We start from the raw sequence: 57,671 nt of genomic DNA, 5'->3' as shown, positions 1-57,671 counted from the left end.
GATTGGCTGGATACCCACGCACCCGACGTGCTCGCCGTCGAACGTGTGTTCAGCCAGCTGAACGTGAGTACCGTCATGGGCACCGCCCAGGCCTCCGGCGTCGTCATGGTCGCGGCCGCCCGGCGTGGTATCCCGGTGGCCCTTCATACCCCCACCGAGGTGAAGGCGGCTGTCACCGGTAACGGGCAGTCAGACAAGGTAGCGGTCACCAAGATGGTCACCAAAATCCTTCGGCTCGATACGGCGCCCAAACCAGCCGATGCCGCTGACGCTCTGGCCCTGGCCATCACCCACGCCTGGCGGCAAGGTGTTGCCGCCAACCGGGCGTCGGCCGGCGGCGGCAACGCCACGGCCGCGCAGCGGATCTGGGCTGAAGCCGAGGCGAAAGCCCGACGGCGCAGGTAGCCCGACGGTGTGGCGCATCCGGAAAAGCCGGCAGGAACCAGTACGCTGTTCGTAGATATGTTCGGATAGAAATTTTGGAGTAGCGCGCATGATCAGTTCCCTCCGCGGCACCGTCAGCCACGTTGGCCTCAACTCGGCCGTGCTGGACGTCAATGGGTTTGGCATGCAGATCCTGGCCACCCCGCAGACCCTCGCCACCCTGCGCACCGGACAGGAAGCGCAAGTCTTCACCGCGATGATTGTCCGTGAGGACTCCATGACACTGTTCGGGTTCGAGGAGGCAGACCAGCGCGAGGTGTTCGAGACGCTGCTCGGCGTCAGCGGAGTCGGGCCACGGCTGGCACTGGCCGTGCTGGCCGTCCACGCACCGGAAGCCATCCGGGTTGCTGCCTCCTCGGGTGACGACAAGACCTTCAGTAAAGTCCCGGGAATCGGCCCGAAGGGCGCCCGCCGGATTGTCCTCGAACTGGCCGACAAACTCGTTCCGCTCGGCACCGCCGGGGCCCCGCCGAAGAACGCCTGGCAGGGACAGGTCCTGACGGCAATGATGGGGCTCGGCTGGTCGGAGAAGGACGCAACCACCGCGATAGACGCGGCGACGGCCGAAGCACCAGAGGTGGCCGCGTCCGGCAACGTGGGTGACATCCTGAAACTCACCCTGCGCAGACTCGGCCAGGACGGCGCCCGGGCCTCGGCGCGGAGCCGGGTCAGCTGATGGCCCGCGACGACGCGGCGGGGGAGGAGGCCCCGGTTGTTTCACCCACCGGGGATCCAGAGGACCGGGCGGTGGAAGCGGCGCTGCGACCCAAAAACCTCGATGACTTTGTCGGGCAGCAACGGGTCCGCCGGCAGCTCTCCCTGGTCCTGGAAGCCTCGCGGCTGCGCGGCCGAACAGCCGACCACGTCCTGCTCTCCGGCCCGCCGGGCCTTGGCAAGACCACCCTGGCCATGATCATCGCTGCCGAGATGAACGCGCCCCTGCGCATCAGCTCCGGTCCGGCTATCCAGCACGCCGGCGACCTCGCGGCCATTCTCTCCTCGCTGACCGACGGCGAGGTACTCTTCCTCGACGAAATTCACCGCATGTCCCGGCCGGCCGAGGAAATGCTGTACATGGCGATGGAAGATTTCCGGGTCGACATCATCGTCGGCAAAGGGCCGGGCGCAACAGCCATCCCGTTGGACCTGCCGCCATTCACCCTGGTCGGCGCCACCACCCGGGCCGGGCTACTTCCAGGGCCCCTGCGGGACCGCTTCGGGTTCACCGGCCACCTCGAGTTCTACTCCACCGAAGAACTTGAACTGGTATTGCGTCGCTCGGCGATGCTGATGGACATGAAGGTCAACTCGGCCGCATTCTCCGAGGTGGCAGGCCGGTCCCGCGGTACGCCCAGGATTGCCAACCGGCTCCTCCGCCGGGTGCGTGACTGGGCGTTGGTGCACGGCGTCGACCTGATCGACGCCAGGTGCGCCGGGGCGGCGCTGGACATGTACGAAGTGGACGCCAAAGGCCTCGACCGGCTCGATCGCGCCGTGCTCACCGCCCTGATCACCAAGTTCAACGGCGGTCCGGTGGGACTTTCGACCCTCGCGATCGCCGTCGGCGAGGAACCCGAGACAGTCGAAACCGTCGCCGAACCATACCTGGTGCGGGAGGGGATGCTGGGGCGGACCCCCCGGGGACGAATCGCCACGCGAGCGGCCTGGGACCACCTGGGACTCGTCATGCCGGCGAATGTTGCCGCTGCCATGCCGGAGGACCTCTTCACCGTCCTCTCCGAGGAAAACGGCCCGGAAGGCAACCGTGCCGAAGACAACAGTGGGGTAACGGAATGGGCCAACACCGAGGGATAGAGGCGCCGAAAGGACGCGGACAATCCCGTTTCCCTTTACACTGATATGACGTGCGGCACGTCAGGTGCGTGCGGATCCCAAGATATAGAAACGGAACTACTCTGTGTTCTCAACCTTATTAGCCCAGACTGCCGCCCCAGAGCAAGGCTTCGATATTTTCAGCCTGCTTTTGCCGCTGGCACTCGGAGCATTGATCTTCATGATGTTCCGGAGGCAGAAGAAGACCCAGAAGACCATCAAGGAGCAGCGCACCCAGATGGTTCCCGGCACCGAAGTGATGACCAACTTCGGCCTGTTCGGTACAGTGATTTCTCTCGACGAAGAGAACAACAAGGCAGTGCTCGAGCTTGGTCCCGGTGCCAGGGCCACGGTACACATGCAGACCCTCACCAAGGTGGTGCAGCCTGAGCCGGCCGCCGATGACGAAGAAACGCCGGCCGTCCCCGACGACGCATCCTCGCTGACCAGCCCCGTCGCCGACAACTCGGCCACCGACACCCGGACCACTGCTGTTGACGGCCAGGATCAGCCGAACCATGACACGGTGCTCCCCGAATCCGGACCAGAGCGTCTTGACGCCCGCTCAGACGAGGACATCCGTCTGGACTACGACAACAAGCGGGACAACAAGGACATCTAGCGCCGCGGGTGGGGCAACACCCTCGAGTGTGATGCCCCACCACCCCTAGAACCACCGACGCGCGCTCTCTCGATAAAAGGAAATTCCACATGCCTCGTACCGGCCCAGGCACGGCAGCCAAACGGACACTCGTTTGGCTCGGCGTTATGTTTGCATTACTAGCAGTTCTCCTGGGCAGCGGGTCCATCTGGGGCACCGCGAGCTGGAGCCCCAAGCTGGCACTCGACCTTGAGGGTGGAACCCAGATGATCCTGGCGCCCCAGGTGCAGGGCGGCAGCGATGAGATTACCGAAGAGCAGCTCGACCAGGCTGTGGAAATCATCAGGCAGCGGGTCGACGGCAGTGGCGTGGCAGAGGCCGAGATCAACACCCAGTCCGGCCGCAACGTGATTGTGTCACTCCCCGGTATTCCCGACGCCGAAACCCGCGAACTGATTCAGGCGTCGGCACAGATGGAATTCCGACCAGTACTCTTTGGCGGTCCGGGCCAGGCGCCCGCCGCGGAAACGCCCACCCCCGAAGAAGAACTGCCCGCTCCTACCGACGAACCCACCAATGCCAGCGATCCCAACTGGATCACGGCAGAACTGTTCTCCGAGTTCGAGGCCCTCGACTGCACATCGCCCGAGGCACTCGAACCCGCCGAAGAAGCAGCGCCCGCCGATGAGCCAATGGTCGCTTGCGAGCCGGGCACCCAGGGCAAATACATTCTCGGGCCGGTGGAAGTGCCGGGCACCGACATCGACTCCGCCGACTTCGGCATGCAGCGCGGCGCGCAGGGTCAGTCACTGAACACCTGGGCGGTCAACATCCAGTTCAACTCCGAGGGCAGCGAGACCTTCCGGGAAGTCACCGAACGTCTCTTCGCCTTCGGTCAGGGCGATCCACGGAACCAGTTCGCCATTGTGCTCGATGGGACGATCATTTCGGCTCCGACCACCCAGGCCGTCATCCCCGATGGGCGGCCCTCGATCAGCGGTAGCTTCACGGAGGAGTCGGCCGGGGCGTTGGCCGAACAACTGAAGTACGGCGCACTGCCGATCAGCTTCGAGATCCAGAGCGAGCAGCAGATCTCGGCCACTCTCGGAGCCGACCAGCTCCGGCTCGGCATGATTGCAGGCATCATCGGCTTGATTTTGGTCGCCGTTTACTCGATCTTCCAGTACCGGATGCTGGGACTGGTGACGATTGCGTCCCTTGTGGTGGCAGGTTTCCTCACCTACCTCGCGATCTGCATCCTGGGCTGGACCGAAAACTACCGGCTCTCCCTCGCAGGTGTGGCCGGCCTGATTGTCGCAATTGGGCAGACAGCCGACTCCTTCATCGTTTACTTCGAACGAATCCGCGATGAGCTCCGAGATGGCAGGGGGCTCGTCTCAGCCGTAGAGAACGGCTGGCGCCGGGCCAAGAGCACCGTCCTCGCGTCCAAGGCCGTCAGCCTGCTGGCCGCCGTCGTGCTGTACTTCGTCGCTGTCGGCAACGTTCGTGGGTTCGCGTTCACCCTCGGATTGACAGCTGTCGCCGACCTGATCGTCGTCTTCCTGTTCACTCATCCGGTGATGCGCCTGCTGGCGAGGACCAAGTTCTTCGGCGAGGGACACCGGTTTTCCGGTGTCGATCCGAAGAAGCTTGGCATTATGCCGCTCTATCGTGGTGCCGGTCGTATCCGGATGCCGTCGGCAACACCGCAGACGGCAGCCCCCCGCACCAAGAACAAGGCAGTCTCAGGTGAAATCGCCCGACGCACCACCATCGCCGAACGTCGGCTGGCCGAACAAAAAGCCCTGGCCGCGCGAAGCAATGGCACAGACCAGGAGGAAAACTAAATGCGGGGCAATAGTTTCGCCAAATTTGGCAACGACCTCTACTCGGGCAAGCTGTCCTACCCCTTCGTCGGCAAGCGCAAGCTGTGGTTCACCATTGCAGCGTTGGCCGTCCTCGTGTCGATCATCATCCCCATCGTCAAGGGTGGCTTCAACCTCGGTATCGATTTCCGGGGTGGCTCCGAGTTCACGGTGTCGAGTGTTGAGAACACTGACATCGCCCTCGGTGAGCAGGCTGTTACGGGAGTGGTACCAAATGCGGTACCGAGCGTCACGAACATCGCGCCGCAGACGATGCGTATCCAGACTGAGCGGCTCTCCGATGATGAGACCCTCAGCGTCCGGGACGCTCTGATCAGCGCGTATGAGGTTACCGAAGAAGAAGTCACTACCAACTTCGTCGGGCCCACCTGGGGCGAGGACGTCAGCCGGCAGGCCTTGATTGGCTTGGTCGTGTTCATCCTGCTGGCCGCAGTGCTGATGGCCCTGTATTTCCGGACCTGGAAAATGTCGGTGGCCGCACTCAGCGGATTGTTCGTGGTCATGACGGTGACAGCCGGTCTGTACTCGCTGAGCAACTTCGAGGTGACGCCCTCGGCGATGATCGGTTTCCTCACGGTGTTGAGCTATGCGTTGTATGACACGGTGGTGGTTTTCGACAAGATCAAGGAGAACACCGCCGACCTCGATGTTTCTACCAAGCGAACCTTTGGCGAGCAGGTAAACCTTGCGGTCAACCAGACGCTGGTGCGCTCCATCAACACCTCGGTTGTCGCCGTGTTGCCGGTCGCATCGATTCTTTTCATCGGTGCGATGCTCCTTGGTGCGGGTACCCTCCGGGATCTGTCTCTCGCCTTGTTCATCGGCATTATCATCGGGACCATCGGCACTCTCTTCGTCGCCGCACCCGTTTACGCGTGGCTGCGGATGCGCGAGCCGGGCATGAAGCGGCAGGAGAAGCGCGTGCTGCATCGCCGGTCGGTCGAAGCAGCAGAAGCCGTCCCTGCGCCCTGACTGTCGCAGGAGCAGTCGGCGACCTGACGGCCGTGTCCTGGTCCCCTGAGGGGGCCGGGACACGGTTTTTTTGTTCCCAGTTTGGCGGCAGCCGGGGATCGGTGCAGCAGGGTTTGGTCCGTCGGACTAAACTTAAATATGCGTGCCGGAGAAGAGGCATGGTGTAATTCTTTTTCAGCCGTCTGACGGCTGAGGAATCGGGGTAGTACGTGGCAGATGCCAGTGGTCCAGCAGAGCGGCCAGACACGGAACACCGTGAGGAGCGCCCTGGCACCTTTTCGCGCCCTTCGACCGCCCAGCTTGACCAAGTTCCGGTGCCCCCGGCGACCATACCGCCCGTCCGCAGCCGCGACGTCGCAGTGACCTCATCGGGATCAGCCCCTTCGGCGGCCAGCGCCGACCACAGCGCGCTGCCCGATCGGAAAATCCGGACCCGGTCACGGCTGGCTCGCCTGACGGGCAGAGCCTCCAACGGGTATTCACCGGTGCTTGAGCCCCTGCTGAGGACGGTCCGGGCCAACAACCCCAAGGAAGACCTCGACCTGATCCAGCGGGCGTACCTGGTGGCCGAGCGCAGCCACGAGGGCCAGAAGCGAAAAAGCGGCGATCCGTACATCACCCACCCGGTGGCGGTGGCAACGATCCTTGCCGAACTGGGCATGACCGGCACCACGCTGGCTGCCGCCCTGCTGCATGACACCGTCGAGGACACCGCATGCACCCTCGACGACATCAAGCGTGACTTCGGCGCCGAAGTGGCAATGCTGGTGGACGGGGTCACAAAGTTGGACAAGGTGTCCTTCGGCGACGCTGCCCAGTCCGAGACCGTTCGCAAAATGGTGGTCGCCATGGCCAAGGACATTCGTGTCCTGGTGATCAAACTTGCGGACCGGCTCCATAATGCCCGGACCTGGCGCTTTGTCTCTCCCGAGTCGTCGGCCAGAAAAGCCCGCGAGACACTCGAAATCTTCGCGCCGCTCGCGCACCGGCTCGGCATGAACACCATCAAGTGGGAGCTCGAGGACCTGTCCTTTGCGGCGCTGCACCCGAAGGTGTACGAAGAGATCGTCCGGATGGTGGGGGATCGTACGCCTGAACGGGAAAAGCACCTGGCAGTGGTGCGCACCCAGATCGGCGAAGACCTTCGGTCGGTGAAGATCAAGGCGACAATCACCGGACGCCCGAAGCATTACTACTCCATCTACCAAAAGATGATCGTCCGCGGCAAGGACTTCGATGACATCCATGACCTGATGGGGATCCGGGTGCTGGTGGACAGTGTGAGGGACTGCTACGCAACGTTGGGCCAGCTGCATGCCCGCTGGAACCCGCTGCCCGGCCGGTTCAAAGACTACATAGCGATGCCCAAATTCAATATGTACCAGTCGCTCCACACCACGGTGATCGGACCCGGCGGACGTCCGGTGGAGATTCAGATCCGGACCCACGACATGCACCGCAGAGCCGAATACGGCGTTGCAGCGCACTGGAAATACAAGGGCGCTGGCGGCAAAGCCGGAGAAGGACCCGATAACAGCGACATGGGGTGGCTGCGGAGTCTGGTCGACTGGCAGCAGGAGACAGCCGACCCGGACGAGTTCCTTGACTCGCTGCGCTTCGAAATCAACGCCCGCGAAGTGTTCGTGTTCACTCCCAAGGGTGAGGTTATGGCGTTGCCTGCCGGGTCCACTCCGGTGGACTTCGCCTATGCAGTGCACACCGAGGTGGGGCACCGGACGATCGGAGCCCGGGTCAACGGGAAGCTGATCCCGCTGAACAGCGAGCTGAACCACGGCGACTGGGTGGAGATCTTCACCTCCAAGGCCGAGGGTGCCGGCCCGAGCCAGGACTGGCAGGGGTTCGTGAAGAGCCCGCGGGCTCGCAACAAGATCCGCCAATGGTTCACCAAGGAACGCCGCGAAGAGGCGATTGAAAAGGGTAAGGAATTGCTCACCCGCGCAATGCGCAAGCAGAACCTGCCACTTCAGCGCATGATGACCCATGACGCACTGATAGCGGTGGCCCAGGAGTTGAGGCACGCGGACATCGCTGCCCTTTATGCGGCGGTCGGTGACGGCCATTCCTCCGCCCAGAACGTGATCGAACGCCTGGTCGCCCTGATGGGTGGGAACGAGGGTGCCGAAGATAGCCTCGCCGAGACGGCGGTGGCCACCACTCCGCGCCGCCCCAAGTTCTCCGATTCCGGCGTGACGGTGCGCGGCGTTGGCGACGTCTGGGTCAAAATTGCGCGCTGTTGTACTCCAGTTCCGCCGGATCCCATCATCGGGTTCGTTACCCGCGGTTCGGGGGTGTCAGTCCACCGGAACGACTGCCGCAACGTCGAGGAACTGAGGGATCAGCCGGACCGGATTGTGGACGTCGACTGGGCTCCCACCCAGTCCAGCGTGTTCCTGGTCGAGATCCAGGTTGAAGCGCTCGATCGCAAGAGCCTCCTCTCCGACGTCACCCGGGTCCTCTCCGAGAACCACGTCAACATTCTCGCGGCAAGCGTGAATACCTCGACGGACCGGGTGGCACTGTCCCGGTTTGCTTTTGAGATGGGGGATCCCAAGTACCTGACCCACATCCTCAACGCGGTCCGGCGGATAGACGGCGTGTTTGACGTCTACCGCACCACCGGGGCCCAACGGAGGCTCTAGCTCGCCGTCGACCGCCGGTGCCGAATGGGGTGGGTCTAGCCCGAGTGCATGGCGCTCTGGAGGCGGGCCAGGGCGCGGTTCTTGCCAGGAACGCGTCGGGTTGCTTCCAACGCCCTGACCACCAGGACCAGGTCACACCGTAGATCGGGGTGAGCTGCCAGTCGGACGAGGGTTGGCACTGCCCAGGCGTCATGTCCATGCACTGCAACATCGAGTGCGGTCCGCAAGGGTGCTGTGACGCCCACCCCGCCGACCACCCGGACATCGCAGGGTCCCAAAGCGACTTGATGCATCAGGGCTTCACTGAACGGTGGCAGGGCGGTGGTGCGGCGTCGGTGATCCGTCACGAGGTTCACAGTTTCGGGTAACGGCGCGCAGCCATAGACCCAGGCCGCGCTTTGGCGGGCAAGCGCAACCTTGGCCCGCAACGACGCCGGGACGCACAGGATCGCAGACTGGGCGCGGGAGGCGGGGTCAAGATGGTGGTCCGCGCGGGCATAGGAGTCCCCGCAGACACGGCGCAGCAGTCCGTCGATGCGCATGGCCTGCAACTCGACGCTGCTGAAGATGTCATGGGCTCGGAAGAGCACTCCGCCGGTTGAGGTGATCGGCTCTGCTGGGGTTTCTCCGGTAGTGGCTCCCAGCCGAAGGTGGGACATGGCCCAAGCATTCCGAGTTTGGCCCCAAAGCGAAAGCCCCGGCGTCGAGTTGTGGATAACCGGACTGGTGACGTACCAGACTACTCATCCACAACCCCACACCGGGGCTGAGTGTTCGGGTGCCGCTAGGAGAAGTCCTGCGCCGACTTCTGCAGCATATCCATCCATTGTTGGCGTGCGGACAGGGCTTCCTTGGCGGTAGCGATCCGCTTCGCGTCGCCAGCCTTCTCGGCAGCGTTCAGATCTTCCTGCAGCGCAGCGATAGTGGCTTCCAGCTGACTCAGAGCACTGTTGGTGCGGGCCTGGGTCTCAGGGTTGGTCCGCTCCCAATGGGCGTCGTCGGCAGCCTTCACCGCGTCCTCAACCTCGCGAATACCGGCTTCGATCCGACCCATGTCCGCGCGTGGCACCTTGCCGGCTTCCTCCCAGCGGTCACGAATCGACTGCAGCGATTTCTTCGCGGCCGCGAGGTTCCTGATGGGCAGCAACTGGCGTGCCTCGACCAGCAGGGCTTCCTTGACCACAAGGTTTGCCCCGTATTCTTCGTCGATTGCCTCGTTGGTTGCTTTCCTGGCGGTGAAGAACTTGTCCTGGGCGGCCCGAAAACGAGCCCACAGGGCGTCGTCGTCCTTGCGGCTGGCCCGTTTGGAGGCCTTCCACTCATCCATCAGCCGGCGGTATTCGCCAGCGGTGTGGCCCCAGTCGGTTGAGGTGGAAAGCGCCTCGGCCTGCTGGATGAGGGACTCCTTGGCCTGCTTGGCCGAGGCGTTGTCGGTATCCAGCTGGGAGAAGTACGCGCGACGATGCCGGTCGAAGATGGTGCGCGCCGCGCGGAACCTCTTCCACAGGCCGTCTTCGGTGCCGCGGCCAAGCCGGATGCCGTTCTTCTGCGCCGCTTTCCAGGTCTCGAACAGCTCGTTCATCCGGGTGCTGCTGGCTTTCCACTGCACCGTGGATGGGTCGCGGCCAGCGATTTCTTCGGCTTCCGCGACGATCGCTTCGCGGGCTGCGAGCTCAGCCGACTTCAGCGCATCCTGTTCGGCCTTTTCGGCGGCAACAAGCTCCGCGATCTGGCCGTTCAGAGCGTCCAGCCGCGCTTCAAGGGCAAGCACGTCGCCGACGATCTTCTTCTCTGCGACCTGCTCCCGCAGATGACCGGCGGTCTTCTGCATGTCGGCGGATGGTGCCTTCGCCTGGACGCGCTGTTCCAGGAGCACAATCTGGCTGGCGACGTCGTCGTACTTGCGCACGAAATATGCCAGCGCCTCATCCTTGGAGGCATCCGGGTACTGCCCGACGGCGTGCTCCTCGCCGTTGACGATGAGGAAGACGTGACCGTCGTCCTCGACCCGGGCGAACTTGGCTGCTTCGCTTAGCGGGGTGCTGTGCGCCGGGGGAGCGGCGACTGCTGCGCCTGGTTTCGCGCCGGGTTTGCCACCAGGTTTCGCGCCGGGTCGCGGAGCCATCGCTGCGGGGCTGGGAGCGGCGCCGGGGGAAGACATTGGGCGGGCAGCTTCAGGCGCGGCTGACTCAGCCTCGGGTGCCTCAGCTTCAGTTTCGGGAGCCGCAGCCTCGGGTGCGGGTGCCTCGGGTTCAGGCGCGGCTGATTCAGCCTGCTCGGGCTCAACCGCCTGCTCAACACCAGTTGTTGTTTCCTCGTCGCCTGACGTTTCGTCGGTACGGGGTGTTTCGTCGGATTGCTGACTTTGTGTCACCGCTAGAAGTCTTTCACTCGTTGGTTTGCCTGCTACCTCGCGGCAAATGGTTCAGGGCTATCGAGTCTATCGCCACGGCGTCCCCGCACCGCGCAGCCTCAGAGGCTACTTTACGCATAAGGGTTCGCCAGCGGAATCTCGGTGCACCCACCCACGGGGACTGTGCGGCGACCTCTGTTTCGGTGTGGAACCCGGACAGCGGGGGTCAGCCTAGACATCGGAGGCGGAAATGGTGCCCACCGATGTCCGGGTTCCCCGCCAAAGCCGGGTAAAATCGGAGACCATCAACCCGATGTCACATCCTGCAAGGAGCTCAGCCGTATGGCACGCAAGGCCTCACTGTCCGGTTTTCCCGAATGGCTGCCGGAGGAACGCCTGGTTGAGTTGCATGTACTGGACACGTTGCGGAAAACCTTCGAGCTGCATGGCTTCTCCAACATCGAAACCCGGGCGGTCGAGACGGTGTCCCACCTGCTCCGCAAAGGGGACATCGACAAAGAGGTCTACGCTGTGTCGCGCCTTCAGGCCGACGACGACGGCGGCCGGGCAACCAGCTCCGACGACGGCCTTGCCCTCCACTACGACCTGACTGTTCCCTTCGCCCGCTACGTGGTCGAAAACTCCGGCCACCTGGCGTTCCCCTTCCGGCGCTACCAGATCCAGAAGTGCTGGCGCGGTGAACGCCCGCAGGACGGCCGGTTCCGCGAGTTCACCCAGGCCGACATCGACGTCGTGGGCGACGGCGTGCTCCCGTTCCGGTACGACGTCGAACTGGCCCTCGTGGTGGTCGATGCCCTCTCGGCCCTGCCCATTCCCGAGTTCACCGTGCGCGTCAATAACCGGAAACTCGCCGAGGGTTTCTATCGGGGCATCGGCCTCGAGGACACCGCCGGGGTGCTGCGCAGCATCGACAAACTGGAAAAGATCGGGGCAGAGAAGGTCACGGCCCTGCTGCAGACCGAACTCGGTGCCACCGCCGACCAGGCAGCCCTCGCCCTCCGGCTCGCCTCGATCCGGACCGCTGACGTGTCATTCGTCGACCAGGTCCGCGCCCTCGGGGTCACCGACCCCCTGCTGGAAGAGGGGCTCGGGGAGCTGGAGCAGGTGATCGCCGAAGCGTCCAAGCGCGCGCCCGGCCGGGTGGTTGCCGACCTCAGCATTGCCCGCGGCCTGGATTACTACACCGGAACAGTCTACGAAACCGTGCTGAACGGGCACGAGTCACTGGGATCGATCTGCTCCGGCGGCCGGTATGACAGCCTGGCAGCCAAAGGCAACCGGACGTTCCCCGGAGTTGGCCTGTCGATCGGCGTAACCCGGCTGGTGTCGCGGATCCTCAGCCAGGGCTTCACCGCCGTGTCGCGGCAGGTGCCCACCGCAGTCCTGATCTCGCTGACCGACGACAGCTCCTGGTCGGCGGCCCAGGACATCGCCGCGGCCCTGCGAGCCCGCGGCATTTCCGCTGAGGTGGCCGCCACTGCCGAGAAGTTCGGCAAGCAGATCAAGTTCGCCGACCGTCGTGGGATCCCCTTCGTCTGGTTCACCGCTGAGGACGGCACCCACGAGGTCAAGGACATCCGCACCGGCGCCCAGGAACCTGCCGATCCCGGCACCTGGACGCCCCCGGCAGTTGATCTCGTGCCGTCGGTGCTCCGCGCCGAGCCAGCCGACGCCTGACCCGGGCACCGCACCACAAGGTCAGGAGCGTCGTCGTCGTACTCCCACGACGACGACGCGGCCCAGCACGCCAGCGGCCAGGACCGCCACCATGGTGAGCACCGACGTCGTGGGCAGGGTGAGGGCCAGCAGCACACAGCCGATAAAACCCACCACGTTCAGCCCCCGCGGCGAATGCCACGGCCGGTGGGTGAGGGTAAACGCCGACAGGTTGGCGATCGCGTAGTAGATCAACACCCCAAAGCTGGAGAATCCGACCACCGTCAGGACGTCAGTGGTCAGGAGCAGGCCGATGACGACGACGGCGGTTGCCAGATCGGCGGCGTAGGGAACACCGAAGCGCTGCCAGATCCCGGTCAGGGCCCGGGGCAGATCTCCTTCACGGGCCATGGCCAGCGTGGTCCTGCCCACCCCGGCGATGAGGGCCAGCAGGGCTCCGAGGCTGGCGAGTGCTGCCGCGATGGTGACAGCAGTTGCCGGGATTGCTGAGGTCGAGGCAGTGAACACCTCACGCAACGGTGCGGCGGAGGCGGCAAGCGCCGTCGGGCCCAGTGCTGCCAGCAGACCCCACGCAAGCAACAGATACAGCGCCAGGGTGAAGCCAAGGGATCCGAAGATCGCTGCCGGGATGTTGCGTTGCGGCTCGCGCACTTCCTCGCCCATGGTGGCGACGCGGGCGTACCCGGCGAACGCGAAGAACAGCAGTCCTGCGGCCTGCAGCACTCCAAGCCAGCTGGTGGGCAACTGGACAGCGTCTGACGGTGCGGGGGCGGCGAAGGCGGCGACCACCACGAAAGCGAGTACCGGGACCACCAGGGACACGATGATCCGGGTCATCAGGGCGGTACGACTGACACCCAACAGGTTCACGACGGTCAGGGCGACCACCGCCGCGACGGCTGCGGCGGTCTCAAAACCCGGGGCGGCGTACAACCCAAAAGTCAGCGCCATCGCTGCACACGAGGCGATCTTGCCGGTAACGAAACTCCAGCCGGCGATGAACCCGGGCCAGGGGCCGAGCTGGCGTCGGCCGTAGATATACGTGCCGCCGCTGTGCGGGTGCACTGCCGCCAGTTGCGCGGACGCCGCCGCGTTGCAGTAGGCCACGAAACCGGCGATGGCCACGGCGAGGGGCAGCCAGCTTCCCGCTGAGGCCGCAGCTGGCGCGAAGACCACAAACACGCCGGCGCCGATCATGGAGCCGATCCCCACGGTCGTGGCGTCAAAGCCGCCCAGCTGCCGTCGAAGGCCTGGCGGATTGGTCCCTGGTGGATGAGCCATTGCCATGTGTGATCCCTGCCGTGGCGGGTGGGTCCCGGTATCACCGGTAAACTCGGACGAGACGATCTTTTCATACGCGGGTAGCCCTTTTCTGCCCCGCACCTCCACCCGGAAGGAATGCTGTGCTGCGCACACATGACCTCGGTTCGCTACGGACTGAGCACATTGGACACACCGTCACCCTGGCAGGCTGGGTTGCCCGCCGCCGAGATCACGGCGGGGTCGCATTCCTTGACCTGCGCGACGCCTCGGGTTTCGCCCAGGTGGTGGTCCGGGAAGAGGAAGTGTTCCACGGACTGCGCAACGAGTACGTCCTGCAGATCACGGGCACCGTCGAGAAGCGCCCCGAGGGTAACGAGAACCCGGCCCTGGCCACTGGCGGCATCGAAGTCATCGCCGAGACCGTGACCATCCTCAACACCTCCGACCCGCTGCCCTTCCAGATCGACGAGCACGTGGAGGTTGGCGAGGAAGCACGCCTGAAGCACCGCTACCTCGACCTCCGCCGGCCAGCGCCCAACGCCAACCTCCGGCTGCGTTCCGAGGCCAACCGGGTGGCACGCGAGCTGCTGCACCAGGATGGTTACGTCGAAATTGAGACACCCACCCTGACCAGGTCCACCCCTGAGGGTGCCCGCGACTTCGTGGTGCCAGCCCGTCTGTCGCCCGGCTCCTGGTACGCCCTGCCGCAGTCTCCGCAGCTGTTCAAGCAGCTCCTGCAGGTGGGCGGCTTTGAGAAGTACTACCAGATTGCCCGCTGTTACCGCGACGAGGACTTCCGCGCGGACCGTCAGCCGGAGTTCACCCAGCTCGACATCGAAGCCAGCTTCGTGGAGCAGGATGACGTCATTGCCCTGGGCGAGAGCCTGGTCAAGGCGCTCTGGCAGCTGATCGACGTCGAAATCCCCACGCCGATCCAGCGGATGACCTACGCCGATGCGATGGCCCGGTTCGGCTCAGACAAGCCCGATCTGCGCTTCGGCCTGGAACTGACCGAGCTCACCGAGTTCTTCAAGGACACCGATTTCGGCGTGTTCAAGGCGCCCTACGTCGGCGCCGTCGTCATGCCCGGCGGGGCGTCCCAGCCGCGCCGCCAGCTCGACGCCTGGCAGGAATGGGCCAAACAGCGCGGCGCCAAGGGCCTCGCCTATGTTCTGGTCGACGACGACGGCAGCCTCCGCGGGCCCGTCGCCAAGAACCTCACCGAGGCCGAGCGTGACGGCCTGCCCGCCGCGGTCGGCGCCAACCCCGGCGACTGCATTTTCTTCGCCGCCGGCGAGAAGACTCCCTCCCGCGCGCTGCTCGGCGCAGCACGCGTTGAAATCGGCCACCGCACCGGTCTCATCGACCCGTTGGCCTGGGCCTTCGTCTGGGTGGTTGACGCACCGATGTTCGAACCGGCGTCGGCGGCTGTCGCAGCCGGCGACGTGGCGGTCGGCGGGGGAGCCTGGACGGCGGTGCACCACGCGTTCACCTCACCGAAGCCTGAATACCTGGACACCTTCGACAAGGATCCAGAGACCGCACTGGCGTACGCCTACGACATTGTCTGCAACGGCAACGAAATCGGCGGCGGCTCGATCCGTATCCACCAGCGGGATGTGCAGGAACGGGTGTTCTCGGTGATGGGCATCAGCCAGGAGGACGCGCAGGAAAAGTTCGGTTTCCTCCTCGAAGGATTCAAGTTCGGGGCGCCCCCTCACGGCGGCATCGCGTTCGGCTGGGACCGCGTCGTCGCGCTGATGGCCGGCACCGAGTCGATCCGCGACGTCATCGCGTTCCCGAAGTCCGGCGGCGGCTTCGACCCGCTGACGGCTGCTCCCGCTCCGATCACCGCGCAGCAGCGTAGGGAAGCCGGAGTGGACTTCAAGCCGGAGAAAAAGAACTAGGGCGCAGCTCCTCCACCCCCGCTTGGGTTGAATGGCCGGGGACCTGGCGGGTTCTGCTGCTTTGTGACGGGAATGGACACACGCCCAATCCGGTTATGAAATACTGATACACACAAACGTGCTCCGGGGTCGGTGTAATTCCGAACCGGCGGTGATAGTCCGTGACCCGTCCGCTGCCAGTGCTACCGCGCTGGCGTGGCCGGTTGAACTGGTGAAATTCCGGTACCGACAGTTAAAGTCTGGATGGGAGAAGCGCGTACAGCTTTGGCTGTGCTGGTTTGGTGGTGCCTTCGTGCGCCGCCGACGGCACCGGCCGTTCCTGTCGTTACCCCGGAGCGCACCGCTCGAGACAAGGGGTCGACATGGATTTTCTGAGGTGGCTGTTCGACGCTCAGATCCCCGTCGCCGGAAGCTCGCTGCTGCTCCGCGAGGTGATCGGCAACGTCTTCGGGCTCCTCAGCGCGCTCGGCGGGATGCGCCGGAAACTCTGGGCCTGGCCCGTCGGTATCATCGGCAACGTCCTGCTCCTCACCGTCTTCCTCGGTTCCTTTTTCGGCGGAGCCGACGCCGCCAACCTCCTCGGCCAGGCTGGCCGCCAGATCATGTTCATCGCCGTCGCCGTCTACGGCTGGCGCCAGTGGAGTGCCAGCAGCCAGGCCGACGGCCACGCCGTCACTCCACGCTGGGCGCCCCGCCGCGCGCGGATCGGCCTGGTGGTCGCCATGATCGTCGGCACGGTAGCGCTGACACCCCTCTTCCGGATGCTCGGCTCCTACGAACCCGTGTGGGCGGACGCCTGGACGTTTGTCGGCTCGCTGCTGGCAACCGTCGGCATGGCCAAGGGCTGGGTCGAGTTCTGGCTCATCTGGGTGGCGGTCGACGTCGTCGGGGTGCCACTGCTCTTCAGCGCCGGCTACTACGCGTCAGCGTTCATGTACCTGTTCTATGGGGTGTTCACCCTGATCGGGTTCTACGTCTGGATGCGCGCCCGTGAGCGCAGCAAGCCCCGCATCGATGTCCTGCTCCCCGATCCGACGGTCCGGTAGACGCCGTGGACACGACCTCCCTGACCTCTGTCTTCTCCGCCGCTGAATGCGACGCGATGCGATCCGCCATCGGACTGGCCGGGCGCGGTGTGCGTGGCGCCAACCCACTGGTGGGAGCAGTGGTACTCGACGAGCGCGGCACGGTGATCGGCTCCGGCTACCACCGGGGGGCGGGCACTCCGCACGCCGAAGTCGATGCCCTCACCAACGCCCTGACGCAGCGGGCGGACCTGACCGGGTGCACGCTGATCTGCACCCTTGAACCCTGCAACCATGCCGGACGTACGGGCCCCTGCACCGAAGCCATCGCGACAGCAGGGATCACCCGCGTGGTCTACGCCGCCGACGACGTCCACGGCCCTGCCGCTGGTGGTGCTGGCTGGCTCACCGCCCACGGCGTCGAGGCGGTCGGCGGGTTGCTGGCCGATGAGTCGCACCAGCTGAACCACCGGTGGCGGGAAGCCACCAGTTCCCGCCGCCCCTTCATCACCCTCAAAATCGCCCAGACCCTCGACGGTAAGGTTGCCGCGGTTGACGGCTCCAGCCAGTGGATCACCGGCACCGAGTCCCGCAGCGACGGCCACTCCATCAGGCAGCGCGCCGATGCGGTCCTGGTGGGCACAGGTACCGTACTGGCCGACAATCCTCGACTCTCTGCCCGCAACCCCGACGGGACCGACGCGGAAAGGCAGCCCCTCCGGGTCGCCATGGGACGTCGCCCCATCCCTGCGGGTGCGGCAATCCGCAGCGGGCGCTTCGTCCACCTCACCACCCGCGACCCGGGGGAGGCTGCGCGTCAGCTGTACGACGACGGCGTTGGCCACCTGATGATCGAGGGCGGACCCACCATCGCCACCGCGTTTCTGACCGCTGGCCTGGTCGATGAACTCATCGTCTACCAGGCGCCGATGTTCCTGGGTGCCGGCACGCCAGCGGTCCAGGCCCTGGGGATCTCTTCACTGGGGGACGCCAGCAGCTGGATGCTCGACCCGCATGGGGGCGCGGCGATCACCCAGTGCGGACACGACGTCCGCTTCCACCTCAGCCCGGCACCCGCCGACCCAGCAGCTTCTCATCAGACCAGCAGCAAAGGACCCAGTACATGTTCACAGGAATAGTCGCCGAAAAGGGCAGCGTTGTCTCACTTGACGTCTCGGCGGACCAGACCAGCGCCATCCTGGTCTTCGACGCGCCAACCACCGGCGAGGACCTGGGCCTGGGCGGTTCAATCGCCGTCAACGGGGTTTGCCTGACCGCAACCAGTGTTGAGGGCGGCCGGATCGCCGTCGATGTGATGGGGGAGACCCTGCTGCGAACCACCACCGGATCACTGGCCGCCGGCAGCACCGTGAACCTTGAGCGTTGCGTCCCCGCGAGTGGGAGGCTGGATGGCCATGTGGTGCAGGGCCACGTCGATGGGATCGGTACCCTGCTTGAGCGCGAAAACCAGGGCGCCTGGCACCGTCTGCGCTTCGGGCTACCAACCCGACTGGCCCGCTACGCGGCCGAAAAGGGGTCTATCACCGTCGACGGCGTCTCACTTACGGTCAGCGCCGTCAGCGCCGTGTCCGCTCCCGACCCCTGGTTTGAGGTCGGGCTGATTCCCACCACCCTGCAGGAAACCAGTCTGGGCCTGAAACAGGTCGGGGATTCAGTGAACCTGGAAATGGATGTGATGGCCAAATACGCTGAGCGGCTCATGAGCTTCATGGTGCCCGCCTGGCAGACGCCGAACACCCAGACCATCCCGATCCAGAAACCGGCAATTCTGAAACCGTCGGTCCCTCCGGCGGTCGCAGGGCCGCAGCCATGATCGCCCACCACACGGCACTGCAGGGCCAAGCCGTCCGCCTGGATTCGGTACCAGCGGCGGTGGCGGCGATGGCAGCGGGTCGGGCCGTCGTCGTCGTCGACGATGAGCGGCGCGAAAACGAAGGCGACATCATCTTCGCCGCCCAGTTCGCCACCCCCGCGCTGGTGGGCTGGACCGTCAGGTACACCTCGGGCGTGCTGTGCGTTCCGATTTCCGGCGCCGCCGCGGACCGGCTGCTGCTGCCGCCCATGACAGCCGTCAACGAGGACGCCAAGGGCACCGCCTACACCGTGTCCTGTGACGCGGCGGTGGGCATCTCCACCGGGATCAGCGCCGCCGACCGGGCGGTCACCGCACGCCTCCTCGCCGATCCGACGACGACGGCGGCCGACCTCACCCGGCCCGGCCACATGTTCCCGTTGCGCGGCGCCCCGGGCGGCGTCGGTGAACGTCCAGGCCACACCGAGGCGGGGCTGGAGTTGTGCGCCCTCGCCGGCCTGGAACCCGCGGCGGTCATCGCCGAGGTGGTCCATGACGAGGGTCACATGATGCGACTACCCGCCCTCAGGGACTTCGCCGACAGCCACGGTGTGCCCCTGATCTCCATCAAAGACCTGCTGAGCCACCTCAGCGACCCCACCAGAGACGAGAAGGGCCTCCGATGAACACCACCAGCGTCACCGGCGGGCCGGAGGTTGCCCTTCCCACCGCCTTCGGTCAGTTCACCACCCAGGCCTGGACCGACGGGGTGACCGGGGTTGAACACCTGAGCCTGTCCTCCGCCGGGGCCAACCCACCCGGGGCAAGCAGCGACTCCGGCCCCGAAGGGGAGACACCCCTGGTGCGGATGCACTCGGAATGCCTGACCGGGGACGTCTTCTCCTCGTATCGCTGCGATTGCGGCGAACAGCTTGAGCAGGCCCTCCAACTGATCGCCGAGCAGGGCGGCACGGTGCTGTATCTGCGCGGCCAGGAGGGCAGGGGGATTGGCCTGGCCAACAAAATGCGCGCCTACGCCCTGCAGGACACCGGGGCCGACACTGTCGAAGCCAACGAACAGCTCGGGCTGCCGGTCGACTCGCGGGACTACCAGGCCGCCGCGGCAATCCTGAGCCAGCTTGGTCTGCGCTCCATCCGGCTGCTCAGCAACAACCCCGAAAAGCGGGACAAACTCGTTCTGCACGGCATCGATGTCACCGCGATGGTTCCCTCGGAGGTGCCCGCGCGCGCCGAGAACCAGAGGTACCTGCAGACCAAACGGGACCGGCTGAACCACCAGCTGACCCTGCTGGAAGACCACGGGATCCAGCAGAGCTGACCGACCCCGATCATCAGACCCACCAGCCTCAACAGCCTCAACCCACCGAAAAGAGACCCTCATGAGCGGCCACGGCGCACCAACCATCGACCTCAGCCACCTGTCCGGACAGGGGCAGCTTCGCCTCGTCGTCGTCGCCGCCAGCTGGCACACGGAGATTATGGACGGATTGCTTGCCGGCGCGCTCCGGGCCGCCACGGATGCCGGAATCCAGCCCACCGTGGTCCGCGTCCCGGGCAGCTTCGAGTTGCCCGTTGCCGCCGCCCGGTTGGCACCGCACTTTGACGCGGTGGTGGCGCTGGGCGTCGTCATCCGCGGCGGCACCCCGCACTTCGACTATGTCTGCCAGGCCGCCACCTCAGGTCTCACCGATGTCAGCGTCCGGACCGGAAAGCCCGTTGGGTTCGGCGTTCTGACCTGCGACACCGAGGAGCAGGGGCTGGACCGGGCGGGGCTGCCCGGGTCCAGCGAGGACAAGGGCTACGAATCGGTCGCTGCCGCGCTGACCACCGCAGCAGTGCTCGATCCCTGGCAGGGGTAGAGCTTTGTCACACGGACCTTGCCGAATGAGGCTCAACGCCGCCAACCCAGTAACGTTGGCGTTGTGAAAAGCTTCGAAACACTCTTTGCTGAACTTAGCGCCAAGGCCGTAGCACGTCCGGACGGGTCGCGCACCATCGCCGAACTCGATTCCGGTGTTCACGGCATCGGCAAGAAGGTGGTTGAGGAAGCCGCCGAGGTGTGGATGGCCGCCGAATACGAGTCGGATGAGGCAGCCGCCGAGGAAATCTCCCAGCTGCTCTACCACCTACAGGTCCTGATGATCGCCAAGGGTCTGACCCTGGACGACGTGTACAAGCATCTATAGCCACCGTCCCACCACAGCTGTGAGTGCCCAGCTGTGAGTAACCAGCAGAACCTCCTCGAAAACTTCAGCGAAAGAACCCCTATGCTTCGTGTAGCAGTCCCCAACAAGGGCGCCCTGTCCGAATCCGCTTCCGCCATGCTCGCGGAGGCTGGTTACCGCCAGCGCCGCGACACCCGTGAACTGGTCCTTGAAGACCCGGACAACGGCGTCGAATTTTTCTTCCTCCGTCCCCGCGACATCGCGGTTTACGTGGGTTCCGGGACGCTCGACGTCGGGATCACCGGCCGCGATCTGTTCCTTGATGCCGACGTCGACGCCGAAGAGCGTCTGACGCTCGGCTTCGGTGCCTCGACCTTCCGGTTCGCCGGCCCGGTGGGCGACTTCACCGACGTCGGGCAGCTCGACGGCAAGCGGCTCGCCACCAGCTATGACGGACTGCTGCGCCGGTATCTCGCCGACCACGGCGTCAACGCCACGGTGGTACGGCTCGACGGCGCCGTCGAATCCTCGGTGCGCCTCGGTGTCGCCGACGCCATCGCCGACGTCGTCGAAACCGGCAACACGCTCAAGGCCGCTGGGATGGAAATCTTCGGCGACCCGATCCTGCGTAGCGAAGCCGTACTGATTGGGCGCAGCGGGGACACCCCGGCTGGGCTGGACGTGCTGATCCGGCGGCTGCAGGGTGTCCTGGTGGCACGGCAGTACGTGCTGATGGATTACGACATCCGCAAGGACCTGGTCGACGCAGCGGCAGCCCTCACACCCGGCCTTGAGTCGCCGACCGTGTCGCCGCTCCGCGACTCGGACTGGGTAGCCGTCCGGTCAATGGTGCTGCGCAACCAGACCAACCGCATCATGGACGAGCTGTACGAGCTCGGCGCCCGCGCCATCCTCGTCAGCACCATCCACGCCTGCAGGGTCTAGGGAGGCAGCCATGGGTGTAGCCATTCGCGTCATTCCGTGCCTCGACGTCGACGCCGGTCGCGTTGTCAAGGGCATCAACTTCGCCGATCTGCGTGACGCCGGTGACCCGGTGGAGCTCGCTCACCGGTACGATCGCGCCGGCGCCGACGAACTGACCTTCCTGGACGTCACCGCGTCCTCGGGCAACCGGGACACCACGTTCGACGTCGTCGCCCGCACCGCGGAGGAAGTCTTCATCCCGCTGACAGTCGGCGGGGGAGTCCGCGGGATTGCGGACGTCGACAAGCTGCTGCGGTTCGGGGCCGACAAGGCATCGATCAACACGGCAGCTGTCAGCCGGCCGGACGTCATCGACGAAATCTCCAGCCACTTCGGGTCGCAGGTTTTGGTGCTCTCGCTCGACGCGCGGCGCGTGCCTGGTGGCGGGACGCCGTCGGGCTTCGAAGTGACCACGCATGGGGGCCGTCAGGGCACCGGGATCGACGCCGTGCAGTGGGCCAGGGAAGCGGCCGACCGTGGGGTGGGCGAGATTCTGCTCAACTCGATCGACGCCGACGGCACCAAAGCCGGGTTCGACCTGGAGATGATCCGCGCGGTGCGTGCCGCCGTCAAGGTTCCGCTGATCGCCTCCGGTGGGGCCGGCTTGCCTGAGCACTTCCCGCCAGCAGTGCAGGCCGGGGCCGATGCGGTGCTCGCGGCGTCGGTGTTCCACTTCGGGCCCCTGGACGCCATTGCCCAGGTGAAGAAAGCCATCAGCGACGCGGGCTTCCCGGTCCGCTAGAGGGAGGGTTTCGCCAGAGGGAGGGTTCAGAGCCCCACTTCGGCGCTATCGAGTAGCGCGACGGCGTCGGGCTGGCCCTCGAACGTCACGAGGGCGTGGCGGGTGCGACCATGGGCGTGCATGAGCAGCTCCCCGGGATCGCCCTTGATGGCGACCGATACCGGTGCGCGCTTGGCCACGTGGCGTAAACCATCGGACCGAACCAGCACGATACCCAGATCCACGCCCCGGTACAGGATGGCGGCGCGTTTGATGAGTTCGTCCCAGAGGGCGTCTGAGTAATCCTCATCGAGGGCACGGGGCGCCCACCGGCTCCGCGCGCGGCGGACATCCTCGGTATGCACAAAGTATTCGATCAGGTTGGCGCTGGCATCGAGCGACTTTGAGCGCTTCATGGGCGAGTAAAAAGGGTGCCCGGCACGGAAATCCGCGACCAGCTTCTGATACCCGGCAGCCGACTCGGCTTTGGCGGACATCTTTCGCACTGATTTCTCGGATACGGCGGCCAGGGGCTTGATGATCATTGCAAGGCCGACAGCAGGTCGGTGTTCCCGCAGATATAAGTGGGCTGCCAACTCTTTGGTCTGCCAGCCAGCACACAACGTGGGCGAATGGGGCCCTGCTGCGAGAAGCGTTTCGGCCAAAACTTCGCGGGAAGGTTCTACATATTGCATCACTGCTGAAACTAGCACGATCCGCTGCTTTTTGGCACGAAGCACCGCCGGATTAGACGTTCCAATGGGCTACCAGCCACCGTCTCCTGGCTGCCAACCGGCGCGATAGAATTGACGACGATGCCAACACACACCGCCACCACGCCAACGCCTGATTCTTCCGAGGGGAAGACCCTCGATCCGGGGATCGCCGCGGCCCTCAAGCGCGACCCCGCCGGGCTGGTCGCCGCAGTGATCCAACAGTATGATTCGGGCGAAGTGCTGATGCTCGGCTGGATGGACGACGAAGCGGTCCATCGCACCCTCACCACGGGGCGGGTCACCTTCTTTTCCCGGTCCCGCAACACCTACTGGCGCAAGGGCGACACCTCCGGGCACATCCAGTGGGTCCAGTCCGCGGCCATAGACTGCGACGGCGACGCCCTCCTCATCCGGGTCGACCAGGTCGGCGCCGCCTGCCACACCGGCACCCGGACCTGTTTCGATGGCCGGGACCTCGACGTCGTCGTCGGCTCGGGCAGTTCCCCCCAAAACTTTCCCACCGCCAGCTGAAAGAGCACACACATTCATGCAGGAACTTGGAGTCATCAGCCCCAGCCTTGCCGAGTTCCGCGAGCTCGCCAAAGAGCGTCGGGTAGTACCCGTGCATCTGAAGGTGCTGGCGGACGCCCACACCCCGATTGCCATCTACCGCAAGCTTGCCAACGGCGAGCCCGGGACGTTCCTGATGGAATCGGCAGCTGTTGGGGGCGTGTGGTCGAGGTACTCCTTCATCGGCGCCCACTCCCGGGCGACGCTGACCAGTCTCGACGGGGAGGCACACTGGCTGGGGGAGCCGCCCGCGGGTGTTCCCACCTCAGGTAGCCCGGTTGAAGCCCTCCGCCAGACCATCGAGGCATTGCGTACCCGGCGGTTCGACAACCTGCCGCCGTTCACCTCGGGGCTGGTGGGGTTTATCGGCTGGGAATCGGTCCGGCACTGGGAGCGGCTGACCAGCCCTCCCGAGGACGACCTTTTCCTCCCCGAGCTGGCCATGTGCCTGGTGACCGACATGGCGGTGCACGATAACTCGGAGGGCGCCCTCACCCTGGTAGCCAATGCAATCAACTTCGACGGAACCAGCGACCGGGTGGACGAGGCGTGGCACGACGCCGTCCAGCGGATCCGTGCAATGCTCACCAAGCTGGGTGAAGCTGCCGAACAGCCGGTTTCGGTATTGCAGGACGGGTCGGTGGACACCGCCGAGCTGTTGTCCCGGGTCGACGAGCGATGGGACAAGCCCAAGTATCTCGCCGCAATCGAGCGGGGCAAGCGGGCCATTGTCGACGGCGACGTCTTCCAGGTGGTCATTTCACGCCGCTTCGAACTTGACTGCCAGGCATCACCCCTCGATGTCTACCGGGTGCTGCGCAACACCAATCCCAGCCCCTACATGTATCTGTTCAGCCTGGCTGACGCCGATGGCAGGGAATACTCGATTGTCGGGTCCTCCCCGGAGGCACTGGTCACAGTCACCGGCAACGATGTCATCACCCACCCCATCGCGGGATCCCGTCCGCGCGGCCAGACCCTCGAGGAGGACCGCGCCCTGGCCGATGAACTCCTTGCGGACGAAAAGGAACGCGCCGAACACCTGATGCTGGTGGACTTGGCACGCAACGACATCTCCAAGGTCTGTGTCCCCGGGTCAGTGGACGTCACCCAGTTCATGGAGGTGGAACGGTTCAGTCACATCATGCACCTGGTGTCGACCGTCGTCGGATCACTGGCACCCAGCAAAACCGCCTACGACGTCCTCGCCGCCACCTTCCCCGCCGGAACGCTCTCGGGTGCGCCCAAACCCCGGGCGCTGCGTCTGATCGACGAGGTTGAACCCCACCGCCGGGGCATCTACGGAGGGGTGGTGGGCTACCTCGACTTCGCCGGCGACATGGACCTGGCGATCGCCATCCGGTCCGCACTGCTCCGTGAGGGCCGCGCCTATGTGCAAGCCGGCGGCGGAATCGTTGCCGACTCGGTTCTCGAGGACGAGGCGCAGGAGACGGTCAACAAGGCGGCAGCCCCGCTGCGGGCCGCCCTGATCGCCTCAAGCCTCAGGACTGTCTCCGCAACTGACCTTCAGGAGGTGCCCCCCGCATGAGCACCAGTTCAGGAACACCCCACACCACCGGCCCGAACCACGGCAGCACGCAGGCAGCCCCGCGGGGCTGGCAGCGCAAGGGCACCGTAATTCTTGCCACGGTGCTCTTTTCGCTTATCGCATTCGCCAGCACCACCCAGACCTGGCTGACGGTGATCCTGCCGCAGGACGCCGTCCAGACCCCTGACCTGCAGATCCCCGGCAGCGACGCGGCCACCGCAGTCACCGCATTCGCGCTTGTCGCCCTGGCCGCAGCGCTGGCTGTTTCCATCGCCGGCCGCATCGCCCGGATTCTGGTGGTGGCGATCCTGTTTATCGCCGGTGTCGGCATTGTCTGGAACAGCCTGCTCGTGGTGGCGGATCCCACCGGTGCGGCGGNGCCCCCGCCATTGGGGAAGCAATCGGCGTCAGCACCGACAGCGACGCCGGACTCGTGCTGACCCTTTTCCCGTGGTTGGCGGCATTCGCCGGGCTGGGCCTGATCGGCGCCGCCGTCTGGATGCTCCTCGCCGGCCGCAGCTGGAACCGCTCCATGCGGTACGAGAAAGTAGCCGACGCCGATTCGCCAGCCCGGAAGACGACCGCCCACTCGGACGAGATCGACAGCTGGGACCAGCTGACCAAGGGAAAAGATCCCACCAGCTAAACGGGTGAGGGCAGACCGCGGTCGCCCTGAACTAATGGCAGAATGGACAGTAGACCAGTTTCAAGGAGAGTCACCATGGCCAAAGACGCCACAGCTAACGCATCCACCCGGACCGCTTCGACAGAGCACCCGGAGAACTCCAAGCAGAGCCACGCCTCGATGCATGACGAGACCATCGGGCATGGCAATAGCCCCGCCGCATGGACCTGCGTCCTGATCATGCTGGCAGGCGCCGCCGTCTCATCGTTCGCCTATGTTTTCGCCAGCACTGAAGGAAACTTCGACGCCGGCACGGTCCTGTTTTGGATTGGCATTGCAGTCATGGTGATCGGTCTCGCTGCCGGTTTCGTCATGAAGCGTGCAGGCTACGGCGTCGGCGGTTCGAAGCTGAAGGGCAAAGACGACTAGGTGAGCGTTCTCGACGACATCATTGCGGGCGTCCGTGAGGACCTCGCGCCGCGGGTTGCGGCGCGTCCGCTGGAGCACCTGCGCGACGACGCCGCGGCCGCCCCGGCACCCCGGGACGCCTACGCGGCCCTGAGCGGTGACGGCTCGGGGATCACCCTGATCGCGGAGGTGAAACGGCGCAGCCCCTCGAAGGGTGCGCTGGCGGACATTGCGGACCCGGCAGGACTGGCGGTCCGCTACGAAACCGGCGGGGCCGCCGTCGTGAGCGTCCTCACCGAACAACGCCGTTTTGGGGGGTCCCTCGCGGATCTCGACTCGGTGCGCGCCGCCGTCGACCTCCCCCTGCTGCGCAAGGACTTCACCGTTGACGAGTACCAAATCTGGGAGGCTCGTGCCCACGGAGCCGACCTGATCCTGCTGATCGTCGCGGCCCTCACCGATGAGGAACTTGCACGCTTCCTCGCTCTCACCCACGAGCTGGGGATGGACGCGCTGGTCGAAACCCATACGGACGTCGAGGTTGAACGGGCCGTTGCGGTGGGGGCCAAAATCATCGGGATCAACGTGCGCAACCTCAAGACGCTTGACATTGACCGGTCAGTCTTTGGGCCACTGGCCGGAGGAATCCCGGCGGGCACACTGATCGTCGCCGAGTCTGGCGTGCGGGACGTGGCCGACGTCGACCGGTTCGCCTCGGATGGGGCAGACGCCATCCTGGTTGGCGAGGCGCTGGTTCGCCACGACAACCCCGAAGACACCATCGCGGCGTTCCTCGACGCCGGCCGCAGCGCCCGACTGGCCGACCAGGACCAGCCGACCGCCTAACCACCGGTACGCAGCACACCACCACAACAGGACAGGCAAGCTCATGACCGATTCGCCACAGGCAGCCAACGCATCCACCGGGGTCACCACCGATACCGCCGACGCGTTCCTCGATCCGACGGCAAGCCTCCGCCACGCCCCAGGACCGTACTTCGGTGAGTACGGCGGCCGATGGATGCCCGAGTCCCTGATCGCTGCCCTGGATGAGCTGACCGACACCTTTGACAAGGCGAAGGCCGATCCCGAGTTCACCGCCCAGGTGGCCGAACTGAATCGCACCTATGCCGGCCGGCCGTCGCTGCTCACCGAGGCCAAGCGCTTCGCCGAGTATGCCGGGGGAGTCCGGATCTTCCTCAAGCGTGAAGACCTCAACCACACCGGATCCCACAAGATCAACAACGTGCTGGGTCAGGCTCTCCTCGCCAAGCGGATGGGTAAAACCCGGGTCATCGCCGAAACCGGTGCCGGTCAGCACGGTGTGGCCAGCGCCACCGCGGCGGCTTTGATGGGTCTCGAGTGCGTCGTCTACATGGGTGCCGAAGACTGCCGCCGTCAGGCGCTGAACGTTGCCCGGATGGAGCTGCTTGGCGCCACGGTGATCCCTGTGACCAGCGGGTCCCAGACGCTCAAGGACGCCATCAACGAGGCGTTGCGCGACTGGGTGGCCAACGTCGACACCACCCATTACCTCCTCGGCACCGCTGCCGGAGCGCACCCGTTCCCATCAATGGTGAGGTTCTTCCACGAAGTCATCGGTGAAGAAGCCCGCGAGCAGATGCTGGCGGAAACCGGCAAGCTGCCCGACGCCGTCTGCGCCTGCATCGGGGGCGGGTCCAACGCCATCGGCATGTTCCACGGGTTCCTGGACGACCCAGGGGTGGCCCTGTACGGCTTCGAGGCCGGCGGCGAGGGCGTCGAAACCGGCCGGCACGCCGCGACCATCACCCTCGGACGCCCGGGAGTGCTGCACGGCGCCCGCTCCTACCTGATGCAGGACGACGACGGCCAGACCATCGAGTCCCACTCCATCTCAGCCGGACTCGATTACCCTGGGGTGGGCCCCGAGCACGCGTACCTCGCCGACATTGGCCGGGTCAGCTACGAACCGATCACCGACGCCGAGGCCATGGACGCTTTCCGCGTGCTGTGCCGCAGCGAAGGAATCATCCCAGCCATCGAGACGGCCCACGCTCTGGCGGGTGCCATCAAGGTGGGCCAGCGGCTTGCCGCGGAGGGCGGGGATCCGTCCGAGAAGATTGTGCTGATCAACCTTTCAGGCCGGGGTGACAAGGACGTGGCTACCGCTGCCGAATACTTCGACCTGCTACCAGATGACAGCGCCGAAGCCGAAATCGGGAAAGACGGAGAACAGCTGTGACCACCCAGACCACGAGCAAAGCCGCCGCAGCGATAGACCGGGCACGCGACGCCGGACGCGCGGCCCTGATCGGCTACCTGCCTGCGGGCTTCCCCGACGTCCAGACCACCATTGATGCGGCGCTGGCAATGGCCAACAACGGCGTGGACCTGATCGAGATCGGCATCCCCTACTCCGACCCCGTCATGGACGGCCAGGTCATCCAGGACGCGACAGTGCAGGCCCTCAAGAACGGGTTCACCGTCGAGCGGATCTTCGACATTGTCGAGGGCATCACCTCCCAGACTGACGCGGCCGTGCTGGTCATGACCTACTGGAACCCGGTGATGCAGCTGGGTGTCCGCGAATTTGCCCGTCGCCTGCACGAAGCCGGTGGGGCGGGACTGATCACCCCCGACCTCATCCCTGATGAGGCCGGAGCGTGGATTGCAGCCTCCGACGAGTTCGGCCTGGACCGGATCTTCCTCGTGGCACCCTCAACCAGCCCCGAACGCATGGAGCGCACGGTCAAGGCGAGCCGCGGGTTCGTCTACGCCGTGTCGATCATGGGCATCACCGGCGCACGGACCGCAGTCAGCTCGGCGGCGCGCGCCGTCGTCGACGCCGCCCACGGCGCGGGTGCCGAACGCGCCTGCGTGGGCCTGGGAGTATCAACGGCCGCACAGGTCAAGGAAATCGCCGCCTATGCGGACGGGGTGATCGTGGGCACCGCCCTCGTTGCTGCCCTGCGCGACGGCGGCGTCGAGGCACTCTCGGAATTGACCAAGGATCTCAGTAGCGGAACGGGAAAGAGCTAACCCATGGGTATCGTGAGCACCATCGGGGCGCTTCCCCTCAGTATTCCGAGCCCGCCAGCCGAGTGGGCATCCTTCAGCCTTGGGCCGCTGACGCTCTACACCTACGCCCTATGCATCCTGGCCGGTATTGTTCTGGCACTGATGCTGACCGTTGCCCGCTGGAAGCGGTATGGCGGGAACCCTGACGTCATCTGGGACGTGGCCATCTGGGCCATCCCCTTCGGCATCCTTGGTGGACGGCTTTATCACGTGTTCTCCTCACCGGACGCCTACTTCGGACCGGATGGTGACCTCTCCCGCATCCCACGGATCTGGGAGGGCGGGCTGGGCATCTGGGGCGCCATCGCCCTGGGCGCCGTCGGTGCCTGGATCGGATGCCGCAGGTCGGGGGTCCGGCTCAGTGCGTTCGCGGACGCCGCCGCACCGGGAATCCTGCTGGCGCAGGCGGTCGGACGGTTGGGGAACTGGTTCAACCAGGAGCTCTTCGGCGCGCCCACCACGCTGCCCTGGGGCCTGGAAATCGACCCCGAGAATGCCAACTTCCCGGACGGCATGGCAGCCGACACGCTGTTCCACCCCACCTTCCTGTACGAAATGCTGTGGAATCTCGCAGGCGTCGCTCTCCTGCTGCTTCTTGACAAGCGCTTCGGCCTTCGCGGTGGCATGATGTTCTGGGCCTACGCCGCCTACTACACCGCCGGTCGGGTCTGGATCGAGGCCCTCAGGATTGACGACGCCGAACTGGTCACCTTCTTCGGCGTCACCCAGCGCCTCAATGTGTGGACCAGCATCCTGGTCCTGATCGGCGCGATCGCTGTCCTGATCTATCTTGGGGTCAAGCGTAAAAGCACCGGCACCCAGTCGCTCTACCTTCCCGGGCGGGAACCAGCGCCCACCGACGAAACAGACGCCGACGGTGGGATCCACTCCCACCAGGCGGACACAGAGGAAACGAATTCCACTACCCGTGGTAATCTCGTCGAAACAAACGGCAGCCAGGAAAACCTTCCCGAGACGGAAGCCACTCCTGACACGCCAAGGGAGAACGATTCCCGCTCCTAGCGTCCAGGGCCACCGCCCACCATGGACACCGCCACAGAGACGTGGCCCCGGCGCGCCGCAGACCACCCCTCGGGCGGAGTGCCGGTTATGGTCGGGCACACCAGTGCCCGTTTGTTCTGCAATCGTTGTCCCAGGAACCTCCGGAAAACGTCAGCCAAGCCATAGAATCTTGAATAAGTTCGTGTAGTGCGCAGCTCACGAAGCTGCAGACCTGGGGCCAAGGCCGTCCCCTCCCGACGCTCCATTCTGGGGGAAGGACTCTACCTATGAATGCTCCCATTTCCGGCAACTCCGCAGCCGGCAACTCCACAGCTGAGAACTCGGCGGCAAATGTATCGGCCGAGCACCAGCAGCACCCGTCAATCGTCGACGAGGTTGCCCCGCAGGCAACCGGCCCCGACGTCGCCAGTCCCGGCGTCGAGTCTCCCTTCGAGAGGTTCGCCAACATCCCCGAAGCCAAGGGACTGTATAACCCGGAGAACGAGAAGGACGCCTGCGGCCTTGCCGTGATCGCTACCCTCCGCGGCGAGCCCGGCCACGACATCGTCGACCATGCGTTGACCGCGCTCCGCAACCTGGAACACCGGGGTGCGGTAGGCGCCGACGAGGGAACGGGCGACGGCGCAGGCCTCCTCACCCAGGTGCCCGACGAGTTCTTCAGGGCCGTCGTCGACTTCGACCTCCCACCCGCCGGGCAGTACGCCGTCGGGACCGCTTTCCTCCCCGCCGCAGGCCGTGAGGAAGAAACCGCCCGTGCCGGGCTGGAAGCGATAGCCGAGTCCGAGGGACTCACCGTCCTCGGCTGGCGGGACGTGCCGATCCAGGCCGATCTGGTCGGCGCCATGGCCCGCGCCTGCATGCCCCATTTCGTGCAGCTCTTCCTGGCACCAGCCGGTGACACCGCAGACGCCGTCGATATTGATGCCCTGGCGTTCCGGGTCCGTAAGCGCGCCCAGAACAAGCTCGGCGTCTACTTCCCCTCCCTGTCCTCGAAGACCATGGTCTACAAGGGCATGCTGACCACGGCGCAGTTGGAACCGTTCTACCCCGACCTGTCCGACCCGCGGTTCAAGACCAAGCTGGGCATTGTCCACTCCCGGTTCTCCACCAACACCTTCCCGTCCTGGCCGCTGGCCCAGCCGTTCAGGACCATCGCCCACAACGGCGAGATCAACACGGTCAAGGGCAACCGGAACTGGATGCGCGCCCGCCAGTCGCAGCTCTCCCACAGCCTGCTCGGCGATGATCCGGAAGAGCTGTTCCCCATCTGCACGCCCGGGGCGTCGGATTCGGCGTCGTTCGATGAGGTCGCCGAACTGCTGATGCTCTCCGGCCGGCCCATCACCCACGCCATCATGATGATGATCCCGGAGGCGTGGGAAAACCACTCCACCATGGATCCGGCCCGCCGTGCGTTCTACCAGTACCACTCGATGCTGATGGAGCCGTGGGACGGCCCAGCCGCAGTGTCCTTCACAGACGGCACTCTCGTCGGCGCGGTCCTGGACCGCAACGGACTACGCCCCGCCCGCTACTGGGTGATGGAGGACGGGTTGGTGGTGCTCGCCTCAGAGGTGGGTGTCATCGACATCGAACCGTCCAAGGTGGTCCACAAGGGCAGGGTGTCCCCGGGCAAGATGTTCCTCGTCGACACCGAGGAAGGCCGCGTCATCGAGGACCAGGAGATCAAGGCCGAGATCGCCTCCGCCAACCCCTGGGGTGAATGGGTCAAAGACAACCTGCTGCACCTGAAGGACCTCCCCGAACGGGAGCACGTCCTGCACACCAAGGCGTCCATCAACCGGCGCCAGCGCACCTTCGGCTATACGCAGGAAGAACTACGCATCCTGATCGGCCCAATGGCGAAGGCCGGCGCGGAACCGCTGGGCGCCATGGGATCCGACACCCCGGTGGCAGTGCTGTCCAAACGCCCCCGGCTGCTCTTCGACTACTTTGTGCAGTCCTTCGCCCAGGTCACCAACCCGCCGCTGGACTCCATCCGTGAGGAACTGGTGACCTCATTGCGGGCCTCCATCGGCCCGAACGGCAACCTGCTCTCCACCAAACAGGTGCACTCCCGCCAGGTGGGGCTCAGCTTTCCGGTCATCAACAACGACGAGCTGGCGAAGATCGCCAATCTCTCCAACGACGACGGCGAACGCATCGCCATGAAGGTGCGCGGCCTGTACCGGCCCGACGGCGGGGAAGCCTCCCTGCGGGCGCGGCTCACCGAGATCTGTGAGCAGGTCTCCAGCGCCATCAACCGGGGCATCCAGTACGTGGTGCTCTCGGACCGTGACTCGAACGCGCAGTGGGCGCCGATCCCGTCGCTGCTGCTCACCAGCGCTGTCCACCATCACCTCCTGAAGAGCGCAAACCGGACCAAGACCTCCCTCGTGGTCGAAGCCGGCGATGTGCGCGAAGTACATCACGTGGCAGCGCTGATCGGCTACGGGTCTTCAGCGATCAACCCGTACCTGGCGATGGAGAGCTGTGAGGAGCTGGTTCGCAACGGTGACGTCACCGGCGTCACCGCCGAGCAGGCCGTCGCGAACCTGATCAAGGGGCTCGGCAAGGGCGTCCTGAAGATCATGTCCAAGATGGGCATCTCCACCGTGGGTTCCTACTGCGGCGCGCAGACGTTCGAAGCGCTGGGCCTCGGTCAGGAACTGGTCGACGAATACTTCCACGGCACCCAGACGCAACTCGGCGGCGTCGGCCTGGACGTGCTGGCGGCCGAAACGGCTGCCCGGCATGCCAGCGCGTACCCCGAGGATGGCATCGACGATCCGCACCAGAGCCTGGACAATGGCGGCGAATACCAGTGGCGCCGCGACGGCCCACCGCATCTGTTCAACCCCGAAACAGTGTTCCGGCTGCAGCATGCCACCCGGGAGCGGCGCTACGACATCTTCAAGGCGTACACCCGCGGCGTCGATGACCAGTCCAAGGAACTGATGACCCTGCGTGGGCTCCTCCAGTTCAAGGAGGGGGTGCGCGAACCGATCTCCATCGACGAGGTGGAACCGGTCTCCAGCATCGTCAAACGATTCTCCACCGGTGCCATGAGCTACGGGTCCATCTCCCAGGAAGCCCACGAGACGCTGGCCATCGCCATGAACCGGTTGGGCGGCAAGTCCAACACCGGTGAAGGCGGCGAAGATGTTGACCGGTTGCTCGATCCGGAGCGTCGTTCTGCCATCAAGCAGGTTGCCTCGGGCCGGTTCGGTGTCACCAGCCTCTACCTGACCAACGCCCAGGACATCCAGATCAAAATGGCGCAGGGTGCCAAGCCCGGCGAGGGCGGTCAGCTGATGAGCCAGAAGGTCTACCCCTGGGTAGCCCGGACCCGGCACTCAACCCCGGGGGTGGCGTTGATTTCGCCACCGCCGCACCACGACATCTACTCGATCGAGGATCTTGCCCAGCTGATCTACGACCTCAAGCGGTCCAATCCATCGGCCCGGGTGCACGTCAAGCTGGTCTCCGAAGTGGGGATCGGCACCGTCGCGGCGGGCGTGACCAAGGCCAAGGCCGACGTCGTCCTCATCTCCGGGCACGACGGCGGCACCGGTGCCAGCCCACTGAACTCCCTCAAGCACGCTGGAGTTCCGTGGGAGTTGGGCCTCGCGGAAACGCAGCAGACCCTGATGCTCAACGGGCTTCGCGACCGCGTGGTGGTCCAGGTGGACGGTCAGCTGAAGACCGGGCGCGACGTCGTCATCGCAGCCCTGTTGGGGGGCGAGGAGTTCGGTTTCGCCACCGCCCCGCTGGTTGTCTCCGGCTGCATCATGATGCGCGTCTGCCACCTGGACACGTGTCCTGTGGGCGTGGCCACCCAGAACCCCGAACTGCGGTCCCGGTTCACCGGCAAGCCGGAGTTTGTGGTCAACTTCTTCGAGTTCCTCGCCGAGGAGGTCAGGGAAATCCTCGCCAGCCTGGGCTTCAGGAGCATTGAAGAGGCGATCGGCCACAGCGAATCTCTCGATGCCCGCAAGGCCATCAACCACTGGAAAGCCGATGGGCTGGATCTGGATCCGATCCTGCGCGGCAACGAGTTCGGCGACGACGCTCCGATGCGCAATATGACCACCCAGAACCACGAGCTGGATCAGCACTTCGACCGGAAGCTCATCGAGATGAGCGCGGACGCACTGGAGAACCGTGCGCCGGTGAAGATCTCGGTTGACGTGGTCAACACCGACCGGTCGGTGGGCACCATGCTGGGACACGAGGTGACCCGACGGTTCGGTATCGAGACGCTGGCCACCGACACCATCGACGTGACGCTCAACGGGCAGGCCGGCCAATCGCTGGGAGCATTCCTGCCAGCGGGGATCACGCTGCGGTTGTTCGGCGACTCGAATGACTACGTGGGTAAGGGCCTCTCCGGCGGCCGGGTGATTGTTCGGCCCGACCGCTCCAACGTGTTCGCAGCCGACCGCAACGTGATCGCCGGCAACGTGATCGGCTACGGGGCAACCAGCGGCGAAATCTTCCTCAGAGGGCAGGTAGGGGAGCGCTTCCTGGTGCGCAACTCGGGTGCCACGGCGGTTGTCGAAGGAATCGGCGACCACGGGTGCGAGTACATGACCGGCGGGCAGACCCTGATCCTCGGTCGGACCGGCCGCAACTTCGGGGCCGGGATGTCCGGTGGTACCGCCTACGTGCTGGACCTGAACCGGCGGCGCATGAACATCCAGAGCCTTGAGAACGGCGAACTTCAACTCGTAGATCTCGACGCCGAGGATATCGAAATAGTGCGTCAGCTGATGATCAAGCATGTGGAAGAGACCGAATCGAACCTCGCAACGCACCTGCTGGAGAATTTCGATGACACGATCGCCCGACTGACCAAGGTGCTGCCGCGTGACTACGCAGCGGTCCTTGACGCGCGGGCGGCGGCCATCGAAGATGGGCTCGATCCCGACGGTGAAGAAGCTTGGACCCGAATCTTGGAGGTAACCGGTGGGTGATCCACGCGGATTCATGAAGGTACGCGAACGCCAGACCCAACCCCGCAGGCCTGTGCCAGTGCGAATTATGGACTGGAAAGAGGTTTATGAGGCGCAGGAAAAGGGTGTCCTCAAAGCCCAGGCCGGACGGTGCATGGACTGCGGTATCCCGTTCTGCCATCAGGGCTGCCCGCTGGGCAACCTGATCCCGGAATGGAATGACCTCACGTACCGTGACAAAGGCAGGGAAGCGATTGAGCGGCTGCACGCCACCAACAACTTCCCCGAGTTCACCGGCCGGCTGTGTCCGGCCCCGTGTGAGGCGTCCTGCGTGCTCGGAATCAACCAGCCGCCTGTGACGATCAAGCAGGTGGAGGTGTCAATCATCGACGAGGCCTTCGCCGAGGGCTGGGTCGAGGCACACCCACCGGAGCGGCTCACCGACCGGACCATCGCCGTCGTCGGCTCAGGCCCGGCTGGCCTTGCCGTGGCGCAACAGCTGACCCGGACCGGTCACACGGTCGCGGTCTACGAGCGTGACGACAAGATCGGTGGACTCCTGCGCTACGGGATCCCCGACTTCAAAATGGAAAAGCACCATCTGGAACGGCGCCTTGAGCAGATGCGCGCCGAGGGCACCCGGTTCAGGACCGGTGTCGAGGTGGGCCGGGACATCAGTTGGGACCAGCTGCGGCGCCGCTACGACGCCGTCGTGGTGGCCACCGGTGCCACCATCCCGCGTGACCTGCCCATCCCTGGCAGGGAACTTGAGGGCGTCCACTTCGCGATGGACTACCTGGTGCAGGCCAATCGGGTGAGCGCAGGCGGTGTCGTCGAACAGCAGATCGACGCCGAAGGAAAGCACGTGGTCATCCTCGGTGGCGGTGACACCGGTGCGGATTGCCTGGGCACCGCGCACCGTCAGCGCGCAGCATCGGTGACGACGCTGGCAATCGGTCAACAGCCTCCGGCGGACCGCGCCGCGCACCAGCCGTGGCCAACGTTCCCGACCCTGTTCGAGGTTGCCAGCGCGCATGAAGAAGGTGGCGAGCGGACCTACCTCGCGTCCACCGTCGAATTTGTCGGCGAGAACGGCAAGCTGACGGCTATTCGCGTTGCCGAGACGGAGTTCGTGGAGGGACGCCGGGTGCCGAAGGCTGGCACCGAACGAAACATCCCGGCGGACCTGGTGTTCCTGTCACTCGGATTCACCGGACCCGAACCGGCCGGTATCACCGAGCAGGTGCAGGCCGAGTTCGACGAACACGGCAATATTGGCCGGGACGGTTACTACATGACCAACACTCCCGGGATTTTCGCGGCGGGCGATGCCGGCCGCGGACAGTCATTGATCGTCTGGGCCATCGCGGAGGGGCGCGCCTGCGCCGCGGCAGTGGATCAGTGGCTGATGGGGAAGACCAAACTGCCGGCACCGGTGGCTCCCACCGACCGAGCCATGGCAGTGCTCTGAGTGTACGAAGTCGCGAGCAGGCCGCCGCGCACCCAACATCACCTACTACAAGACGACTAGGCTAGGTTTCATGAGACGCGCAAAAATTGTTGCAACATTCGGCCCCGCAATCGCGAGCTATGAGAACACGGTGGCGGTGTTGAAAGCCGGTGTTGACGTTGCCCGGATGAACATGAGCCACGGCGATCACACGGTGCACAACCAGACCTACGAGTATGTGCGGCAGGCCTCGGAAGAGCTGGGCCGTCCGGTGGCGATCTTCGCTGACCTCCAGGGGCCGAAGATCCGCCTTGGTCGATTTGTTGATGGCCCGCATGTACTCGCTCCCGGCGACACCTTCACCATCACCACCGAGGACGTCGAGGGCACGCAGGACATCTGCTCCACCACCCACCTCGGCCTGCCCAACGACGTCAATGTGGGCGACACCCTGCTCATCGACGACGGCAAGGTTGCCATGCGCGCAACTGAGGTCGACGGCACGAAGGTTGTTGCTGTCGTCACCGTCGGCGGCGCTGTATCAAACAACAAGGGCATCAACCTTCCCGGTGTCGCGGTGAGTGTGCCTGCGATGAGCGACAAGGATGAGTCCGACCTGCGGTGGGCCATCCAGCGTGGCGTCGACATGGTGGCACTGTCTTTTGTCCGGAACGCGTCCGACGTCGTCCGCGTCCACGAGATCATGGATGAGGAGGGCCGCCGGGTCCCGGTCATTGCGAAGATCGAAAAGCCTCAGGCGGTGGACGCCATCGAAGAGATCATTGACGCGTTTGACGCCATCATGGTGGCCCGTGGCGACCTGGGCGTGGAGCTGCCCCTCGAAGAGGTACCGATTGTGCAGAAGCGGGCCATCGAGCTCGCCCGTCGTTGGGCCAAACCGGTAATCGTGGCCACCCAGGTGCTCGAGTCAATGATTGACAACCCGCGGCCCACGCGCGCTGAGGCGTCTGACTGCGCCAACGCAGTACTCGACGGAGCCGACGCCGTCATGCTCTCGGGCGAAACCAGTGTGGGCAAGTACCCCATGGAGACCGTCCAGACGATGGCGAACATCATCGAGTCGACCGAGAAGCACGGTCTGGACCGGGTACCTCCACTGGGTAGCAAGCCCAAAACCCGTGGCGGTGCGATTACCCGTGCGGCGGTGGAGATCGCCGACCAGCTGGACGCGAAGTACATCTGTACCTTTACCCAATCGGGTGACTCGGCACGTCGCTTGTCGCGCCTGCGGCCCACCAAGCCGGTATTCGCTTTCACCCCGGTTCAATCAACGCTGAACTCAATGGCGATGATCTGGGGTATCCAGCCGATGCTCGTGGAGTTCGTTGAGCACACCGACCAGATGACCGCCCAGGTGGATCGGGTGCTGTTGGAGCAGGGCCTCGTGGAGCCGAATGACCTGGTGGTCATTGCTGCCGGGTCGCCTCCGGGGCAGGCAGGCTCGACCAACTCCATCAAGGTGCATAAGGTCGGCGACATTGCGGACGCCGGACAGCTCCCTAACGGATACACTCCGAACAAGGAGAAGGTCGGTCCGTGGCCGGTCAAGAACAAGCTCAAATAGGCCTGTAGGTAAGTCAGCAGGCACAAACCGGCTGCCGCGGCACAGATAGGTGCTGCGGCAGCCGGGTTTTTGTGTCTATGCAGCTTTCTGCCGCCGGGGGCGCTGCTAAGTGTTTAGTTGACCTGGTTGATGATGGTTTCGGCGACCTCGCGCATGCTGAGGCGACGGTCCATCGAGGTCTTCTGGATCCAGCGGAAAGCCTCAGGCTCGGTGAGGCCCATCTTGGTGGTGAGCAGGCTCTTGGCGCGTTCCACGAGCTTGCGGGTGGCAAACTGTTCCTGCAGGTCCGAGACCTCATTTTCCAGTGCCTTGATCTCTTCGTGGCGGGAGAGGGCAATCTCGATGGCCGGGATCAGATCGGCTGGCGTGAACGGCTTGACCACGTAGGCCATGGCACCGGCGTCGCGTGCCCGCTCAACCAATTCCTTTTGACTGAAGGCGGTCAGGAGAACGACGGGCGCGATGCGCGCCTTGACGATCTGTTCGGCTGCAGTGATGCCATCCATGACAGGCATCTTCACGTCCATCAGCACCAGATCGGGCTTGTGCTCCTTGGCCAGTTGGACGGCCTTTTCGCCGTTATCGGCTTCGGCGACGACGTCGTATCCTTCGCCACGGAGGATCTCCACGATGTCCAGACGGATGAGAGTTTCATCTTCGGCAACAATCACGCGCCGCGCAACACCCGAGACGGTCGACTCGTTGGATTCAGACACAGGAGGCTCCTTGTTCAATCAATCAGATTTGCCCGGCAGGGCAGTGCCTTACCGGTTCACTAAAACAGCCTATCGGCATGTAGAGTAGTTTCGCGCACCGACGAAGACTTGAGTAGTTCATTTCATATCAGTCAGGGCGCATGTTGGCCCGAATGGCGGAATTGGCAGACGCGCTGCACTCAAAATGCAGTATCGAAAGATGTGTGGGTTCAAGTCCCACTTCGGGCACAGTGTTTCCCCTAGTCAGAGGCTGTTTTGGCCTCTGACTGTGCACAAACCGGCTCAGATGGTGAACAGGTTGTGCCTGTTTCGGTGGGTGGGTTGCAGTCTTGCTGTGGCGGGCTATCTCCTTTCTCTTCGTAAGCCCTTGGTGAGCTTTCTTACTACTTCATGGGGAAGTGGTGGTCTAGGTACATGACTTCTGTGAGAGTTTTTTCGAAGCCAGTTTCTCGGGGCGAGTCTCTCAGACGAAGCGGCAATCCACGGGTCCGGTCCCACCGTCGTGCGTGTCGACGGCGAAGAGCGCACCTTCGGCGCTGGTGTCGTGGCCGAGGTAGCCTGCGACCATCTTTGCGTAGCTGATTTCGGTGTTTGGCTTCGGCAGGTGGACGCGGAGGGTTGGTCCTACGTGGTTATGGGCGGGGGTGATGCAGATGAGGCTTTCCTGTGGCCAAAACCCCAGGGTGTGGCCAACGAAACTGAGGACGTCGGCTGGTGTTTTGATGTTTAGCGGTTCCATGTTCTTTCTCCTTCAGTGACTGGCTGGCACCGGGCTTGTCTGTCAGATTTGTGCGTCGTTCTGATGGTGGAATCACTGCTGGGTTTGAGGGGCCGGAGTGCAACTTGGGGAACCGGGAGTGAGCCGAAATTTCGTGAGGAAGTAAGCGACGGAGGAGCGCCGAACGAAACTTTGGCCCGATCCCGGCGCTTTGCGCCCTGGTTGCGCGGAGGACCCGCCCAGCGATGATGGGGATCAGAATGACAAACAGCGAAGATTCTTCCGGTCATTCTTGGGTATGTTTCGGCGGCACGGCATGACGACGGTAGTCCGTTTGTTCTGTTGACCACGCCTTAGCCACCGGAAACGACGAGCAAGGTCGAGAGACCCTGCCTACAGCTCATCCGGTGCGGCAGGAGTAACCGCACCGACCCACACCCAGCCCTCGCAGTCAATCGTGTGGCCGGCGGTGAGCGCTGAACAGTTTTAGGAAGAAGAGGGGTGGCCATCGGGACTCTCGTCAGTCCGGACCAGTCAAACCGCTGAGCTTCCCGATGAATAACGCTATGTCCGCGCGGGGAGTCGGTTTTGTACGCCACGGTAGGCCGTTAATGAGTTGTAATAAAAGACCATTGACATCAAATACCTAATACATCAGACTTTAGGGCAGGTGATCAGCATCACTGTCCCGGATCGACGAGAGGAAAAAGACTCATGTCTACTCCACATTCTGCACCAACAAAGGTGTTGGCAGCCGTAGCCGCACTGTCTCTTTCACTTGGCCTTAGTGCCTGTGGAGGCAGCCAAGCTGCCACCACGGAGGAAGGCGTCTCCAGCGTCTCTTATGGGGGGCAAACCATCCTTCCAGACTTGGTCTTCCGCGGTGAGGATTGGGGTGAACCGTATTCAGTCGATATTGAGCAGATTCGCTTCTCATCCGGTAGCGAAGCCTTCGAGGCTCTACTTTCAGGCGAGGCGAATGTGTCCAACGGCGGATCCGGGCGACTCATCACGATCGCTGCACAGCGGCCCGAAGCGATCTCGCTGATCGCCAAATGGCAGTACGGCGGCAGCCGGTATTCAGTGCTGACCACCGAGGATTCCCCTATAGATCAGCCATCAGACCTTCGGGGGAAGACCATAGCCGTGGACAACGGCAGCGGCGCCTACACCTTGTTCCTGGTCTGGTTGGAACAGAACGGTTTGTCTCTCCAAGACGTCACCGTGCTCCAAACCAAGATCGGGGACATCGGTGCCGCGTTACAGGCCGGAAGCGCCGACGTCGGCATCGCATGGGAACCGACAGCAAGCACCTTGGTCTCCAAGGGTTTGGCGAAGCGTCTTGATACTTTGGATAGCGCGGGCGAGAGTCCCAACTTCCTGATTGCGGATAAGGAATGGGCCGAAGACAACAGAGAGGCACTCGTGGCATTCCTTCGCGCTGCCGTGGACGTCGGCGAGGAGATTACCAACGATCCAAAATCGGCCGGACAGATAGCCTCTGATGTATCGGCGGCGGAGGGCGTGGAAACCGACCCCGAGGTGCTTGCCGAGGCGTTGACCTACATCAAGATGGAACCGCAGATCGATGAACCTGCCCTCGACGAACTATCGAGCCTGGCCCAGGAGATGGTTGATCAGAAAAAGATCGAGGCTGTCCCGGACTTTGCCCCCTTGGTCGATAACTCATACCTGGAAGAAGCCTTGGAGCAGTAATGGCGGTACAAGTGACCATCCGCCATCCCGTCCAAAAGCTGACGGAGAAAAAACAGCGGGGCGGCACCATTAGATCATTGGCCTTGTTCATCGCACCCTTGGCGGCCTGTGCAGCTTTGGCGGAACTGCTGGTGCGGATCGGCGTTCTCGACGAACGGCTCACGCCCGCCCCGAGCACAGTTTTCGCCCGAATGATCGAACTTGCCGGACCGACGGGTAACTACCTTCTCTGGGTGAATTTGGGTACAAGTGCATCCCGAGTGTTACCCGCCCTGCTAATCGCTGCAGTGTTGGGAATCGCTATCGGCATCGCGCTGGGACTGAGCCGAAAAGCCAGCGACTACCTCTCACCCCTGTTGGGCTTTATGTTGCCCCTGCCCGCGGTGGCATGGACCCCCGTTTTCGTGGTTTCCATAGGCCGCGGCTATGACACGATGTTGATCGTCCTCGTCCTTGGTGCGGTGTTTCCCATCCTCTACAACGTCATGTCGGGGGTACAAGGAATCACTGATCGTCAAATCTGGGCCATGCGATCCCTAGGCGGCAGTAAGCTCGACGTCCTCTTCCGCGTCATCCTTCCCGCGGCTTGGCCGGCCATCCTCAATGGCCTGCGTTTGGGAATGGGACACGCTTGGCGCACTCTGGTGGCGGTGGAACTGCTGACCTCGGCGACTTTGGGCTTGGGCGCACTGATCTTCAACTCGCGCAGTTCGCTTGACACACCCACCATGTATGTCTCGATTCTGGTCATCGCCGTCGCCGGTCTTTTGATCGACCACACGTTCTTCCGGTATTGGGAGAGCCGAACCATTGGAAAGTGGGGCGAATCCCAATGACTCTGAGTGTTTCCGAAAGTAAAACGCCGGTACGAAAGAGCCACCGAACGAAAACGCAGCTGCGCCGTGGCGCTACCACGGTCATTGTCCTGGTGGTGCTGTGGGAGGTCGCTGTCCGGATTGGACTCGTCGATTCCTTTCTGGTTCCGCCGCCCACCACCGTATTTACGCAGCTCTTCACCCTGGCGGGACCGGAAGCGTTGCCTGCCTATGCCCTGTGGATGCACATCGGCTGGAGCCTCCTCCGGCTGATCCTCGGTGTGGCCCTTGGTGCAGCGATCGGGCTCCCAATCGGGATCGCGATGGGTTCCAACCGATTCATCAAACTCACGTTCCGCCCGATTCTCACGTTCCTGCTTGCCATCCCGTCCCTCGCCCTGGCTCCGATCCTCATTCTTCTCATGGGACTGAGCGAATGGGTACCGGTCACGGTAATTGCCATCGAAGCAGCGGTGGTGATGGCCTACAACGCCGAGCTGGGCACCTCTTCCGTTCCGCGGAACATGAAATGGGCAATGGCCAGCCTAGGCGCCGGCAGGTTCACCATCTTCACCCGAGTTGTTCTGCCATCATCCCTACCGTTCCTCATCACCGCGTTGAAACTTTCCGTCGGCTACGGCTGGCGTGCCCTGATCGCTGTCGAGCTGTTGGCGGCTACCTCCTTCGGACTGGGCTTCATGATCTTTCAAGCCCAAAACTATATGGACACAAAGACAATTTTCGCCGGCATCGTGGCCATTTCCATCGTCGGCTACATCTTCGAGCGCGTGGTGTTCGGCCGATTGGAACGCACCGTCAACGCTTGGTACGCGATTTCCACCAAAGAAAGGTGACAACCATGTCCACCAACGTGAAGTTCTCCGCCAACGGCGTGCGCAAGATCTTCCACGACGAGCGAACCAACCGCTCGGTCGAGGCCATCAACAACCTCGACCTCGAAGTCTACGACGGGGAATTCGTTGTCCTGATCGGCCCCAGCGGCTGCGGAAAATCGACCTTCCTCTACATGTGCGCCGGCTTCGAATTCCCCACCGAAGGCGATGTTTCCTTCGACGGGAAAACGATTAAGGGGCCAGGACCGGAGCGGGGCATCGTGTTCCAAGACTTTGTCCTCTACCCCTGGCGCACTGTGCGCCGAAACATCACCCTGGGTCTTGAGCTCAAAGGGATAGCCAAGCAGGAAGCGGCTAAAAAGGCGCAGCACTGGATCGATCTCACCGGGCTGAGCGGTTTCGAAGACTCCTACCCGCGCCAGCTCTCCGGTGGCATGAAACAGCGTGTCGCTATTGCACGCACACTGGCCTGTGAACCGGAAGCGGTCCTAATGGATGAGCCCTTCGGTGCCCTCGATGTTCAAACGCGGGACTTCATGGTCCGTGACCTACAGCGGGTCTGGGACGAAACCGGAAAAACGATCATCTTCGTCACGCACAGCGTGGAGGAAGCGATCATGCTCGCCGACCGCATCGTTGTCTTCGGAGCCCGACCGTCCAGGATCAAGGACGACATCCGCGTCGACTTCCCCCGGCCACGCACGGAGTCCGATCCCGAGGTACAGGCGCTTCGGTCCAAACTGATTGACCTATTGGCAGACGAGACTCGTCACGAAACCGTTGTTGGATAACAAAAACATGGGGTTGGGGGCAGGGAGCCGAACGGGCCCTGCCCCATACCCATGTCCGGCTCATACATTCACACCTGGCGCTGAAGTGCATTTCCGGCTGCCAGGCCAATCAATGTACGTCTCACACCAGGCGAGATACACGTAAGGATTCCAATGCCTCATACCAGCCCTTCAGTCAGCGAAACCGACGCCTTGGCATACATCAACGACATGGCCCGTACGCGCGGCTACGTGCTCGACTATCACAAGGTCATGGCTAAGCAGGACTTCGAGGTCCTGCAAGCAACGAACAACTTGGTTTCCGCTGCCTATTTGAACCAGCGGTCCTTGGACCGAAGGACCAAGGAGCTCATTTTCATCGTGAGCCTGACAGTCATGCGGGCCTCCAAGGGACACATCCAGTCACACATCCGCGTCGCGCTCGATCTTGGACTGACCTCCGCCGAGATCTTGGAAGCCATCGAGATCGCCCTGCCTGAAGCAGGCATCGTCGCCTTTCAGGCAGGTTTCGACGCGTGGCGCGAAGTCGTCGGCGCCGAAGGCATCGAGCCCAGCGTCGAAGTCCACGACGGCGGAAACGGCAGTACCTAGCCAACAAGCTCGGCTCACTTTCATCCGGCGGGACATGGTCCTTCACCGACCCGAGGTGAAGGACGGTTGCACTGCAGACAGACAGGCTGAGGATTCTGGATGAGGTCCATTGCCACTGCAAGGCGATCTCCTCCAGGCGCTGGTCATCCCGGCATTAATCTGCGTCTTTCTTTTGCGTTATGCGTGTGTGTTGTGCTGATCGGTCCATTCCCTACGGAGGTGCGTAAGGCTAAGTCTCGTTGCGTTCGAGCCGTGCCAGCGGACGGATAGAACCGAGGGAAGAGAGCAGAAGTAGGCATGCCGTACCGGTGAGGACACCACCCGCACCCGCGCCGATAGTGAAAGTCGACAGCCCTATGGGTATAAGCACTTGTCCAGCCCGTGAGCCGGTTAGCCGGAGGGCGAGCCAGGTTCCCAGATGGTCCGACGGTGCATAGGAGCTCATCATTGCCATGCTCAGGGGCTGACCAATCCCGAGCATGAGTCCAAGGCAAAACATCAAGACCAACGCCGAAACTAGTGGCATCGGAACGACTACCAGAGCAAGCAACGCCGCCGCTATACCCGACGACACCACGAGAATGCGGTTCCTTCCGATTGTGTAAACCAGCCAGCCCAGCCCGAAACGGCAGACCAAGGTTCCGGCGGCCCGGAAGGCTAAGAGCAAGCCCACCTCGGAGACCGCCATGCCGCGTTCCACTGCTAGTGCAGGCAGGTAAACCTGAAGCAGATCAATGGCGCAAAGTACCAGCATGCTTATGAGAATCGACGCTGCCAGGCCACCTTTCACACCAGGCCTGGTCACGAAGGCCCGCCTGATGCCGCCGCCGGGGCTGCGGCTGGCGAGGGACGGGACGACGGGGTGGCGGAGCATCAAAAGGCTGACCAGGAGCAGGCTGAAGACAATGGCACAGTAACCCACCAGCAGCGCAGTGGTGTCGGGTGTGACCGATCGGCCCCCGATAAACCCCAGCAGAAACGGTCCGAGCAGCTGCGCCGCCGCTGCACTAGTCGTGTAGATCCCGAAAATCCGGTTGTGGTCAACGGTTCCGGCTGCGATTCTTTTCTGTTCGCTGAGCAGGCTCATCAAGTGCCCCAAACCCAGCAAGGTGCACCAAAAGGACAGGGCCGTTAGGTTGGGTGCAGCGAAGATCAGGCCCGGGCCGGTGGCGAGCATCAGTAGCGCCCCGACGACCAGCACCGGCTTTTCCTTACCGATGTCTAGCATTCGTCCCAACGGAAAAGCCAGGACGATGGGGAGTACGGAAAAACTGGCCACAACCCACGCGAGAGACACTGCGGTAGCGCCGAGATCTAAAGCTATGTAGGAAGTGGTGGGGCGGATGAGGGCGACGGCGAGCTGCAGGAAGAATGCGTGGAGCAGGACGCTGACCAGCGTGAACCGCATCATCAAACCAGCCGGGATGTGGGCGCGGCAGGGTTGCTTGCGGTTTCGGGTATGACCTTCACCGGAGGATGAAGGTGCCGGCCAGAGCGACAGAGCCGACTATGAGGGTAGAGGCGAAGGCCAGGATGAATGGACGAGGGCCAATGTGGCGAAAGAAGGAGGCTTTGACGCCGCAGCCCAATGCAAACATTGCAGCGGTCATGAGGGTGCCCTGAACCACGCTCGCTCCGGTCAGGGCCGGTTCGGGCACAATGCCGAAGCTGCGTACAACGATGGCGACCATGAAGGCCACGACAAATACCGGCAACAGCGGAGGCCGCGCCGCCGCCACTCCCGGTGTGGAGGTTTCCTGTTTGCGGGCAGACCATGCCAGGACGGCCATAACGGGCGCCAACATGATGACCCGAGCAAGCTTGACGATGACCGCGACACTGAGCGCTGTTCCGCCAACAATCCCGCCTATGGCGACGACCTGTGCCACTTCATGAACGGCGCCGCCAGCCCAGAGACCCGTGGCACCAGCATCAAATCCGATCAACTGGCTAAGGAAAGGGATGAGCGGGATCATCGCTGTGCCAAAGATCACCACCAAGGCGATGGACGTCAGCGTCTCCTCCTCAGACGCCTTCGTAACGTCACTGGACGCAGCCACGGCCGCTGCACCACAGATAGAGAATCCGGATGCGATGAGCAGGCACTGAGTCCGCCCCAGGCTGAGCAACCGGCCGACGTAGTACGTGGCGAGCATTCCGATGGTGACGATGAGGACGACCATGAGGAGAACGCCCCAGCCCAGGGACAGGATGTCCACGACCGACAGCTGCAGACCAAGCAGGATGATGGCCGCCCGCAACAGGGTCTTGGACGTGAATATGACGCCTGGTTCAAGCCGTTCATGGACACCGACCAGGTTCCGGAAGGCGACACCGAGCAGAATCGCGACCAGCAATGCGCTGACCCCGGGAAACAGGCTCAGCACTGCAATAACCCCTGCTGCAGCGACAAAACAAGCGACAATTCCGGCAACCATGACTGGTCGGAACCCGAAAGTGAGGCGTGAAGTCCACACCCTTGAAGCGGTGGAACCCTCCGCCCCTTGAACGGTTTGTGGTCCGCGTGCTGGCATAATCTATCCCTTTATCGACGTGTCCTTGTTCGCCTTTGCGGGCGTACGGAATGGAATGGTCCGGACCGTAAGCCGGCCCTCCTGGCGATGCAGGGACGCTACAGCAATCCCGTCGTTGCCAGCGGTATGCCGGCGTTGTCCCAGACCTTGCTCGGGATAATGACAGAGCCATCCATGATAGCTCTGGCGGTGCGCACGATGGAGGCTTTGCGCACCCGGATGTCTGTGCCCCGGACGTCCACTTTGACCTGTGCGGAGATGATGCCGCCGGGGTGGCCGATGACGAAGTGTTCGCCGGAGGGCTTAGCGAGCTGGTTGACGATGGTGCCCTCGATGGCACCGGCGATAGCCGTGCACAGCGCCCCGGTAACCGCATAGGTTTTGTGGGTCCGCTGCATGGACTGCTGCCTAGCGATCACGGTAAGGGTCTCGGCAGGAACCGAGGTGCCGTCGGCGGCTATGTAGTCCTGCGGTTCGGAAACAGCCACAACACGGGGAATGGACGGGGAAACCTCTTTGGCCACCTGGTTCCCGCTCACAAGCCCAATGGCCCCGGCGGCATAGGCGCGGATTTCTTCCAGCAGGCCGGGCAACGACGGGTGAGCGTCGATTTGTGCGGCCGATTCGGTTCCGGTCATGGCTAGGTCTTTGGCGTTGACGAAAACGAAAGGCGTGGCTGCGTCCACGATTGAGACTTGGCAGGTAGTGCCGTTAGATAAAGTGACAGGTTCGCAGATTTGACCCGTGGGTAGCACCGAACCCGTTGCGGCGCCCCCGCAGTCACCGAAGTCCAGGAGGATGGGGGCACCGGATCCGGGTACGCCGGATATCATGGTGTCGCCGTCTTCCTCGACCTCCCCGGCGTCATTGACGCGCACGTCGGCGATGAGCAGTTTGTTGGTGTTGGTGTTGTAAATGCGCACCTGGGTGACGGGGGAGACTGCGGGAACCAGTCCACGGTGTATGGCGAAAGGCCCTACGCCGGAGGACATGTTCCCGCAGTTCCCCACCCAGAAGATTTCCCCTACTTCGATGCCGACTTGGCCGAAGGTGTAGTCCACATCGGCTTCTGAACGGGATGAGGCCGATACCACGGCGACTTTGCTGGTCAGCGGATCGCCGCCTCCTATGCCGTCAATCTGACGAGAGTCGGGGGAGCCATATGCTGCGAGCACGACAGCGTCTCTGACGGCCGGGTCCGTAGGCAAATCCTCCTTAAGGAAAAACGCGCCGCGGCTGGTTCCGGCCCGAGCAAAGAGACAGGGGATGCTTCTGGTCGTTGACATGGTTGCTACTTCTTGAGGGCCGCGGCGATCTGGGCAACGTCGCTGACGTTTTCCAGGTTCATCACCATATCGCTGACCTCCCGGGCGCGAGTGGCACCGATGGAGATGGTGGCCAGATCCAGGAACTTGTTCTCCAGTTCCAGGTCACTCATGGGCAGATCCGGTTCACCCTTGGGACCCTTGACGGCGTGGCTGAGCACTCGCCCGTCGTTTAGACGGACCTCCACCACGGCCTCACGGCCCATCAGGCCATACTTGGGCTCCGCGATCAGTTCGATCTCGGCAGCGACTTCGTGAATTCGCTTGTCCTTGAAACCCTCTTCGTAATCCTTGAGCCCATTCAGGTAGCCGTTCAGGGCAAGGGCAACACCGAAGGGAGTTGAACCCATTGCTGCGTTCAAGTTCGGGGTGACGGTGCGCCCGGACTGGCGGATAGCAAGGGCGCAGAGGCGAACACTGACCTTAGCAATGTCTTCAGGAGCAAGGTTGTGCTGCTGAGCGATCTCCTGGGCAGCATCGATAGGCCCATGGGCGTACCGGCAGGCGGCATGCGGCTTGAAGCCAACCTCCATAATTTTGAAGTCGGAGCCAAGACCGTCGAAGATTTCGCCGGGCTTCACACCGTCCGCATAGGCGTTGAAGAAGCCCTCCCGGGACTCCAAGCCCATCTTTGGTCCGGTGAAACCCTTGGAAACCAGCATCGCTGCCAGGGTTCCGTTTAGAGCAGCTTTACCCGGGCTCAGCGGCTTGGCCATACATGGGGAGTCAAGGTAGGCCTGGATCCCTGCCGCCTGCATAGCGCCCAGCCCTAGTGCGTCGGCGGTACGCTCAGCATCGAAGCCGAACTGTTTGGCAGCTGCACCGGCAGAAGCTATGGAACCGACGGCACCGGTCGTGTGATAGCCGCGCTGGCGATGGCCCGGGTTGATAGCCAGAGCAATACGGACCATAAGGTCGTAGCCAGCTACTGCAGAGGTGATTGTCTCGGCACCGGTACGGTGAAGGTACTCGCCGGTCGTCATCACGGTCGGGACCAGCAGGGAGCCCGACTTCGTCAGGGCCGCGCCGTGCGCGTCGTCCAGTTCAACCCCGTGTCCGAGCATGGCGTTGATCATGGCGGCATGGGGAACGGGCACGCGTGTTCCATAGCCCGTGATCGTAGCCTGTTCCGCACCGCCGAACTCGGCGATGAGGGAGTGCGCCACCCGGGCTGGCTCGGCAATGGTTGAGGCACCCAGCTGGTTGCCTAAACCATCACGAATCAACAGCTTAGCCTTATGCACAACGTCTGCGGAAAGGTCTTCGAACTGCAGGTTGCTGACATAGTCGGCCAAAGCACGGGTTGCGCCTTCCGCATCCTCGCGCTGGACCTCCGGCTTGGCATCTACGGTTTCAGTCATGGGAGCGTTCCTTCCTATCGGGGCTCCTGCAAGTAGTGGAGCAAGAGACTCCATTCAGTCTGATACGTGATATTTCACATGTCAAGAGTTGTGTCAGATGTTTCAGACAACTCATACTGGTTGAATGGGGGGAGATTTAACGGAGAGGACCGGAACGTGGCAATGCAACCAAACCTGCTTCTGTCGGCGGCCGAATTGGCGGCGCGCGAGATTCGAGATCGCATTCGCACGGGTGACTTGAAGCCCGGGGAGAGAATCAACAGTGACGAGATCTCTCAGCAACTGGGCATCAGCAAGACGCCCGTGCGCGATGCGCTTCAGACCCTGCGCCAGGAAGGTTTAGTCGAAATACAGGCGCGCGTTGGGGCTTTCGTTCGGCAAATCACGATGCGTGAAATCAAGGAGGTTTACTCTTTGAAGTCAGCCGTAGAGCCGTTGGCTGCCGCTTGGGCCGCAGAACATGGAACACAGGCTGACCGGGGACGCCTCTTCGCAGCCATGACTAACCTGGAGGTCGCAGCGGCAGAAGACAACGTCGATGTCGGGGTTGAGAGCGTCGATGCCATCCACGACCTGATCTTTGACATGGCCGACAGCGAAGTGATGCGCGACGTTTACCGCGTCTTCCGCGCACGGGTTAGAGCCCTACGCCAGATCAACCTCGCCCAACCCGGCCGCCTCTCCGTTTCCGCTCAGCATCACCGGAAGATTGTCGATGCCATCTGTGCGGGCAATCCGGCCGCCGCGGCCGCCATGGCCGAGCATCTGGCCGATGCTACCGAGGCAGTCAAAAATGTCTTGAGCAAATACTAGTTGACATGTGAAATATCACGTATCACTATGTGATGTATGACACCGCCTGTAAAAGCAGTAACCGCCACCGTTACGCAGCGTCTGGCTGAATTCGTTTCCCTTTCTTCGGAAGACGTTCCGCAAACAGCTCTGGAGGCTGCGATCGCCGCAGTAATCGACACCGTTGCCTGCGGCTTACGCGGCAGCAGTCTTCCTGTCTCTCAGGCAGTTAGGGCGGCCGTCAATCTGCAGGGGATGCCCGGGCGGTTCATGTGCTTCGATGGTTCCAAGACCCAGTCCGCAGCGCAGGCAGCCTACATCAACGCGACCGCCGCCCATTCGCTAGAGCTGGACGATACCGATGCCATCGGCCTGACCCACCCTGGCGTCGTGATCATTCCCGCGGCGTTGGCCGCTACCCAGGAATTACCGGTCACCGGGCGCCAGTTCCTCGAAGCGGTCATAGTTGGCTACGACGTCGCTGTCCGGCTGTCCCGCTGGGTCAATCCCGAACACCGGATACGCGGATTCCACACCACTGCGACCGTCACGTCCTTGGGAGCTGTGGCAGCAGTTGCCCGACTCCGAGGAATGAGTACTGAGCAATGCGCCTCGGCCATGGGCATTGCCCTTTCCTATGCCGGGGGCACCTTCGAATTCGTCCAGGCCGGGTCGAACCTCAAGCGCGTTCACGCTGGAAAGGCCTCGTCGACTGCCGTGCAATCCTGCGATCTGGCGGTGTGCGGCGTCGAAGGCCCCTTTACCGCACTTGAAGGGAATCATGGCTTCTACGCCACCAGCGTTGGTCCCAATATGCCCGAACTCGACCTCTCGGACTTGGGTCGAAATTTCGTCATCGAAGAGGTAGGGACGAAGCGCCATGCCTGCTGCAGGTTCTGCCACACCGCCATTGACGCCGCCATCGAACTGTTTAAGCAGAACGTCTGTGTTTTTCCAGACTCCCTCATAGAAGTAGCCGTCAGTTCGCTGTGTCATGAGCAGACCGGAGGGCAGGCCCCCAAGAACGAGCTCCAGCGCCAATTCAGTACCCCCTACGGCGTCGCCTTGGGGCTGCTATACGGCAGGACAACCCTCAGCGATTTCCAAGACTGCCCGGATGAGGCGGCACTGGCTCTGGCGCGCCGGGTCCGAATGGTCGCCGACCTATCCCTTGAACCGCGTAACCGACGTGCCACGGTCAGGGTTATGAGCGGGGCAAGCGTTGTAGAAAAGCAACTGGATGAACCGCGCGGTGAGCCTACTTCCCCCTTCACTGCAGACGAGCGCTTCGAAAAGTACCTTTCCCTGACCTCAAAGTTCACATCACCCACAATGGCCGGTTACCTCCATGAAGGCCTGAGCAGACTTAGCGTCAGCCCTCGTATGGCGCCCGTCATCGACCTGATCGCCGCAGCAACCGCGTAATAAGAATTACTGCCCAGCCACCAAAGGAGAACCGATGGCCAACCCACATGACGCATCTGAGAACCTGGCCCTGACCAGCGATATCGTCGTCGTTGGCGGCGGCAACGCCGCCTTCAGCGCAGCACACGCCGCTGCCGAACGCGGCCGTAAAGTCATCATGTTGGAAAAAAGTTCCGAGGAACTGGCCGGCGGTAACAGCTATTACACCGCCGGCGCAACGCGCATCGTCCATGACGGGCTGAACGACTTGAAGGGACTCATCGAGGAGGACGAACGCCATACACGGACCACCGTCCCGCCGTACAGTGCCGAAGAATATCTTGGCGACCTAGAGAAGCTGACCCAGGGCCGCAATGACCCCGACCTCTCCCGCGTGCTGGTAGAAGAGGGCCAGGAAACCCTTCGGTGGCTTAAAAAGCTGGGCTTGAAGTACCGGCTGATGTACGAGCGCCAGGCCTACACGAATCCTGATGGCACCTACCTGTTTTGGGGCGGTGTGCACGTTGGCAACGTTGACGGAGGCGAAGGCCTCGTCAAAGACCATACGAACGTGGCCAGGAGGTTCGGAGTGGACATCCGCTACTCGCACGAGGCCACCGAGCTGCTGGTGGAAAACGGACGTGTTGTAGGCGTGAAGGGAACCACACATGGCTCGCCCTTCGAAGTTCGAGCAGAATCGACAGTTCTGGCCGCAGGGGGGTTCGAGTCCAACCCCGAAATGCGCGAAAAGTACCTCGGGGAAGGTTGGGCCAGGGCTAAAGTCCGCGGTACGCCGAACAATCAAGGCACAATGCTCAACGCCGCACTGGATATCGGTGCCGCCAAGGCAGGTGACTGGAATTCCGCACACAGCGTTCAGTGGGACGCGTACTACCCGGACAACGAGAGCAACTACGAGCTGACCAACCGACTCACACGGCAAGGCTACTTCCTGGGCATTCTGGTCAACAATGAGGGCGAACGGTTTCTGGATGAAGGAGAGGACTTCCGAAACTACACCTATGCCAAATACGGGAAGGTGGTGCTCAACCAGCCTGACTCCATCGCATTCCAGATCTACGACAGCAAGGTACGCCCTTTGCTGCGCGCTGAGGAATATGACATGCCGGGAATCTCTCTGGCGACGGCAGACACGATCGAGGACATCGCACTGAAAATAGGTGTACCTGTCGAACACCTCACACGAACCGTCGCCGCTTACAACAGCGGGATAAACACCGATCGCTCATTCGATCCCACCGTCAAGGACGGCAAACGGTCCTCAACCACCCCTGCGAAGAGCAACTGGTCCTCTCCGCTCGATGCCGCCCCCTACTACGCCTATCCGGTCACCTGCGGCATCACATTCACTTTCGGCGGACTCAAAACGGATACATTCGGGCGGGTTCAGGACGAGCGCGGGAATCATATTCCGGGACTCTACGCAGCCGGAGAAATGCTCGGCGGACTATTCAGCAACAACTATCCCGGAGGATCGGGCCTGGCCGCCGGTGCAGTGTTCGGGCGCCGGGCGGGGTCCGTCGCCTAGCCCGAAGCTTTGCGTGAACGGCCAACGCGGATTTGCACTTAAGTACCGTTTCTCAATGGGACGAAAAGCAGCAAATCTCGCCCCGGGAGGTTCCCTCGCGTCCACCCGCACATATCCGCCGAGTACAAGGCGTCAACGGCGCAGTGGCACGCAGAACGTCGTGCCCGCAGACCGAAGACCGCAAAACTCGCTACACATGATTTGCTGCGTACCTATGTCCAGGACAAGCTTAGCGGTGGCATCTTCGCTGCGGACGGCACACGTATCGGCCCGACTGTTCCAGTGTGGGACGGGAAGAATAAACCTCACCGCGGGGACCGGGAGTGGGTGACGGCGTGGAGCCCACAGCAGATCGCCAAGCGGCTACCGCTCGACCTCCCCGACGACCCAACGATGCGGATCTCGCACGAAGCGATCTACCAGGCGCTTTACGTCGATTCGCGCGGTGGACTGGAGCGGCACCGATCCTGGCACCTGCGTCGGGGCCGAACCAAGCGCATGCCACGAGCTCGGACACGACAGCAGGCATGGGCTCATGTCACCGAAGACACCGTGCTATCAAAACGTCCGGAGGAGGCAGCGGATCGCAAGACCGCCGGGCAGGGTCTAAGGCCCTGTCCGAAGAGTTAGCTGAGAGGCTCGCAGCAGAGTTTGGCGACGGGCTCGTCCTCTCCTGTGAGGGAGCAGCCGGGTCGCCCCTGTTCACTAGCAAGATGCCACCAACCAATCCCGACGCCGCGGCGGCCTTCACCAACCTGATTAATGTAGAGCTGAAGCTCCGGGACATGCCGCCGGGCAATATGTACTGCTACGCACCGCTTTCCGGGCAGGTCTCCAAAGGCCCAGACCAGCACCGCGATAGCCGAGGACCAGGATCTTTGGCTTGACGCAATGGACCCTTTTGGGTGTTTGGCTGAAGCGCGAAATCCTGCCTATTAAGCCTTCCGCTACGGGGGAGTACTCCGCTCGCGCCACGATCGCCTGGGCGGATGAGACGCTCGATGCGCTTTCCAATATCGAGGCTCCATAGATCTAACTGAAGTATCAGCTCATTGCTTGAAGATATAGGAAATACGATGGGCCGGCTCGAAGAACTTCACTGACTCGGTAGCCGAGTTGTTCTCCATTGAGGTGTACTACTGATGTGAGACACAGTTTGAAAGGATTGTGCCCATATCTTCGCGTCCCACTTATTCCGATGAGTTCAAGGCTGATGCCGTTAATCTCGTGATCTCGTCTGGCCGTTCTCCGGCCTCGGTGGCCCCCGAGCTGGGGATCTCCGTGACCGCGCTAAAACGATGGGTGCAGCTGCACCGAGCAGGAGAGTCCGGCGCTGGCGGAAGACCCGATGACCCGGCGGATCCCGCGAAATATAAGGCGCTGGAGGCCCGGCTGCGAGAAGTCGAAAGGGAAAATGATTTCCTGAAAAAAGTGTCGGCGTTCTTCGCCAAAGAACAACGGTAGAGGACCTCTACCGGCTTGTTCAGGAGGAGAACGCCGAATTCCCTGTTACCTGGATGTGCGCCCGGCTCAGCGTTCCGCGGGCCTCGTACTACCGCTGGCTGAACCAGACCGAATCACCGACCGCTGTCCGGCACCATGAACTGACCGGACTGGTGAAGGCGATGTTCGATTCCTCCGACGGGATCTTCGGGCACCGCATGGTCCACACCAAACTCGCCGGCACCGGTGTCCAGGTTTCCGTGGGAACGGTCGCCACGATCATGGCCGAGAACGGCTGGGCAGCCAAACGGATGCGCGCGTTCAAACGGACGACCATCCCCTCGGACCCGGAGAAGGTGTTCGCGGACCTCATCGGTCGGGACTTCACCTCAGACACCCCTGGTACGAAGCTCGTCGGGGACATAACCTATCTGCGCACCGGCGAAGGATGGCTTTACCTGGCCACTGTCATCGACCTGTGCACCCGGATGATTGTGGGCTGGTCCATGGCCGATCACATGCGCGCCTCCCTCGTCACAGGTGCCCTTGAAATGGCCAGGAACCGCGGACATCTGGCCCCGGACGCCATCTTCCACAGCGACCGCGGCACTCAATACACCTCCCGGGAAATGGGTGCCTGGTGCACCGGCAACCGCGTCCGCCAATCTATGGGCGCCACCGGAGTGTGCTGGGACAATGCCGTCGCCGAGTCAGCGTTCTCCACCCTGAAGAACGAGTTCTACCACCACCACAGCTTCGCCACCCGCCAGGGCGCCCGCCGGGCGACCATGCGCTACATCGAAGTTTTCTACAACCGCTGGCGGCCCCACACCAACAATCAGGGGCTACCCCCGGCAACAGCAATGGCCAACTACACGACCCAAAACCAGCTGCTACCCGCAGCTGCCTAACCCCCGAAAAAACTAGCCGACTGTCTCACATCCTTGACACACCTCAACCCCTGCCGAAGCTTTCAAAGAACAACTACGATCGACCTCACAAACAATCGTTGCGACGACCGGTTGAATACGGCTTGGCTTCCCGCGTCGGAATGATGAATCAGCCCCTTCCCGGCCGGCCGCCCAGTGTGTTGACGCCTCCACAAAGCCATCCGTAGACAGTGTTCAACGAACGATGTGTCCTTCACTGTGGAGGTTTCCCACCCCACGATCGCCCGGGAATATAGGTCAATGACCAATGCCACGTAGACGAACCCTGCGTAGACCGGCACGTAGGTGAAATCCGTGACCCAGACCCGGTTCGGGGCCAATGCCGTGAAGTCCCGATTCAACAGATCCCCGGCGCGGCGGCCGTCCTTGCCGGGGATGGTGGTGCGGGTCTTGCGGCCTCTGGTCAGACCGTTCATGCCCTCTTCGCGCATCAGCCGGTCCACGGTGTGTTTGGAGGCTTCCGGGAATCCGCTTCGGCGCAGCCACTGCGTCATCTTCCGCCGCCCATAAATGATCTCGGGGCGGGGGCGTCCCAACACGTCGGTGACTTTCAAACTCCGCAAGGCATCGGTGAGGCGGGCATCTTCAATGGTGCGCAACGCTGGCAGGCGTGTTTTCCACGCCCGGTAGGTTCGTGCGGCGACCTGGACGCCCTGCTCCCGCAGGACAGCGCAGATCGACTCGACCGCGTAACCAAGAGCGCGCATGTCGTCGATGAATCGACAGATCAACGGCGGCGAGGGTCGAGTTCCCTCGCGAAGAAAATCGAGGCCTGTTTCAGGATCTCGTTGGACTCCTTCAAGTCCCGCACCTCGGCCCGGAGCCGCTTGATTTCCTCCACCTCCTCGCTGCTCGGGCCGGTCTTTTCACCGGCATCGATCTGAGCCTGGACCACCCAACGACGCAGCGATTCAGCACCGACTCCCAGCTTCGGTGCCAGCGCCTTACAAGCGGTGTAAACAGAGGGATACTCGGACAACCGATCCACCGTCATGCGAACTGCACGATCACGGACCTCGGGAGGAAACTGCTTGGGCATAATCACTATCTTTCTCACAGAAGACAGCGGCATCAAACCCGGGACGGTTCAACCTGCCCACCGCAGCTGATTGATCCAGCGACCGTGGTGGAGGCCATCTAGGTTCTCCTGCGACCACGGTTTGTTGACGCCCTCCGAAGTCTTCCGGAATTTGGGACTGCTGAAGGTTTAGTTGACAGCTGGGGTTGATAGTTTGCTATGCGGCTGTGACCGCGTTGTTTATTGTCTCAAACTCGATCGGGGTTAGCCGGCCGAGGGTGCGTTGCCGGCGTTTTCGGTGGTAGGTCCGCTCGATCCAGGTCGTGATGGCGAGCCTGAGCTCGGCCCTGGTTTCCCACCGTTTCCGGTTCAAGACGTTCTTTTGCAGCAGCGAGAAGAACGATTCCATCGCAGCATTGTCACCGCACGCGCCCACCCGTCCCATTGATCCGCTCAGCCCGTAGACGTGCAGGGCGGAGACGAATTTCCTGGATCTGAACTGGGACCCTCTATCGGAGTGAACTACCGTACCCGCGGGTTTTCTGAACGAAACGGCATGGTCCAAGGCCGCTACTGCCAGGGACGCTTTCATCCGCCCGTCCATGGAATACCCGACGATCCGGTTCGAGTGCAGATCTTTGATGGCACAGAGGTAAAGCTTGCCTTCGTCCGTGGGGTGTTCGGTGATGTCGGTTAACCATTTCTGGTTCGACGCCGCCGCAGTGAAGTCCCGATCGATGAGGTCATCGTGGACCGGCGGGCCGGTCTTGATCCCGGATCTGCGCCGACGGTGGATCACCGACAGGA

The 57,671-nt window shown here is 63.2% G+C and carries 52 protein-coding genes, 1 tRNA gene, 2 pseudogenes and 1 riboswitch (1 of these 56 running past the window's edge); of the genes and pseudogenes, 42 read left to right on the top strand and 13 right to left on the bottom strand.

What is annotated here, in order from left to right; genetic code table 11:
* From ruvC to B384_RS0107140, 7 genes are all read left to right on the top strand, one after another.
* On the top strand, positions 1-405 hold the 3' portion of the coding sequence (gene ruvC, locus B384_RS0107170; protein ID WP_019482439.1) for a crossover junction endodeoxyribonuclease RuvC. Its footprint begins 168 nt before the window's first position; 405 of the gene's 573 nt are visible here — the last part of the coding sequence; the start codon falls outside the window, past its left edge; it ends in the stop codon at positions 403-405.
* A gap of 88 nt (positions 406-493) precedes the next feature.
* Entirely contained in the window at positions 494-1,120 is a 627-nt protein-coding gene (ruvA, locus tag B384_RS0107165) for a Holliday junction branch migration protein RuvA (RefSeq protein WP_019482438.1), read from the top strand.
* Complete coding sequence (gene ruvB, locus B384_RS0107160; protein WP_019482437.1) at positions 1,120-2,259, top strand: Holliday junction branch migration DNA helicase RuvB; 1,140 nt, start codon at positions 1,120-1,122, stop codon at positions 2,257-2,259. Before ruvA ends, ruvB begins: the two co-directional genes overlap by 1 nt.
* A gap of 103 nt (positions 2,260-2,362) precedes the next feature.
* Positions 2,363-2,899: a preprotein translocase subunit YajC gene (locus B384_RS18120; protein ID WP_019482436.1), complete on the top strand. Its 537-nt coding sequence runs from the start codon at positions 2,363-2,365 to the stop codon at positions 2,897-2,899.
* 89 nt (positions 2,900-2,988) lie between these two features.
* The gene (secD, locus tag B384_RS0107150) at positions 2,989-4,725 is read left to right on the top strand and encodes a protein translocase subunit SecD (protein WP_019482435.1); all 1,737 of its coding nucleotides are present in this window, start codon (positions 2,989-2,991) and stop codon (positions 4,723-4,725) included.
* Positions 4,726-5,736 carry a protein translocase subunit SecF gene (gene secF, locus B384_RS0107145; RefSeq protein WP_019482434.1) on the top strand — a complete coding sequence of 337 codons (1,011 nt, stop codon included), beginning with the start codon at positions 4,726-4,728 and terminating at the stop codon, positions 5,734-5,736.
* A 314-nt stretch (positions 5,737-6,050) separates the two neighbouring features.
* Entirely contained in the window at positions 6,051-8,396 is a 2,346-nt protein-coding gene (locus B384_RS0107140) for a RelA/SpoT family protein (RefSeq protein WP_083850867.1), read from the top strand.
* Positions 8,397-8,431: 35 nt separating this feature from the next.
* Here the strand turns inward: B384_RS0107140 and B384_RS0107135 are convergent, their stop codons facing one another.
* Positions 8,432-9,055, bottom strand: a complete 624-nt coding sequence (locus tag B384_RS0107135) for a hypothetical protein (protein WP_019482432.1) — start codon at positions 9,053-9,055, stop codon at positions 8,432-8,434.
* A gap of 125 nt (positions 9,056-9,180) precedes the next feature.
* Complete coding sequence (locus tag B384_RS0107130) at positions 9,181-10,770, bottom strand: DUF349 domain-containing protein (protein ID WP_019482431.1); 1,590 nt, start codon at positions 10,768-10,770, stop codon at positions 9,181-9,183.
* Positions 10,771-11,091: 321 nt separating this feature from the next.
* Between B384_RS0107130 and hisS the strand changes: the two genes are divergently transcribed.
* A complete protein-coding gene (gene hisS, locus B384_RS0107125; protein ID WP_019482430.1) occupies positions 11,092-12,447 on the top strand; it encodes a histidine--tRNA ligase in 1,356 nt (451 codons plus the stop codon).
* A gap of 21 nt (positions 12,448-12,468) precedes the next feature.
* On the opposite strand, the gene B384_RS0107120 is transcribed toward hisS, so the two are convergent.
* On the bottom strand, positions 12,469-13,734 hold the full coding sequence (locus tag B384_RS0107120; RefSeq protein ID WP_019482429.1) for an APC family permease: 1,266 nt from the start codon (positions 13,732-13,734) through the stop codon (positions 12,469-12,471).
* 116 nt (positions 13,735-13,850) lie between these two features.
* On the opposite strand from B384_RS0107120, the gene aspS reads away from it, so the two are divergent.
* From aspS to hisF, 10 genes are all read left to right on the top strand, one after another.
* Complete coding sequence (gene aspS, locus B384_RS0107115) at positions 13,851-15,617, top strand: aspartate--tRNA ligase (RefSeq protein ID WP_019482428.1); 1,767 nt, start codon at positions 13,851-13,853, stop codon at positions 15,615-15,617.
* A 114-nt stretch (positions 15,618-15,731) separates the two neighbouring features.
* Positions 15,732-15,877: riboswitch (FMN riboswitch) on the top strand.
* 102 nt (positions 15,878-15,979) lie between these two features.
* Complete coding sequence (gene pnuC / locus B384_RS0107110) at positions 15,980-16,663, top strand: nicotinamide riboside transporter PnuC (RefSeq protein ID WP_019482427.1); 684 nt, start codon at positions 15,980-15,982, stop codon at positions 16,661-16,663.
* 5 nt (positions 16,664-16,668) lie between these two features.
* Positions 16,669-17,781 carry a bifunctional diaminohydroxyphosphoribosylaminopyrimidine deaminase/5-amino-6-(5-phosphoribosylamino)uracil reductase RibD gene (ribD, locus tag B384_RS0107105; RefSeq protein ID WP_019482426.1) on the top strand — a complete coding sequence of 371 codons (1,113 nt, stop codon included), beginning with the start codon at positions 16,669-16,671 and terminating at the stop codon, positions 17,779-17,781.
* Complete coding sequence (locus B384_RS0107100; RefSeq protein WP_019482425.1) at positions 17,766-18,476, top strand: riboflavin synthase; 711 nt, start codon at positions 17,766-17,768, stop codon at positions 18,474-18,476. The genes ribD and B384_RS0107100 overlap by 16 nt, the downstream gene beginning before the upstream one ends.
* The gene (gene ribB, locus B384_RS18115; protein ID WP_019482424.1) at positions 18,473-19,141 is read left to right on the top strand and encodes a 3,4-dihydroxy-2-butanone-4-phosphate synthase; all 669 of its coding nucleotides are present in this window, start codon (positions 18,473-18,475) and stop codon (positions 19,139-19,141) included. Before B384_RS0107100 ends, ribB begins: the two co-directional genes overlap by 4 nt.
* Complete coding sequence (locus B384_RS18110) at positions 19,138-19,794, top strand: GTP cyclohydrolase II (RefSeq protein ID WP_019482423.1); 657 nt, start codon at positions 19,138-19,140, stop codon at positions 19,792-19,794. The genes ribB and B384_RS18110 overlap by 4 nt, the downstream gene beginning before the upstream one ends.
* 61 nt (positions 19,795-19,855) lie before the next feature.
* Complete coding sequence (ribH, locus tag B384_RS0107090) at positions 19,856-20,335, top strand: 6,7-dimethyl-8-ribityllumazine synthase (protein ID WP_019482422.1); 480 nt, start codon at positions 19,856-19,858, stop codon at positions 20,333-20,335.
* Between the two features lie 63 nt (positions 20,336-20,398).
* The gene (locus tag B384_RS0107085; protein WP_019482421.1) at positions 20,399-20,662 is read left to right on the top strand and encodes a phosphoribosyl-ATP diphosphatase; all 264 of its coding nucleotides are present in this window, start codon (positions 20,399-20,401) and stop codon (positions 20,660-20,662) included.
* Positions 20,663-20,743: 81 nt separating this feature from the next.
* The gene (hisG, locus tag B384_RS0107080; protein ID WP_019482420.1) at positions 20,744-21,586 is read left to right on the top strand and encodes an ATP phosphoribosyltransferase; all 843 of its coding nucleotides are present in this window, start codon (positions 20,744-20,746) and stop codon (positions 21,584-21,586) included.
* Between the two features lie 10 nt (positions 21,587-21,596).
* Entirely contained in the window at positions 21,597-22,367 is a 771-nt protein-coding gene (gene hisF, locus B384_RS0107075; protein ID WP_019482419.1) for an imidazole glycerol phosphate synthase subunit HisF, read from the top strand.
* Positions 22,368-22,393: 26 nt separating this feature from the next.
* Here the strand turns inward: hisF and B384_RS0107070 are convergent, their stop codons facing one another.
* Entirely contained in the window at positions 22,394-23,041 is a 648-nt protein-coding gene (locus tag B384_RS0107070; protein ID WP_026041021.1) for a TIGR03085 family metal-binding protein, read from the bottom strand.
* Between the two features lie 120 nt (positions 23,042-23,161).
* Between B384_RS0107070 and hisI the strand changes: the two genes are divergently transcribed.
* The 12 genes from hisI to pyk all read left to right on the top strand — a co-directional run bounded on the left by hisI (position 23,162) and on the right by pyk (position 38,287).
* On the top strand, positions 23,162-23,593 hold the full coding sequence (gene hisI / locus B384_RS0107065; RefSeq protein ID WP_019482417.1) for a phosphoribosyl-AMP cyclohydrolase: 432 nt from the start codon (positions 23,162-23,164) through the stop codon (positions 23,591-23,593).
* Positions 23,594-23,609: 16 nt separating this feature from the next.
* Positions 23,610-25,181, top strand: coding sequence for an anthranilate synthase component I (locus tag B384_RS0107060; RefSeq protein WP_019482416.1), 1,572 nt, complete (start codon positions 23,610-23,612; stop codon positions 25,179-25,181).
* Positions 25,178-25,621 carry a Trp biosynthesis-associated membrane protein gene (locus B384_RS18105; RefSeq protein WP_050994878.1) on the top strand — a complete coding sequence of 148 codons (444 nt, stop codon included), beginning with the start codon at positions 25,178-25,180 and terminating at the stop codon, positions 25,619-25,621. The genes B384_RS0107060 and B384_RS18105 overlap by 4 nt, the downstream gene beginning before the upstream one ends.
* Positions 25,615-25,827 carry a Trp biosynthesis-associated membrane protein gene (locus B384_RS21270; protein WP_050994876.1) on the top strand — a complete coding sequence of 71 codons (213 nt, stop codon included), beginning with the start codon at positions 25,615-25,617 and terminating at the stop codon, positions 25,825-25,827. The genes B384_RS18105 and B384_RS21270 overlap by 7 nt, the downstream gene beginning before the upstream one ends.
* 159 nt (positions 25,828-25,986) lie before the next feature.
* Positions 25,987-26,235 (top strand): HGxxPAAW family protein, encoded by a 249-nt coding sequence (locus tag B384_RS0107050; protein ID WP_443110854.1) that lies wholly within the window; start codon positions 25,987-25,989, stop codon positions 26,233-26,235.
* Positions 26,236-27,060 carry an indole-3-glycerol phosphate synthase TrpC gene (trpC, locus tag B384_RS0107045; RefSeq protein WP_019482414.1) on the top strand — a complete coding sequence of 275 codons (825 nt, stop codon included), beginning with the start codon at positions 26,236-26,238 and terminating at the stop codon, positions 27,058-27,060.
* A gap of 43 nt (positions 27,061-27,103) precedes the next feature.
* Positions 27,104-28,438: a tryptophan synthase subunit beta gene (gene trpB, locus B384_RS0107040; RefSeq protein ID WP_019482413.1), complete on the top strand. Its 1,335-nt coding sequence runs from the start codon at positions 27,104-27,106 to the stop codon at positions 28,436-28,438.
* Positions 28,435-29,235: a tryptophan synthase subunit alpha gene (gene trpA / locus B384_RS0107035; RefSeq protein WP_019482412.1), complete on the top strand. Its 801-nt coding sequence runs from the start codon at positions 28,435-28,437 to the stop codon at positions 29,233-29,235. Before trpB ends, trpA begins: the two co-directional genes overlap by 4 nt.
* 3 nt (positions 29,236-29,238) lie before the next feature.
* Entirely contained in the window at positions 29,239-30,297 is a 1,059-nt protein-coding gene (lgt, locus tag B384_RS0107030) for a prolipoprotein diacylglyceryl transferase (RefSeq protein WP_019482411.1), read from the top strand.
* A gap of 266 nt (positions 30,298-30,563) precedes the next feature.
* On the top strand, positions 30,564-35,273 hold the full coding sequence (gltB, locus tag B384_RS0107025) for a glutamate synthase large subunit (RefSeq protein WP_019482410.1): 4,710 nt from the start codon (positions 30,564-30,566) through the stop codon (positions 35,271-35,273).
* Positions 35,266-36,723, top strand: coding sequence for a glutamate synthase subunit beta (locus B384_RS0107020; protein ID WP_019482409.1), 1,458 nt, complete (start codon positions 35,266-35,268; stop codon positions 36,721-36,723). The genes gltB and B384_RS0107020 overlap by 8 nt, the downstream gene beginning before the upstream one ends.
* A gap of 70 nt (positions 36,724-36,793) precedes the next feature.
* Positions 36,794-38,287, top strand: coding sequence for a pyruvate kinase (pyk, locus tag B384_RS0107015; RefSeq protein ID WP_019482408.1), 1,494 nt, complete (start codon positions 36,794-36,796; stop codon positions 38,285-38,287).
* Between the two features lie 113 nt (positions 38,288-38,400).
* Here the strand turns inward: pyk and B384_RS0107010 are convergent, their stop codons facing one another.
* Positions 38,401-39,003, bottom strand: coding sequence for an ANTAR domain-containing response regulator (locus B384_RS0107010; protein ID WP_019482407.1), 603 nt, complete (start codon positions 39,001-39,003; stop codon positions 38,401-38,403).
* Positions 39,004-39,149: 146 nt separating this feature from the next.
* Between B384_RS0107010 and B384_RS0107005 the strand changes: the two genes are divergently transcribed.
* Positions 39,150-39,231: transfer RNA gene (locus B384_RS0107005), tRNA-Leu, on the top strand.
* Between the two features lie 235 nt (positions 39,232-39,466).
* Here B384_RS0107005 and B384_RS0107000 read toward each other — a convergent pair.
* Entirely contained in the window at positions 39,467-39,742 is a 276-nt protein-coding gene (locus tag B384_RS0107000) for a DUF4192 family protein (RefSeq protein WP_019482406.1), read from the bottom strand.
* 693 nt (positions 39,743-40,435) lie between these two features.
* On the opposite strand from B384_RS0107000, the gene B384_RS0106995 reads away from it, so the two are divergent.
* The 5 genes from B384_RS0106995 (at position 40,436) to B384_RS0106975 (ending at position 44,488) form a co-directional block, all read left to right on the top strand.
* A complete protein-coding gene (locus B384_RS0106995; protein WP_083850865.1) occupies positions 40,436-41,437 on the top strand; it encodes an ABC transporter substrate-binding protein in 1,002 nt (333 codons plus the stop codon).
* Positions 41,437-42,273 carry an ABC transporter permease gene (locus tag B384_RS18100; RefSeq protein WP_019482404.1) on the top strand — a complete coding sequence of 279 codons (837 nt, stop codon included), beginning with the start codon at positions 41,437-41,439 and terminating at the stop codon, positions 42,271-42,273. Before B384_RS0106995 ends, B384_RS18100 begins: the two co-directional genes overlap by 1 nt.
* The gene (locus B384_RS18095; RefSeq protein WP_019482403.1) at positions 42,270-43,106 is read left to right on the top strand and encodes an ABC transporter permease; all 837 of its coding nucleotides are present in this window, start codon (positions 42,270-42,272) and stop codon (positions 43,104-43,106) included. Before B384_RS18100 ends, B384_RS18095 begins: the two co-directional genes overlap by 4 nt.
* Before the next feature lie 5 nt (positions 43,107-43,111).
* Positions 43,112-43,897 carry an ABC transporter ATP-binding protein gene (locus B384_RS0106980; RefSeq protein WP_019482402.1) on the top strand — a complete coding sequence of 262 codons (786 nt, stop codon included), beginning with the start codon at positions 43,112-43,114 and terminating at the stop codon, positions 43,895-43,897.
* Between the two features lie 153 nt (positions 43,898-44,050).
* Positions 44,051-44,488 carry a carboxymuconolactone decarboxylase family protein gene (locus B384_RS0106975; RefSeq protein ID WP_019482401.1) on the top strand — a complete coding sequence of 146 codons (438 nt, stop codon included), beginning with the start codon at positions 44,051-44,053 and terminating at the stop codon, positions 44,486-44,488.
* A gap of 229 nt (positions 44,489-44,717) precedes the next feature.
* Here B384_RS0106975 and B384_RS0106970 read toward each other — a convergent pair whose 3' ends face one another.
* The 4 genes from B384_RS0106970 to B384_RS0106955 all read right to left on the bottom strand — a co-directional run bounded on the left by B384_RS0106970 (position 44,718) and on the right by B384_RS0106955 (position 49,708).
* Positions 44,718-45,899, bottom strand: a complete 1,182-nt coding sequence (locus tag B384_RS0106970; protein ID WP_035766657.1) for an MFS transporter — start codon at positions 45,897-45,899, stop codon at positions 44,718-44,720.
* A gap of 55 nt (positions 45,900-45,954) precedes the next feature.
* Positions 45,955-46,926 carry a YeiH family protein gene (locus B384_RS0106965; protein WP_156809008.1) on the bottom strand — a complete coding sequence of 324 codons (972 nt, stop codon included), beginning with the start codon at positions 46,924-46,926 and terminating at the stop codon, positions 45,955-45,957.
* A gap of 194 nt (positions 46,927-47,120) precedes the next feature.
* Positions 47,121-48,308, bottom strand: coding sequence for a 2-methylaconitate cis-trans isomerase PrpF family protein (locus B384_RS18090; protein WP_050994874.1), 1,188 nt, complete (start codon positions 48,306-48,308; stop codon positions 47,121-47,123).
* Between the two features lie 5 nt (positions 48,309-48,313).
* A complete protein-coding gene (locus B384_RS0106955) occupies positions 48,314-49,708 on the bottom strand; it encodes an MmgE/PrpD family protein (protein ID WP_019482397.1) in 1,395 nt (464 codons plus the stop codon).
* Positions 49,709-49,870: 162 nt separating this feature from the next.
* Between B384_RS0106955 and B384_RS0106950 the strand changes: the two genes are divergently transcribed.
* The 6 genes and pseudogenes from B384_RS0106950 to B384_RS18080 all read left to right on the top strand — a co-directional run.
* Complete coding sequence (locus B384_RS0106950; RefSeq protein ID WP_019482396.1) at positions 49,871-50,521, top strand: GntR family transcriptional regulator; 651 nt, start codon at positions 49,871-49,873, stop codon at positions 50,519-50,521.
* A gap of 36 nt (positions 50,522-50,557) precedes the next feature.
* Complete coding sequence (locus B384_RS0106945) at positions 50,558-51,925, top strand: MmgE/PrpD family protein (RefSeq protein ID WP_019482395.1); 1,368 nt, start codon at positions 50,558-50,560, stop codon at positions 51,923-51,925.
* 34 nt (positions 51,926-51,959) lie between these two features.
* Positions 51,960-53,453, top strand: coding sequence for an FAD-dependent tricarballylate dehydrogenase TcuA (gene tcuA / locus B384_RS0106940; RefSeq protein ID WP_019482394.1), 1,494 nt, complete (start codon positions 51,960-51,962; stop codon positions 53,451-53,453).
* 97 nt (positions 53,454-53,550) lie between these two features.
* A pseudogene (locus B384_RS20775) lies at positions 53,551-54,053 on the top strand (transposase); the annotation flags it as partial.
* A gap of 567 nt (positions 54,054-54,620) precedes the next feature.
* Positions 54,621-54,917, top strand: coding sequence for a transposase (locus tag B384_RS0106935; RefSeq protein ID WP_019482393.1), 297 nt, complete (start codon positions 54,621-54,623; stop codon positions 54,915-54,917).
* A gap of 32 nt (positions 54,918-54,949) precedes the next feature.
* Positions 54,950-55,807 (top strand): annotated as a pseudogene (locus B384_RS18080) (IS3 family transposase); the annotation flags it as partial.
* Between the two features lie 62 nt (positions 55,808-55,869).
* On the opposite strand, the gene B384_RS18075 reads toward B384_RS18080, so the two are convergent.
* The 3 genes from B384_RS18075 to B384_RS0106915 form a co-directional block, all read right to left on the bottom strand.
* Positions 55,870-56,577 (bottom strand): IS3 family transposase, encoded by a 708-nt coding sequence (locus B384_RS18075; protein ID WP_019482391.1) that lies wholly within the window; start codon positions 56,575-56,577, stop codon positions 55,870-55,872.
* Complete coding sequence (locus B384_RS0106920; protein ID WP_019482390.1) at positions 56,574-56,885, bottom strand: IS3 family transposase; 312 nt, start codon at positions 56,883-56,885, stop codon at positions 56,574-56,576. The genes B384_RS18075 and B384_RS0106920 overlap by 4 nt, the downstream gene beginning before the upstream one ends.
* Before the next feature lie 196 nt (positions 56,886-57,081).
* On the bottom strand, positions 57,082-57,671 hold a 590-nt coding region (locus B384_RS0106915), incomplete at its 5' end, for an IS3 family transposase (RefSeq protein ID WP_019482389.1).

Origin of the sequence: Arthrobacter sp. TB 23 (assembly GCF_000294595.1) — a bacterium.
In the GTDB taxonomy this organism is placed as follows: domain Bacteria; phylum Actinomycetota; class Actinomycetes; order Actinomycetales; family Micrococcaceae; genus Arthrobacter_D.
Note: the sequence above shows the minus strand (reverse complement) of the source record. Positions and strands in the feature narration are given on the sequence as shown.

What these genes read in the sequence shown, in the direction of transcription:
- ruvA (WP_019482438.1), top strand. Translation starts at nt 494, where the DNA reads ATGATCAGTTCCCTCCGCGGCACCGTCAGCCACGTTGGCCTCAACTCG.
- ruvB (WP_019482437.1), top strand. Translation starts at nt 1,120, where the DNA reads ATGGCCCGCGACGACGCGGCGGGGGAGGAGGCCCCGGTTGTTTCACCC.
- secD (WP_019482435.1), top strand. Translation starts at nt 2,989, where the DNA reads ATGCCTCGTACCGGCCCAGGCACGGCAGCCAAACGGACACTCGTTTGG.
- secF (WP_019482434.1), top strand. Translation starts at nt 4,726, where the DNA reads ATGCGGGGCAATAGTTTCGCCAAATTTGGCAACGACCTCTACTCGGGC.
- B384_RS0107135 (WP_019482432.1), bottom strand. Translation starts at nt 9,055, where the DNA reads ATGTCCCACCTTCGGCTGGGAGCCACTACCGGAGAAACCCCAGCAGAG.
- hisS (WP_019482430.1), top strand. Translation starts at nt 11,092, where the DNA reads ATGGCACGCAAGGCCTCACTGTCCGGTTTTCCCGAATGGCTGCCGGAG.
- B384_RS0107120 (WP_019482429.1), bottom strand. Translation starts at nt 13,734, where the DNA reads ATGGCAATGGCTCATCCACCAGGGACCAATCCGCCAGGCCTTCGACGG.
- pnuC (WP_019482427.1), top strand. Translation starts at nt 15,980, where the DNA reads ATGGATTTTCTGAGGTGGCTGTTCGACGCTCAGATCCCCGTCGCCGGA.
- B384_RS0107100 (WP_019482425.1), top strand. Translation starts at nt 17,766, where the DNA reads ATGTTCACAGGAATAGTCGCCGAAAAGGGCAGCGTTGTCTCACTTGAC.
- ribB (WP_019482424.1), top strand. Translation starts at nt 18,473, where the DNA reads ATGATCGCCCACCACACGGCACTGCAGGGCCAAGCCGTCCGCCTGGAT.
- B384_RS18110 (WP_019482423.1), top strand. Translation starts at nt 19,138, where the DNA reads ATGAACACCACCAGCGTCACCGGCGGGCCGGAGGTTGCCCTTCCCACC.
- ribH (WP_019482422.1), top strand. Translation starts at nt 19,856, where the DNA reads ATGAGCGGCCACGGCGCACCAACCATCGACCTCAGCCACCTGTCCGGA.
- hisG (WP_019482420.1), top strand. Translation starts at nt 20,744, where the DNA reads ATGCTTCGTGTAGCAGTCCCCAACAAGGGCGCCCTGTCCGAATCCGCT.
- hisF (WP_019482419.1), top strand. Translation starts at nt 21,597, where the DNA reads ATGGGTGTAGCCATTCGCGTCATTCCGTGCCTCGACGTCGACGCCGGT.
- B384_RS0107070 (WP_026041021.1), bottom strand. Translation starts at nt 23,041, where the DNA reads ATGCAATATGTAGAACCTTCCCGCGAAGTTTTGGCCGAAACGCTTCTC.
- hisI (WP_019482417.1), top strand. Translation starts at nt 23,162, where the DNA reads ATGCCAACACACACCGCCACCACGCCAACGCCTGATTCTTCCGAGGGG.
- B384_RS0107060 (WP_019482416.1), top strand. Translation starts at nt 23,610, where the DNA reads ATGCAGGAACTTGGAGTCATCAGCCCCAGCCTTGCCGAGTTCCGCGAG.
- B384_RS0107050 (WP_443110854.1), top strand. Translation starts at nt 25,987, where the DNA reads ATGCATGACGAGACCATCGGGCATGGCAATAGCCCCGCCGCATGGACC.
- trpB (WP_019482413.1), top strand. Translation starts at nt 27,104, where the DNA reads ATGACCGATTCGCCACAGGCAGCCAACGCATCCACCGGGGTCACCACC.
- lgt (WP_019482411.1), top strand. Translation starts at nt 29,239, where the DNA reads ATGGGTATCGTGAGCACCATCGGGGCGCTTCCCCTCAGTATTCCGAGC.
- gltB (WP_019482410.1), top strand. Translation starts at nt 30,564, where the DNA reads ATGAATGCTCCCATTTCCGGCAACTCCGCAGCCGGCAACTCCACAGCT.
- pyk (WP_019482408.1), top strand. Translation starts at nt 36,794, where the DNA reads ATGAGACGCGCAAAAATTGTTGCAACATTCGGCCCCGCAATCGCGAGC.
- B384_RS0107000 (WP_019482406.1), bottom strand. Translation starts at nt 39,742, where the DNA reads ATGGAACCGCTAAACATCAAAACACCAGCCGACGTCCTCAGTTTCGTT.
- B384_RS0106995 (WP_083850865.1), top strand. Translation starts at nt 40,436, where the DNA reads ATGTCTACTCCACATTCTGCACCAACAAAGGTGTTGGCAGCCGTAGCC.
- B384_RS18100 (WP_019482404.1), top strand. Translation starts at nt 41,437, where the DNA reads ATGGCGGTACAAGTGACCATCCGCCATCCCGTCCAAAAGCTGACGGAG.
- B384_RS18095 (WP_019482403.1), top strand. Translation starts at nt 42,270, where the DNA reads ATGACTCTGAGTGTTTCCGAAAGTAAAACGCCGGTACGAAAGAGCCAC.
- B384_RS0106980 (WP_019482402.1), top strand. Translation starts at nt 43,112, where the DNA reads ATGTCCACCAACGTGAAGTTCTCCGCCAACGGCGTGCGCAAGATCTTC.
- B384_RS0106975 (WP_019482401.1), top strand. Translation starts at nt 44,051, where the DNA reads ATGCCTCATACCAGCCCTTCAGTCAGCGAAACCGACGCCTTGGCATAC.
- B384_RS0106970 (WP_035766657.1), bottom strand. Translation starts at nt 45,899, where the DNA reads ATGATGCGGTTCACGCTGGTCAGCGTCCTGCTCCACGCATTCTTCCTG.
- B384_RS0106965 (WP_156809008.1), bottom strand. Translation starts at nt 46,926, where the DNA reads ATGGTTGCCGGAATTGTCGCTTGTTTTGTCGCTGCAGCAGGGGTTATT.
- B384_RS18090 (WP_050994874.1), bottom strand. Translation starts at nt 48,308, where the DNA reads ATGTCAACGACCAGAAGCATCCCCTGTCTCTTTGCTCGGGCCGGAACC.
- B384_RS0106955 (WP_019482397.1), bottom strand. Translation starts at nt 49,708, where the DNA reads ATGACTGAAACCGTAGATGCCAAGCCGGAGGTCCAGCGCGAGGATGCG.
- B384_RS0106950 (WP_019482396.1), top strand. Translation starts at nt 49,871, where the DNA reads ATGCAACCAAACCTGCTTCTGTCGGCGGCCGAATTGGCGGCGCGCGAG.
- B384_RS0106945 (WP_019482395.1), top strand. Translation starts at nt 50,558, where the DNA reads ATGACACCGCCTGTAAAAGCAGTAACCGCCACCGTTACGCAGCGTCTG.
- tcuA (WP_019482394.1), top strand. Translation starts at nt 51,960, where the DNA reads ATGGCCAACCCACATGACGCATCTGAGAACCTGGCCCTGACCAGCGAT.
- B384_RS0106920 (WP_019482390.1), bottom strand. Translation starts at nt 56,885, where the DNA reads ATGCCCAAGCAGTTTCCTCCCGAGGTCCGTGATCGTGCAGTTCGCATG.